Source organism: Hydrogenophaga sp. (assembly GCF_030158645.1).
GTDB lineage: Bacteria > Pseudomonadota > Gammaproteobacteria > Burkholderiales > Burkholderiaceae_C > Hydrogenophaga.
The window spans coordinates 1-47,809 of record NZ_JAOASO010000083.1; the positions used below are offsets into that span (position 1 = coordinate 1).

Annotated in this window: 39 protein-coding genes; 20 read left to right on the plus strand and 19 right to left on the minus strand. The window is 66.8% G+C overall.

What is annotated here, in order from left to right:
- The first annotated feature begins 50 nt into the window (after window positions 1-50).
- The 3 genes from Q1W68_RS07965 to Q1W68_RS07975 are packed head-to-tail and all read left to right on the plus strand — an operon-like array spanning window position 51 to window position 3,566.
- Window positions 51-1,001 (plus strand): SDR family oxidoreductase, encoded by a 951-nt coding sequence (locus Q1W68_RS07965; protein WP_300648444.1) that lies wholly within the window; start codon window positions 51-53, stop codon window positions 999-1,001.
- The gene (locus Q1W68_RS07970; protein ID WP_300648452.1) at window positions 1,001-1,561 is read left to right on the plus strand and encodes a sugar transferase; all 561 of its coding nucleotides are present in this window, start codon (window positions 1,001-1,003) and stop codon (window positions 1,559-1,561) included. The genes Q1W68_RS07965 and Q1W68_RS07970 overlap by 1 nt, the downstream gene beginning before the upstream one ends.
- Before the next feature lie 4 nt (window positions 1,562-1,565).
- The gene (locus Q1W68_RS07975) at window positions 1,566-3,566 is read left to right on the plus strand and encodes a nucleoside-diphosphate sugar epimerase/dehydratase (protein ID WP_300716065.1); all 2,001 of its coding nucleotides are present in this window, start codon (window positions 1,566-1,568) and stop codon (window positions 3,564-3,566) included.
- A gap of 277 nt (window positions 3,567-3,843) precedes the next feature.
- On the opposite strand, the gene Q1W68_RS07980 is transcribed toward Q1W68_RS07975, so the two are convergent.
- The 3 genes from Q1W68_RS07980 to Q1W68_RS07990 all read right to left on the minus strand — a co-directional run bounded on the left by Q1W68_RS07980 (window position 3,844) and on the right by Q1W68_RS07990 (window position 7,427).
- Window positions 3,844-5,115, minus strand: a complete 1,272-nt coding sequence (locus Q1W68_RS07980) for a HAMP domain-containing sensor histidine kinase (protein WP_300648448.1) — start codon at window positions 5,113-5,115, stop codon at window positions 3,844-3,846.
- Between the two features lie 106 nt (window positions 5,116-5,221).
- Window positions 5,222-5,938, minus strand: coding sequence for a response regulator transcription factor (locus Q1W68_RS07985; protein ID WP_300659399.1), 717 nt, complete (start codon window positions 5,936-5,938; stop codon window positions 5,222-5,224).
- 100 nt (window positions 5,939-6,038) lie between these two features.
- Complete coding sequence (locus tag Q1W68_RS07990; protein ID WP_300716066.1) at window positions 6,039-7,427, minus strand: AmpG family muropeptide MFS transporter; 1,389 nt, start codon at window positions 7,425-7,427, stop codon at window positions 6,039-6,041.
- A gap of 70 nt (window positions 7,428-7,497) precedes the next feature.
- Here Q1W68_RS07990 and Q1W68_RS07995 point away from each other — a divergent pair, with 70 nt between their 5' ends.
- Window positions 7,498-8,364, plus strand: coding sequence for a M48 family metallopeptidase (locus tag Q1W68_RS07995; protein ID WP_300649039.1), 867 nt, complete (start codon window positions 7,498-7,500; stop codon window positions 8,362-8,364).
- Window positions 8,365-8,370: 6 nt separating this feature from the next.
- On the opposite strand, the gene Q1W68_RS08000 is transcribed toward Q1W68_RS07995, so the two are convergent.
- From Q1W68_RS08000 to Q1W68_RS08020, 5 genes are all read right to left on the minus strand, one after another.
- Complete coding sequence (locus tag Q1W68_RS08000) at window positions 8,371-10,791, minus strand: DUF1631 family protein (RefSeq protein ID WP_300649038.1); 2,421 nt, start codon at window positions 10,789-10,791, stop codon at window positions 8,371-8,373.
- Window positions 10,792-10,874: 83 nt separating this feature from the next.
- A complete protein-coding gene (gene secF, locus Q1W68_RS08005; protein ID WP_300649037.1) occupies window positions 10,875-11,828 on the minus strand; it encodes a protein translocase subunit SecF in 954 nt (317 codons plus the stop codon).
- A gap of 15 nt (window positions 11,829-11,843) precedes the next feature.
- Window positions 11,844-13,718 carry a protein translocase subunit SecD gene (gene secD, locus Q1W68_RS08010; RefSeq protein ID WP_300649036.1) on the minus strand — a complete coding sequence of 625 codons (1,875 nt, stop codon included), beginning with the start codon at window positions 13,716-13,718 and terminating at the stop codon, window positions 11,844-11,846.
- Window positions 13,719-13,817: 99 nt separating this feature from the next.
- Window positions 13,818-14,144, minus strand: coding sequence for a preprotein translocase subunit YajC (gene yajC, locus Q1W68_RS08015; protein WP_159608440.1), 327 nt, complete (start codon window positions 14,142-14,144; stop codon window positions 13,818-13,820).
- 138 nt (window positions 14,145-14,282) lie between these two features.
- Window positions 14,283-17,882, minus strand: a complete 3,600-nt coding sequence (locus Q1W68_RS08020) for an indolepyruvate ferredoxin oxidoreductase family protein (RefSeq protein ID WP_300716069.1) — start codon at window positions 17,880-17,882, stop codon at window positions 14,283-14,285.
- 182 nt (window positions 17,883-18,064) lie between these two features.
- Here Q1W68_RS08020 and Q1W68_RS08025 point away from each other — a divergent pair, with 182 nt between their 5' ends.
- The 7 genes from Q1W68_RS08025 to Q1W68_RS08055 all read left to right on the plus strand — a co-directional run bounded on the left by Q1W68_RS08025 (window position 18,065) and on the right by Q1W68_RS08055 (window position 24,009).
- Window positions 18,065-18,574, plus strand: a complete 510-nt coding sequence (locus Q1W68_RS08025) for an Lrp/AsnC family transcriptional regulator (protein WP_300649034.1) — start codon at window positions 18,065-18,067, stop codon at window positions 18,572-18,574.
- Window positions 18,575-18,775: 201 nt separating this feature from the next.
- Window positions 18,776-19,372, plus strand: a complete 597-nt coding sequence (locus Q1W68_RS08030; RefSeq protein ID WP_300649033.1) for a hypothetical protein — start codon at window positions 18,776-18,778, stop codon at window positions 19,370-19,372.
- Between the two features lie 159 nt (window positions 19,373-19,531).
- Window positions 19,532-20,188 (plus strand): hypothetical protein, encoded by a 657-nt coding sequence (locus tag Q1W68_RS08035; RefSeq protein ID WP_300649032.1) that lies wholly within the window; start codon window positions 19,532-19,534, stop codon window positions 20,186-20,188.
- A complete protein-coding gene (locus Q1W68_RS08040) occupies window positions 20,185-20,646 on the plus strand; it encodes a hypothetical protein (RefSeq protein WP_300649031.1) in 462 nt (153 codons plus the stop codon). The genes Q1W68_RS08035 and Q1W68_RS08040 overlap by 4 nt, the downstream gene beginning before the upstream one ends.
- 64 nt (window positions 20,647-20,710) lie before the next feature.
- Window positions 20,711-21,484 carry a hypothetical protein gene (locus Q1W68_RS08045; protein ID WP_300649030.1) on the plus strand — a complete coding sequence of 258 codons (774 nt, stop codon included), beginning with the start codon at window positions 20,711-20,713 and terminating at the stop codon, window positions 21,482-21,484.
- 137 nt (window positions 21,485-21,621) lie between these two features.
- Complete coding sequence (locus tag Q1W68_RS08050; RefSeq protein ID WP_300649029.1) at window positions 21,622-23,466, plus strand: carboxypeptidase-like regulatory domain-containing protein; 1,845 nt, start codon at window positions 21,622-21,624, stop codon at window positions 23,464-23,466.
- 69 nt (window positions 23,467-23,535) lie between these two features.
- The gene (locus tag Q1W68_RS08055; RefSeq protein ID WP_300649028.1) at window positions 23,536-24,009 is read left to right on the plus strand and encodes a hypothetical protein; all 474 of its coding nucleotides are present in this window, start codon (window positions 23,536-23,538) and stop codon (window positions 24,007-24,009) included.
- A gap of 306 nt (window positions 24,010-24,315) precedes the next feature.
- On the opposite strand, the gene Q1W68_RS08060 is transcribed toward Q1W68_RS08055, so the two are convergent.
- Both Q1W68_RS08060 and Q1W68_RS08065 read right to left on the minus strand, forming a co-directional pair.
- Window positions 24,316-24,684, minus strand: a complete 369-nt coding sequence (locus Q1W68_RS08060) for a DUF1428 domain-containing protein (protein ID WP_300649027.1) — start codon at window positions 24,682-24,684, stop codon at window positions 24,316-24,318.
- A 153-nt stretch (window positions 24,685-24,837) separates the two neighbouring features.
- Complete coding sequence (locus Q1W68_RS08065) at window positions 24,838-26,079, minus strand: murein transglycosylase A (RefSeq protein WP_300716072.1); 1,242 nt, start codon at window positions 26,077-26,079, stop codon at window positions 24,838-24,840.
- On the opposite strand from Q1W68_RS08065, the gene Q1W68_RS08070 reads away from it, so the two are divergent.
- A complete protein-coding gene (locus tag Q1W68_RS08070) occupies window positions 26,012-26,173 on the plus strand; it encodes a hypothetical protein (protein WP_300649025.1) in 162 nt (53 codons plus the stop codon). The genes Q1W68_RS08065 and Q1W68_RS08070 overlap by 68 nt on opposite strands.
- Before the next feature lie 14 nt (window positions 26,174-26,187).
- Here the strand turns inward: Q1W68_RS08070 and Q1W68_RS08075 are convergent, their stop codons facing one another.
- From Q1W68_RS08075 to Q1W68_RS08090, 4 genes are all read right to left on the minus strand, one after another.
- A complete protein-coding gene (locus Q1W68_RS08075) occupies window positions 26,188-26,814 on the minus strand; it encodes a response regulator (protein ID WP_300716073.1) in 627 nt (208 codons plus the stop codon).
- Complete coding sequence (locus tag Q1W68_RS08080) at window positions 26,811-28,877, minus strand: ATP-binding protein (RefSeq protein WP_300716075.1); 2,067 nt, start codon at window positions 28,875-28,877, stop codon at window positions 26,811-26,813. Before Q1W68_RS08080 ends, Q1W68_RS08075 begins: the two co-directional genes overlap by 4 nt.
- Window positions 28,874-29,680 carry a carbon-nitrogen hydrolase family protein gene (locus Q1W68_RS08085; protein WP_300649044.1) on the minus strand — a complete coding sequence of 269 codons (807 nt, stop codon included), beginning with the start codon at window positions 29,678-29,680 and terminating at the stop codon, window positions 28,874-28,876. Before Q1W68_RS08085 ends, Q1W68_RS08080 begins: the two co-directional genes overlap by 4 nt.
- Before the next feature lie 89 nt (window positions 29,681-29,769).
- Window positions 29,770-33,897 carry a YhdP family protein gene (locus tag Q1W68_RS08090; protein ID WP_300716077.1) on the minus strand — a complete coding sequence of 1,376 codons (4,128 nt, stop codon included), beginning with the start codon at window positions 33,895-33,897 and terminating at the stop codon, window positions 29,770-29,772.
- Between the two features lie 92 nt (window positions 33,898-33,989).
- Here Q1W68_RS08090 and glnE point away from each other — a divergent pair, with 92 nt between their 5' ends.
- The gene (glnE, locus tag Q1W68_RS08095; RefSeq protein WP_300649021.1) at window positions 33,990-36,809 is read left to right on the plus strand and encodes a bifunctional [glutamate--ammonia ligase]-adenylyl-L-tyrosine phosphorylase/[glutamate--ammonia-ligase] adenylyltransferase; all 2,820 of its coding nucleotides are present in this window, start codon (window positions 33,990-33,992) and stop codon (window positions 36,807-36,809) included.
- Between the two features lie 31 nt (window positions 36,810-36,840).
- Here the strand turns inward: glnE and Q1W68_RS08100 are convergent, their stop codons facing one another.
- From Q1W68_RS08100 to Q1W68_RS08120, 5 genes are all read right to left on the minus strand, one after another.
- Entirely contained in the window at window positions 36,841-37,407 is a 567-nt protein-coding gene (locus Q1W68_RS08100; RefSeq protein ID WP_300659107.1) for a hypothetical protein, read from the minus strand.
- A 91-nt stretch (window positions 37,408-37,498) separates the two neighbouring features.
- A complete protein-coding gene (locus Q1W68_RS08105) occupies window positions 37,499-38,344 on the minus strand; it encodes a ferritin-like domain-containing protein (protein ID WP_300649019.1) in 846 nt (281 codons plus the stop codon).
- A gap of 50 nt (window positions 38,345-38,394) precedes the next feature.
- Window positions 38,395-39,972, minus strand: a complete 1,578-nt coding sequence (locus tag Q1W68_RS08110) for a cryptochrome/photolyase family protein (protein WP_300716079.1) — start codon at window positions 39,970-39,972, stop codon at window positions 38,395-38,397.
- Window positions 39,969-40,127, minus strand: coding sequence for a DUF2256 domain-containing protein (locus Q1W68_RS08115; RefSeq protein ID WP_300649017.1), 159 nt, complete (start codon window positions 40,125-40,127; stop codon window positions 39,969-39,971). Before Q1W68_RS08115 ends, Q1W68_RS08110 begins: the two co-directional genes overlap by 4 nt.
- Window positions 40,124-41,128 (minus strand): MerR family transcriptional regulator, encoded by a 1,005-nt coding sequence (locus tag Q1W68_RS08120; protein WP_300649016.1) that lies wholly within the window; start codon window positions 41,126-41,128, stop codon window positions 40,124-40,126. Before Q1W68_RS08120 ends, Q1W68_RS08115 begins: the two co-directional genes overlap by 4 nt.
- A 43-nt stretch (window positions 41,129-41,171) precedes the next feature.
- Here Q1W68_RS08120 and Q1W68_RS08125 point away from each other — a divergent pair, with 43 nt between their 5' ends.
- The 7 genes from Q1W68_RS08125 to Q1W68_RS08155 all read left to right on the plus strand — a co-directional run.
- The gene (locus tag Q1W68_RS08125) at window positions 41,172-41,804 is read left to right on the plus strand and encodes a glutathione peroxidase (RefSeq protein ID WP_300649015.1); all 633 of its coding nucleotides are present in this window, start codon (window positions 41,172-41,174) and stop codon (window positions 41,802-41,804) included.
- Window positions 41,805-42,122: 318 nt separating this feature from the next.
- Window positions 42,123-43,535 (plus strand): FAD-dependent oxidoreductase, encoded by a 1,413-nt coding sequence (locus tag Q1W68_RS08130; RefSeq protein WP_300716081.1) that lies wholly within the window; start codon window positions 42,123-42,125, stop codon window positions 43,533-43,535.
- The gene (locus tag Q1W68_RS08135) at window positions 43,532-44,383 is read left to right on the plus strand and encodes a DUF1365 domain-containing protein (protein ID WP_300716082.1); all 852 of its coding nucleotides are present in this window, start codon (window positions 43,532-43,534) and stop codon (window positions 44,381-44,383) included. Before Q1W68_RS08130 ends, Q1W68_RS08135 begins: the two co-directional genes overlap by 4 nt.
- Window positions 44,380-45,609, plus strand: a complete 1,230-nt coding sequence (locus Q1W68_RS08140) for a cyclopropane-fatty-acyl-phospholipid synthase family protein (protein ID WP_300716084.1) — start codon at window positions 44,380-44,382, stop codon at window positions 45,607-45,609. Before Q1W68_RS08135 ends, Q1W68_RS08140 begins: the two co-directional genes overlap by 4 nt.
- A 10-nt stretch (window positions 45,610-45,619) precedes the next feature.
- Entirely contained in the window at window positions 45,620-46,174 is a 555-nt protein-coding gene (locus tag Q1W68_RS08145) for a chalcone isomerase family protein (RefSeq protein WP_300716086.1), read from the plus strand.
- Window positions 46,171-47,514 carry an MFS transporter gene (locus tag Q1W68_RS08150; protein ID WP_300716088.1) on the plus strand — a complete coding sequence of 448 codons (1,344 nt, stop codon included), beginning with the start codon at window positions 46,171-46,173 and terminating at the stop codon, window positions 47,512-47,514. Before Q1W68_RS08145 ends, Q1W68_RS08150 begins: the two co-directional genes overlap by 4 nt.
- Before the next feature lie 9 nt (window positions 47,515-47,523).
- The coding region (locus Q1W68_RS08155; RefSeq protein ID WP_300716091.1) for a DUF3833 family protein at window positions 47,524-47,809 on the plus strand (286 nt) is incomplete at its 3' end.

Sequence of the window (47,809 nt, forward strand, 5' to 3'; positions counted from 1 at the left end):
GTGGTCATGAGCTACACAGACTATGTGAATCGCACGGTGTGGCGCAAGCAGTGAGTACCTTGGTCACGGGAGCAAACGGATACCTGGGCAATGCGTTGTGCTCGCGCGCCGCAGCCGAAGGGTTGCCTTTGCGCGCATGCGTGCGAACCGCGATGAAGAAATCATCTGGTGCAGCCAACGAAATGGCGGTTGGCGCTATCGACGGAGCAACCGACTGGGCACCTGCGCTGAATGGATGTGCCACCGTGATGCATCTTGCCGCCCGTGTCCATGTCATGGCCGAGCGTGCCAGCAACCCGCTCGTTGAGTTCCGTCGCGTCAATGTGGACGGCACACTCAACCTGGGGAGACAAGCCGCCGCCGCCGGCGTGCGCCGCTTCGTCTTCGTCAGTTCGGTCAAGGTCAATGGCGAGTCCACAGCAGCAGACCACGCCTTCAACGCCGCCGACATTCCCGCACCGCAAGACCCCTACGGCATCTCCAAGATGGAAGCCGAACAAGGCCTGCGCCAGATCGCTGCAAAAACGGGCATGGAAGTCGTCATCGTCCGCCCACCCCTGGTTTACGGACCCGGCGTGAAAGCCAACTTTGCCGCCCTGATACGCGCCGTGCAGCGCGGCGTTCCCCTGCCGCTGGCCAGCGTCACCCACAACCGCCGCAGCTTCGTCGCGCTGGACAACCTGGTCGATCTGCTGATCACCTGCATCGATCACCCCGCCGCCGCCAACCAGACATTTCTGGTCAGCGACGGCGAAGACTTGTCAACGACCGACCTGCTGCGCCGCTTGGGCCAGGCCATGAACAAGCCGGCCCGTCTCATCCCGGTCCCGCCTTCGCTGCTTCAATTGGGCGCCAATCTGCTGGGCAAGGGCGACATGGCGCAGCGCCTGCTCGGCAACCTTCAGGTCGACATCAGCCACACCCGCCAAACCCTGGGCTGGACCCCGCCCGTCTCGGTGGATGAAGGGCTGCGACGCGCGGTGGCAGGGCTCGCGCCGTGATCAAGCGTCTCTTTGACCTGGCCCTGGCCATCCCTGCGGCGCTCGTGTTGTTGATGCCGGTCGCCAGCGTTGCGCTGGCGGTGCGGCTCACATCGCCTGGCCCCGCGCTGTACTGGAGCGACCGCGTGGGCCGCCACAACAAAATTTTCAAGATGCCCAAGTTCCGTAGCATGCGGATCGATACGCCGGCGGTGGCCACCCACCTTCTGGTCGACCCGGCGAAGTACCTCACGCCCATCGGCTCCTTTCTGCGCAAGAGCAGCCTGGACGAACTGCCCCAGCTGTGGAGCATCATCAAAGGCGACATGAGCTTCGTGGGACCCAGGCCTGCGTTGTTCAACCAGCACGATCTCATCGCACTGCGCACCGAGCACGGCGTGCACGAGCTGGTGCCGGGCCTGACAGGGTGGGCCCAAGTGAATGGACGCGACGAGCTGCCGATTCCGCAGAAAGTCGCACTGGACGCCGAGTACATGCGCCGTCAAACTCTGATTTTTGATATTCGCATTCTGTGGATGACGTTTGTGAAGGTGTTGCGCCGCGACGGCGTGACCCACTAAAACAATGAACAACAGGGATTCGGAAACTTCTGCGGCGACTGCGCTGCTGGACATGCCTCGCTTTGCCAAACGAGTGGTCGCGGTGGCGGTGGACGTGTCGCTGTGCGTGCTCACCGTGTGGCTGGCCTTGTGCCTGCGGCTGGAGCACTGGGTGCGGCTCGAACCTGTGCACGGCTGGGCCATGCTGGGCTCGGTGCTGCTGGCGCTGCCGCTGTTCGTCCGCTTTGGCCTGTACCGCGCGATCTTTCGCTACGCAGGCTGGAACGCCATGGTCAGCCTGGTGCAGGCCATGGCCTTGTACGGCCTGTTCTACGCCACCCTGTTCACGGTCATCAGCGTGCCGGGCATTCCTCGCACGGTGGGTGTGATCCAGCCGCTGCTTCTGATGGCGTTTGTGGGGTTCAGCCGGGTGGTGGTGCGCTACTGGCTCGGCGGCCTGTACCGCTCCGTGCTGCAACGCAAAGACATGCCTGGCGTGTTGATCTACGGCGCAGGCGCTGCGGGCCGCCAGCTGGCGGCCGCACTCGCGCGCGGCACCGAACACCGCCTGCTGGGCTTCCTGGACGACGACGCCCAGCTGCACGGCAACAGCCTGGACGGCCGCACGGTCTACCCGCCCGCGGCGCTGGCACGGCTCATCCCCGAGCTGGGCGTGACCGACCTGCTGCTCGCCCTGCCCTCGATCACCCATCGTCGGCGCCTGCAGGTGCTGGAGTCATTGCGCCACTTGCCGGTGCGGGTGCGCACCATGCCCGGCATGTCGGACCTCGCCGCCGGCCGCGTGAGCCTGAACGATGTGCGCGAGCTGGAAATTGAAGATCTGCTCGGCCGCGAGCCGGTGACGCCCGACGCACTGCTGCTGCAGCGCCTGGTGCACGACAAGGTGGTGCTCATCACCGGTGCCGGCGGCAGCATCGGCAGCGAACTCTGCCGCCAGATCGCTGCCTGCCGGCCGCGCACGCTGCTGCTGGTGGAGAACTCCGAGTTCGCGCTCTACCAGATCCACCACGAACTCACCGCGCTGGTGGGCAGCCAGACCGATCCGCTGGATGGGGAAGGTGCTGATGACGTGCCCATGGCCGTCACGCTGGTGCCGCTGCTCGCCTCGGTGCAGGACGAAGAGCGCATGACCCAGATCATGCAGACCTGGCGACCGAACGCGGTGTACCACGCCGCGGCCTACAAACACGTGCCGCTGGTGGAACACAACCCGGCTCAAGGGCTGCGCAACAACGTGTGGGGCACGCTGGTCTGTGCGCGCAGTGCACAAGCCGCTGGCGTGGGCCACTTCGTGCTGATCAGCACCGACAAGGCCGTGCGCCCCACCAACATCATGGGCGCCAGCAAACGCATGGCCGAGCTGGTGCTGCAGGCTCTCGCGGCCGATCCAGGTCCCACGACGTTCTCGATGGTCCGCTTTGGCAATGTGCTGGGCTCCAGCGGCTCGGTGGTGCCGCTGTTCCGCCAGCAAATCAAGGACGGCGGGCCCATCACGCTCACCCACCCGGACATCACCCGCTATTTCATGACCATCCCCGAAGCGGCCCAGCTCGTGATCCAGGCCGGTGCGATGGCGCAGGGCGGCGACGTGTTCGTGCTCGACATGGGCCAGCCGGTGCGCATCATGGATCTGGCGCAGCGCATGGTGGAGCTCTCGGGCCTGCAGGTGAAGACCGCCCTCAACCCCACGGGCGACATCGAGATCCAGACCACGGGTTTGCGCCCGGGCGAGAAGCTGTACGAGGAACTGTTGATTGGCGACGATCCGCAGCCCACGCAGCACCCGCGCATCCTGCGCGCACGTGAAGAATTTCAACCCTGGAGCGCGTTTCAGCACACCCTGGAAGCGCTGAGCGCGGCGCTCACCGCCCAGGACATTCCCGCGGCGCGGGTCTTGTTGCAGCGCAGCGTGCAAGGCTACCAACCCACGGGGGAGGTGGTGGACTGGGTACACGTGGCGGAGAGTGGCGTGACCGGGCCCGCCGGATCGCATCCTTCGCGTTGAACAAAAAAAAGCCACCTTGCGGTGGCTTTTGAAAGTCCTTGAAGGGACGTCGTTGGGAGACCGGTTTCAAACGCGCTGAGCGACGTGTGGAGTTTGCCGAGCCTGTTCTTCTGGGCTTGTTGTGACAGCAACAGAAGTGATTGTGCTGTGCCGTGGACGGTTCCACCATCCCCAACCTGGGGGATTTGCCCGGTTTTTGAGAACCAAAGAAGCACTGCCGTTAGGTAATTTTCACCAACTTCGATCACGACCCCGTTGAAAGAGCCACAAGACACGCTCAGAGCGGCAAACGCACGACAAAGCGGGCACCGCCACCGGGTCGGTCTTCGCAGTGCACCCGACCCCCATGGCGTTCCACGATGGTTTTGACCAGCGACAGCCCCAGGCCCACGCCGCCCTCGCGCTCGCTGGCGCCCGGCAGGCGGTAAAAGGCTTCGAAGATGCGCTCCCGCTGGTCCGCCGGCACGCCCGGGCCCCGGTCTTCCACCCACAGCACGGCGGCGCGCGCCTGGGCCGTGTGTTCGATCGACACATTCAGGCGCACGTCGGGCTCTGCGCCTTCCAGCGCCGGCGATGCGGGGGTGTGGCTTGCCGTGTGCCCGTAGCGCCGCGCGTTTTCCAGCAGATTGCGCAGCACACGCCGCAGCAGTTTGGCGTGACCTTGCACCAGCGCGGGTGAGGCGCCGGGCGCGATGTCCAGATCGGCGCCGGTGCGCGCGCACTCTTCGGCGGCCAACCCCACCAGATCCACCTCTTCGGTGGGGCCGAGTGCCGACACGTCGCTGGCGTCGCGCAGGTCGAGCCGGCTGGCCAGCAGGATCTCGTCGATCAATTGGTCCAGCTCGTCGATGTTGCGCGCCATCTCGCTGCGCTGTTGGGCGCTCACACTGTCGCGCTCCAACAATTCCAGTCCCATGCGGATGCGCGCCAGCGGGGAACGCAGTTCGTGCGAGGCATTGGCCAGCAACGACTTGTGCGACTTCACCAGCGTCTGCACGCGTTCGGCCGCGGCGTTGAAACGCTCGGCGAGAAAGGCCACCTCGTCCTGGCCTTGCACGGGCAGGCGCGTGGACAGGTCGCCATCACCCCAACGTTCCACGCCCTTTTGCAGCCCCTCCAGCCGCTTGGTGAGCACACGCACGATCGGGTAGGCACCCAGCGCGACAGCGAGCGCCACAAAACCCAGCAGCCACGCAAAACCGGTGGGTGTCTGCAGCCATTCAGGTGCCCGGCGACCGGGGTTGTTCACACCTTCTGGCCGGTTCGGACGCGGCAGCAGCACAAACAGCTTCTGCCCGTCTTTCATGTTCACTTCAAATTCCCACCCCCCGCCGGGGATGCGCACGGCGCGCGCAGGCGCCTCGCCAATCACCTCGCGGCCGGCATCGCGAACCACGATCGTGCGCGTGACGCGCGCATCGCGCTCGGCCCGGTCGTTGTCCAGCGCTTGCTGCCACAACCAGCCCGCAGCGAGCGTGAGCACCGTCACCACCGCCACCACCGCGAGCCAGATGCGCAGGTAGAGCTTGGAGCCGAAGAAGGCTTTCATGGCACTGCGGCGGAACGTTGGGTCAAGGACGGGTCAGCCGCCGGGCCGCTCCCAACCCCTCGGGGGGCAGCGACCCGCGCAGCGGCGGAGCGTGGGGGCATCGTGCTCAATCTTGTTGCTTCGCGAAAACGTAGCCCACGCCGCGCACGGTGAGGATGCGCTTGGGGTCTTTGCTGTCGGCTTCAATCGCATTGCGGATGCGGCCGATGTGCACATCGATCGAACGGTCGAAGGCTTCGAGTTCGCGCCCGCGCACCGCCTCCATGATCTGGTCGCGCGTGAGCACGCGGCCCGCGCGTTCTGCCATGGCCACCAGCAAATCGAACTGGTAGGAGGTGAGTTCACACGCCTGACCCGCCACCAGCACCGTGCGTGCGTCGCGGTCGATGTCCAGCGAGCCGAAACGCATCACGGGGGTGCTGCGCGACACGCTGGCGCTGCCGGTTTCGCCACGGCGACGCAGCACGGCGCGCACGCGGGCCAGCAATTCGCGCGGCTCGAACGGTTTGGGCAAGTAGTCGTCGGCGCCGAGCTCCAGGCCGATGATGCGGTCCATGGGGTCGCCCTTGGCGGTGAGCATGAGCACGGGCACACGCGCCACGTCACCCTGCAACGCGCGGATGCGGCGGCACACTTCCAGGCCGTCGATGCCTGGCATCATGAGGTCGAGGATCACCAGCTCCGGCTGGATGAGTTGCAGCTGCTCCAGGCCTGCTTCGCCATCGGCGGCGTGCGTCACCTCGAAGCCCGATTGGCCGAGGTACTCGACAACCATCTTGGCCAGACGGGCGTCGTCTTCAATCATCAGCAGCTGGGATGTCATGGGTGTGTTGTGGCGTCGGGTGACAAGAACAGGTGAGGGTGCGGGCCGGGTGTGAACATGGGTTGTGGTGGGCGTAAAGAAACGTGAACGCTGAGCCCGTTCACGTGCGATGGCCCACCGGCGCCACACGCGAGGCGAGCCAGACCAGCAGCAACACCGGCACGCCCAGGCACGCGGTGGCGGTGAAGAAGGTGGGGTAGTCGTAGGTGTCGACGAACGCGCCCGAGTAACCCGCGAGCCACTTGGGCGCCAGCAGCATCATCGAGCTGAACAGCGCGTACTGCGTGGCCGAGTAACTCACGTTGGTCAGGCCGGAAAGGTAGGCGATGAAGGCGGCCGATGCCACGCCCGAGCTCAGGTTGTCGGCCGAGATGACCAGCACCAGCGCGGTCACGTCGTGGCCATGCCCGGCCAGCCAGGCAAACAGCAGGTTGCTCGCGGCCGACAGCACAGCGCCGAGCATCAGCACACGCATCACACCGAGCTTGAGCGAAAGCGCGCCGCCAATGAACGCTCCCACCAAGGTCATGATCACGCCGAACACCTTGGTGACCGCGGCCACCTCGTCCTTGGTGTAGCCCATGTCCACATAAAACGGGTTGGCCATGATGCCCATCACCACATCGCTGATGCGGTACACCCCGATGAGCGCGAGGATCAGCACAGCCTGCTTGCCGTAGCGCTTGAGGAAGTCGGCGAAAGGCTCCACCAGCGCGCTGCGCAGCCACTCAGCTGCGTTCTTCGACGGTGGCAGCACCACATGCGCCGGCTCGCGCGAGAACAGCACGGTGCACACGCCCACCAGCATGCTGGCCGCCATCACGAGGTAGGCCGTGGTCCATGCGGCCTGTTGATACAGCACACCCGGCGCTGCACCGGCCACAGCGGCCACGGGCGCCACTTCGGCGCGCGCTGCGATCCACAACACGCCGGCACCGGCCCAGATCATGGCCAGGCGGTAGCCGGTCTGGTAGGTCGCGGCCAGGGCGCCCTGGTGGCGCGCATCGGCCGACTCGATGCGGAACGCATCCAGTGCGATGTCCTGCGTCGCCGACGCAAACGCCACGGCGAGTGCGCACCACACGACCATGGTCAAACCGGTGCGGGGGTCGGACAACGCCATGCCGACCAACGAAGCCATGATGAGGAACTGCGACAGCAGCAGCCAGCTGCGCCGCCGCCCGAGCCACCGCGTGAGAAACGGCAGCGGCAGGCGGTCCACCAGCGGCGCCCAGCACCACTTGAAGGCGTACGCCAAACCCACCCAGCTCAGGTAGCCGATGGTCGTGCGGTCCAGCCCGGCTTCGCGCAAGCGGAAACTCAAGGTGCCCAGCACCAGCAACAGGGGCAGCCCGGCCGAGAAGCCGAGGGCGAACATGCGCAGGCTCGCAGGTTCGAGGTAAACACGCAGGGTCTCACCCCAGGTCGGGCTGGGCTGTGGTGTCGGCTCGGCGGCCGACGGGCTTGTCACGGAGGTGGGTGGGGACATCGGCGCGCCGTTGAGAGGGTAGGGTTCGGTGGGGTGGGCACTCCCCCGTGGCTTTGACTATTATTCACGCATGTGTTTCATCTGCGATCTCAAATCCCCCCCATCCTCCGCATCGCGGCCCGATCACGTCTGGTCGGCCCGCCGCGGCTTTCTGTTGGCGGGCACTGCAGCGGCAGCGGGCAGCGTGCTGCCGGCCGCCGCACAGGTGGATGTGGGCCAGGCCTCGGCTTTGCGCAATCTGATTCCCGCGGAAGAGCTGGAAGGGGCGGCCAACCAGCAATACGCGCAGATGATGGGCGAAGCCAACGCCAAGAAATTGTTGCTGCCAGCAGGTCACCCCCAGGTGCAACGGCTGCGCAACATTGCGCGCAAGATCATTCCCCACTCGTCCCAATGGAACCAGCGGGCGACCGAATGGAAATGGGAAGTCAACCTGATCCGCAGCGACCAGGTCAATGCCTTCTGCATGCCGGGCGGCAAGATCGCTTTCTACACCGGCATTCTGGAAAAACTGCAGCTCACCGACGACGAGACCGCCATGATCATGGGCCACGAAATGGCCCATGCCCTTCGAGAACATGCGCGCGCTCGCGTGGCCAAGAGCAGTGCCACCAGCATCGGTTTGTCGATTGCGGCCCAGTTGTTCGGGCTGGGTCAGCTGGGGGATGTGGCGGCCAACCTGGGCACGCAGTTGCTCACGCTCAAGTTCAGCCGCGAAGATGAAACCGAAGCCGATCTGGTGGGGCTTGAACTGGCCGCCCGCTCGGCCTACCGGCCGCAGGCCAGCGTGAGCCTGTGGGAAAAAATGACGTCAAACGGCGGCGGTGCGGGCCCCGGTTTTCTGTCGACCCACCCAAGCGGCCCCAACCGCATCCGCGAACTCGAGGCCAACGTGCCCCGGGTGCAAGGCCTGTACGAGCAAGCCCGCAAAGGCTGAGGCGACTCAGTTCAAAAGGCGCTCGGGATTGGCGTCGAGCTTGGTGAGGGCGTCGCGGGTGGCCCGCACGGTCAGCGCTTCTTCTTCGCTCGGCACCAGCAGGCCGGCCTGCAGATAGGAAGCCACGCGGGTCGACTGGATCAGGAAGCAACGACCGCCGTTGGTGACGAACAGGTAGAGCTGCCCGCGCTGACTGCGCCACGCCAGCTGCACGCTGTTGAGCTTGCCGTTGTGGTCCAGACCAAACCACGAGCCGATCTGCAACTCCACAGCCCACGAGCGCATCGCCTCGTTGGGCTGGCTGCCTCCTTGGTTGATCACCTCGATGTTGCTGGCGTCCACGCCCGTGATCATCTCGATGCTCTCGTTGTTCAGGTCGAGGTCGCCCAGGCCGTCGGCGGGCAGGTAGTCTTCCAGGTTGGCCAGCCGGTCGGAGAGGTTGTCCAGCTGCTCCTGCGATATAGCCTCGGTGCGGGACATGAAGGCATCGGCCAACGTGTCACTCACGGTCTTGATGTGCTGGTCCTGCATGCCCGTGGTGAAGCCCAGCAACCCCATACCCTGGCGCAGGCGCTGCAGCAAGGCGGGCAGTTGCTGGATCACGCGGGCACGGTCGTCGCGGTTGGGCTTGGCGCTGGCGGCCCACAACAAGTCGGACGCCACCTGCTTGAGTGCGCTGGTCTCCTCATGCCGCAGGCCGTACTTGACGCTGGACACGGCGAGCACATCGACCCACACCTTGAACAGGAAATCGCGGACCTCGTCGCGCACCGGCACGTCGTCCAGCAGCTTGCGCAGCTCGATCGTGTACTGCACCGACAGCGTTTCTTTCTGCTCGACCTGCTGTGCCACGCTCACAAAACGGCTGGCACTGCCTTGCTCGCTCAGGTAGGTGGAGAGGAATTTCTGAAACTCGTCGAACACGAGCTGGAAGACGCGGCGGCCGGTTTCCGGGTACTGCTCGATCACCTGGACCACGCGCTTGATCTCGGCTTCCAGCGCGGCCGAGCTGACGTTGGACTCAAACCCCATCACACACGAGCCCATGCGGTCGATCAGTCGGCGGGCGGGGTGCTGCAAGGCGCTGAAAAATTCGGGTTCGGCCAGGGCGACCCGCAACACCGGAATCTGCAGGCGCGCGAACCACACCCGCACGCTCGGCGGAATGCGCTCCTCGGCCAGGATGCTCTGGAACATGAGGGCCACCACCTCGATGGTGGCTTTCTCCGTGGGCGTGCTGGCGGCCTGCTTGAGCTCGGCAGTGCGCTGGCGCAGCACCACGGCGGCCTTCTCGACATGGGAAGCGTCCATGTACACGCCGCCCGGGCGGCTGTTGCCCGAGACGTAAAAGCCGGCACCGGCGCTGTCACCCGGCACCGCGCGTTGCATGGCCTGCGCCAGGCCGGGCGACGGCGGCAAGATCTGTGTGGCTTCGAAATCGCCGCCGACCTTCTCGATCAGCATGCGCCGCAACCGACCCACCACGCCCTGCGCGCGCATGCGCGCACGGGCCAAGGGCGAAGCACCGGTCATCATGCGGGTTTCGTCCTGCACACCCGCGCCCGAGAGGCCGGTGGCACTGGAGCGACCCGACGGGTTGGCGCCGCCGAGGCCGCTCGGGCCGTCGTTGTGAGGAGCCCCCGGCTCCGCACCCGGGCCAGCCGCTTGCCGGAACCCCGCAGACGCCCCGACCGGATGTGCAGCGCCACTGGGTGGAACCCGTGCGCCCACCGGACGGGACTGTGGTGGCGCGCCGGGCGGGCCTTCAGAGCGCGCTCCGGGAGCGCGCCTGACCAGGGCCTGCAGGTCGATTTCCTTCATCACGCCGCTGGCCACCAGAAATTCGTTGGCGGCCTTGTAAGCGTCGTGCAACTTGGCTGTCATGACCGGCGCCAGTGCATCCTGCACCAGCGCCCAGGCTTCGCGCGTCATGCCGGCGTCCAGCCATTGGTCCACGAGAATGCGGGCGGTCACGTCGGGCAACAGCACATCACCGCGCGACAACTCCTGGCGTTTCTCCAGGTGCTGCACCCGCAGGCGCAATTCGTTGAGCTCGGTGGACGCTTTTTCCAGCACCCGCATGGCCAGACGCGAAGCCATGATCTGGTCGTCGATGGCGCCTTCAGCCACCAGCTCAAGCGCGCCCGACAGGCTGATGGGCTGACCCGAGCTGGATGTGCGCGGCAGCAGTGTGCGCTGCAGCGCCTTGCGGCTCTGGTTGAGCCAGGTGGTCTGGTTTTTCTGGAAGGCGGTCCAGGCGTCTCGCCGGACCTGCATGTCGCGGGCTGAGCCGACCTGATCGAGGACGGTGGTCAGCCGGGTGTCGCAGGCCTTGACCATTTCGGGAAGGGCGCGTCCCACGTGAACCACGAAAAGTTCACGTGCCTGTTTGGCCAGGGAGGAGACGTGCTGATCGGGGGGCGCCACAATATTTTCAGTATGACACGAAAGATTTCAGCGCCTCGCGCTGAAGGTGCTCACAAAGGGTAAGCCCGGCAGGGTGTTCGCGCTTAAACCACAGCGCCTGCGTTCGGATCGTCCGGATCGCCTTCGTTCTTGCTGCTGGACTTGATCAGGTCCTCGCGCTTGATGCCCAGCCACATGGCCATGGCCGCGCCGACAAACACCGAGGAATAAATGCCGAAGCAGATGCCGATGGTCAGCGCGAGCGCGAAGTAAAACAGCGTCGGGCCGCCGAACAGCAACATGGACAGCACCATGATCTGGGTCGAGCCGTGGGTGATGATGGTGCGGCTGATCGTGGAGGTGATCGCATGGTCGATCACCTGCTGGGGCGCCATCTTGCGCTGCTTGCGGAAGGTCTCGCGGATGCGGTCGAAAATCACCACCGACTCGTTGACCGAGTAACCCAGCACGGCGAGCACCGCGGCCAGCACCGCGAGCGAGAACTCCCACTGGAAAAATGCGAAGAAGCCCAGGATGATGATCACGTCGTGCAGGTTGGCCACGATGGCCGAGACGGCGTACTTCCATTCAAACCGGAAGGCCAGATAAATCATGATGCCCGCGATCACCAGCCCCAGGGCCATGAGGCCGCTGGACACCAACTCCTGACCCACCTGCGGTCCCACGAACTCGGTCCGGCGCAGCTCCACCGCCGGGTTCTGTGCCTTCAACGCCGCCAACACGGTTTCGCTCTGTTGCCCGGACGACTGGCCGGCCTGCACCGGCAAACGCAGCAACACGTCGCGCGAGGTGCCGAAGTTCTGCACCGGCACGTCGGCGTAACCCAGGTTCTCGATCACCTTGCGCACCGACTCCAGGTCGGCGGGTTGCTCATAGGCGACTTCCATCACGGTGCCGCCGGTGAACTCCACCGACAGGTGCAGGCCGCGTGTGGTCAGGAAAAAGACGGCGAGCACAAACGTGATGAACGAGATCGCGTTCAGCACGATCGCGTGCTTCATGAACGGGATGTCCTTGCGGATGCGGAAGAGTTCCATGGTGCGGTGCCTCGTTCAGTCGGCCTTGACGGCGGGGGTCTGGTCATCGGGGCGCCAGACGGTGCCGATGGACACGGTCTTGAGTTTCTTCTGCCGGCCGTACCAGAGGTTGACCAGGCCGCGCGAGAAAAACACCGAAGAGAACATGCTGGTGACGATGCCCAGGCAGTGCACCACCGCGAAGCCGCGCACCGGTCCCGAGCCGAAGATCAGCAGCGCCAGACCGGCGATCAGCGAGGTGATGTTGGAGTCCAGGATGGTGCCCCACGCCTGGTCGTAGCCGGTGTTGATGGCCACTTGCGGTGATGCACCCCGCCGCAGCTCCTCGCGCACGCGCTCGTTGATCAGCACGTTGGAGTCGATGGCCATGCCCAGTGCCAGCGCCATGGCGGCAATGCCGGGCAGGGTCAGCGTGGCCTGCAGCATGGACAGCAGCGACACCAGCAGGAGCAGGTTGAAGCCCAGTGCGATGCTGGAGAACATGCCGAAAAGCATGTAATAGGCGCACATGAACAGGACGATGACCGCAAAGCCCCAGATCACGCTGTTGAAACCCTTGGCGATGTTCTCCGCACCCAGGCTCGGGCCGATGGTGCGCTCTTCGACGATTTCCATGGGCGCTGCCAGCGAACCGGCGCGCAGCAGCAGGGCCGTGTCGCTCGCTTCGACGCTGGTCATGGCGCCGGAGATCTGCACCCGGCCGCCGCTGATTTCGCCGCGGATCACCGGCGCGGTGACCACTTCGCCACGTCCTTTTTCGAACAGGATGATGGCCATGCGCTTGCCCACGTTGTCACGCGTGACGTCGCGGAAAATGCGCGCGCCCTTGGCGTCCAGCGTGAGGTGCACGGCGGCTTCCTGGGTCTGGCTGTCGAAGCCGGCCTGGGCATCGGTCAGGTTTTCGCCGGTCAGCAGCACATCGCGCTTGACCACGACCGAGCGGCCACCACGCTCGGGGTAACGCTCGGAGCCGAACGGCACCGCGCCGGTGCCGCGCTCGGCGGCCAGCCCGTCGGTGGACTCGTCCACCATGCGCACTTCCAGCGTGGCGGTGCGGCCCAGGATGTCCTTGGCCTTGGCGGTGTCCTGCACGCCGGGCAGCTGCACCACGATGCGGTCCGCACCTTGTTGCTGAATCACCGGCTCGGCCACGCCGAGTTCGTTGATGCGGTTGTGCAGGGTGGTGATGTTCTGTTTCAGGGCCTGGTCCTGCACCAGCCGGGCGGCTTCGGGGCGCAGGGTCGCGATCAGGCGAAAGTCCGGCGTGTCGGTGAGCACGAGGTCGGGGAACTGGGCACGGATCAGGTCGGTCGCGGCGCCCAGGGTCTGGGCATCGCCGGCGCGCAGTTCCAGCGTCTGGCCGTTGCGGCTGATGCCGCCGTGGCGCACGCCTTTTTCGCGCAACAGGGTGCGCAGGTCGGCCACGAGCACGTCCGCACGGCGCTGCAGCGCGGCGGCCATGTCGACCTGCAGCATGAAGTGCACCCCACCGCGCAGGTCCAGGCCGAGGTACATGGGCGAGGCACCCAGGGACGCGAGCCAGCTGGGCGTGCGCGGCAGCAGGTTGAGCGCCACCACGTGGCTGACGTCGGCGGGATCGGGGTTGAACGCCTTCTCCAGCGCATCGCGCGCCTTGAGCTGGTCGTCGGTGGTCTCGAAGCGGGCCTTCACCGAATTGGCGTCCTGCTGGATCAGCGCCGCTTGAACGCCCTGCGCTGCGAGTGCCTGCTCGACCCGGGTGACCGTGCCACTGTCGATGCGCACCGTGGACCGTGCCGCTGAGACCTGCACGGCGGGCGACTCACCAAACAGGTTGGGCAGCGCGTAGATCGCACTGATCAGCAGGACGATCAGGAGGATCGCGTACTTCCACAGCGGGTAACGGTTCATGGTGTTGCCGGCCCTGGAGGCCGCAGGTGTGTCAGCGTGGTCGGACGGGGGTCTGGGCAGACAGGCAGAGGGCGGTCAAACCGCCCCCACTGCACACATTCAGACGTTTTTCAGCGTGCCCTTGGGCAGAACTTGAACCACGGCGGTGCGCTGCATCTGGACTTCCATGCCGTCGGCAAGTTCCACACCGACGTAGATTTCGCCGATCTTGGACACCTTGCCGAGAAAGCCACCGGCGGTCACGACTTCGTCGCCTTTGGCGAGCGCCTCGACCATGGCCTTGTGCTCTTTCTGACGCTTCATCTGCGGACGGATCATCACGAAATACAGCACCACGAACATCAGCACCAGGGGCAGCATGCCGAGGATGGTGGATTGGGTGTCGCCACCAGCGGCGGCTTGGGCATAAGCGGAGGAAATGAACACGGGCGGTCTCCAACAGGTTCGAGATCAAGAAAAGGCCGAGCGCCCGGGCGCCGCCACAAGCGGCGCCCGGGCGCTGGAACACAACCCGCGATTGTATGCCGGGGGGTGCTGAAGAGCGCCGCGCAGGGTGGCCGGGACTCAGGCCGCCCGGGGAAGGCTGGCCGCACCGGCGGGCAGACGCCATTGGGACAGCAGCGCGTCGCGACGCGAGCGCGCGGCGGCCAGGTTGCGCTCTTTCACATGGCCGAAGCCCTTGATGTGCTCGGGAACGCGGGCGATCTCGGCGGCCAGCTCCAGGTTGGTGGCGTTGAGCGCCGGCAAGAGCGCCTCGATGTCGGCGCGGTACTCGCCGATCAGCGCCCGCTCGGTGCGTCGCTCCTCGGTGCGGCCGAACAGGTCCAGCGCGGTGCCGCGCAGGCCCTTGAAGCGCGCCAACCAACGGAAGGCGGTGAACATGAAAGGGCCGAACGGCTGCTTGACCAGCTCGCCCCGCTCGTTCTTCTTGGCAATGAGCGGGGGTGCCAGGTGCACCTTGAGCTTGAAGTCGCCTTCAAACTGGCTCGCCAGGCGGGCGTGGAAGGCCGGATCGCTGTGCAGGCGGGCCACCTCGTACTCATCCTTGTAAGCCATGAGCTTGAACAGATTGCGCACCACGGCCTCGCTGAGTGTGGTCTTGCCCAGTGGCGCCTCGGCGGCGCGCACACGGGCCACAAACTGCTGGTAGTCGGCGGCGTAGGCGGCGTTCTGGTAGCCGGTGAGGAACTCCACCCGGCGCGCCATCAGCTCGTCGAGCGAGTCGCGTTTCTTGAACTGGATCACCTGCTCGCCGGCGCCGGCCTTCTGCCAGAGTGCGGCCACGGCTGACGCGTTGTGCGCGGCGCGGCGGCCCCACTCAAAGGCCGCCTTGTTCTTGTCCACCTGCACCGCGTTGAGCTCGATCGCGCGCATCAGCGATGCCAGCTCCAGCGGCAGCCAGCCCTTTTGCCAGGCGTAGCCCAGCATCATCGGGTTGGTGTACAGGCTGTCGCCCATCAGGCGGGTGGCGGCGGTTTCCGCGTCGAACGCGCCCACGGATTCCGCGCCCAGGCTGTGCACCAGCGCGTCCACACAGGCCTGCGCCGGGTTCTGCCAGTCGGGGTTCTTCACGAAAGCCGCGGTGGGCGTGGCGCTCACGTTCAGGGCGACGTGGGTGCGGCCGGCGCGCAGGCGCTGCCAGGTTTCCTTGTTGGCGCTCACGATCGGGTCGCACCCAATGATGAGGTCGGCCGATGCGGCAGAGACGCGCGTGGTGCGGATGTCGTCCTGCTGCGCGCCGATCAGCACGTGGCTCCAGGTCGCGCCGCCCTTTTGCGCCAGGCCCGCCGCGTCCTGCGTGACGATGCCCTTGCCTTCCAGGTGCGCGGCCACGCCGAGCAACTGGCCGATGGTGATGACGCCCGTGCCACCGACACCGGCCACGATCACGCCCCAGGCTTCCGCGCCCAGCATCGGCAATGCCGGCTCGGGCAAGGCACCACCGGTCCACTCGGCCCCGGCTCCCTTTTTGTCCTTCTTGCGCAGCTGGCCGCCCTCAACCGTGATGAAGCTCGGGCAAAAGCCCTTGGTGCACGAGTAGTCCTTGTTGCAAGTGCTCTGGTTGATGGTGCGCTTGCGGCCGAACTCGGTGTCCAGCGGCTCCACCGACAGGCAGTTGGACTGCACGCCGCAGTCGCCACAGCCTTCGCACACCAGCTCGTTGATGACCACGCGCTTGGCCGGGTCCACCAGCGTGCCGCGCTTGCGGCGGCGGCGTTTTTCGGTGGCACAGGTCTGGTCGTAAATGATGACGGTGGTGCCTCGGATCTCGCGGAACTCGCGCTGCACCGCATCGAGCAGGTCGCGGTGCTGGATGGCGATGCCCTCGGGCAGGCCCTTCACACCGTCGTATTTTTCGGGTTCGTCGGTGACGATGGTGATCTTGACCGCGCCCTCGGCGCGCATGCTCTGCGCGATCTGCACCACGCTGTGGCCCTCGGGGCGCTCGCCCACCTGCTGGCCGCCGGTCATGGCCACCGCGTCGTTGTAGAGGATCTTGTAGGTGATGTTCACCCCGGCCGCGATGCTCTGGCGCACCGCCAGCAGGCCGCTGTGGAAGTAGGTGCCGTCGCCCAGGTTGGCGAACATGTGCTCGTCATGGCTGAAGGGCTGCTGGCCCACCCACGGCACGCCCTCGCCCCCCATCTGCGTGAAACCCACGGTGGCGCGGTCCATCCAGATCGTCATGAAATGGCAGCCAATGCCAGCCATGGCACGCGAACCCTCAGGCACCTTGGTGCTGGTGTTGTGCGGGCAGCCCGAGCAGAACCAGGGCTGGCGCTCGGCACCGGCCACGCCCTGCGTGAGCAGGGTCTGCATCGACTGTTCCTGCGCGGTCAGGATGGCCAGCTGCGCGTCGATGCGCGCCATCACGTCTTCGGGCACCTGGCCCATCTTCTTCAGGCGCTTGGCAATGGCGCGCGCGATGATCGCGGGCGACAGGTCGGCGTTGGCGCGCAGCAGGGTGCGCTCGCTCGGGTTGGGCATGCACCACTCGCCGCCGCTGAAATCGCCTTCGGCTTCCTCAAACTTGCCCAGCACGTTCGGGCGCACGTCGGGGCGCCAGTTGTAGAGCTCTTCCTTGAGCTGGTACTCGATGACCTGGCGCTTCTCTTCCACCACCAGGATCTCGCGCAGGCCGGTGGCGAACTCGCGGGTGGTCTGCGCCTCCAGCGGCCACACCACCGCCACCTTGTGCAGGCGCAGGCCGATGCGCCGGCAGGTGTCGTCGTCCAGCCCCAGGTCCAGCAGGGCCTGGCGCGTGTCGTTGTAGGCCTTGCCGCTGGCGATCAGGCCGAAGCGGTCGTTCGGGCCGGCGATCACGTTGTGGTTGAGCTTGTTGGCGCGGATGTAGGCGAGTGCGGCATACCACTTGTAGTCGAACAAGCGGGCTTCCTGGTCCAGCGCGTGGTCGGGCCAGCGGATGTGCACGCCGCCGGGCGGCATGACGAACTCGGGCACCACGATGTTCACGCGGTCCGGGTCGATGATGGCGGTGGCGCTGGACTCCACGATCTCCTGGATCGTCTTCATGCCGGCCCACACGCCGCTGAAACGGCTCATGGCGATGGCGTGCAGGCCCAGGTCCAGGATGTCCTGCACCGAAGTCGGAAAGAACACCGGCAGGCCGCAGGCCTTGAAGATGTGGTCGCTCTGGTGCGCGGCGGTTGAACTCTTGGCCACGTGGTCGTCACCCGCCACGGCGATCACGCCGCCCCAGGGCGTGGTGCCGGCCATGTTGGCGTGCTTGAAGACGTCGGAGCAGCGGTCCACGCCCGGGCCCTTGCCGTACCAGATGCCGAACACGCCGTCGAACTTGTTGGTGCCGGGCGGCGCAAAGCCCAGCTGCTGCGTGCCCCACAGCGCGGTGGCGGCCAGCTCCTCGTTCACGCCCGGCTGGAACACGATGTTCTGCGCCTTGAGGTGGGGTGCTGCCTTCTGCAAGGCCTGGTCGTAGCCGCCCAGTGGCGAACCGCGGTACCCGCTGATGAAACCTGCGGTGTTCTTGCCCACCAGGGCGTCGCGCTGGCGCTGCAGCATGGGCAGCTTGACCAGCGCCTGCACGCCACTCATGAACGCACGACCCTGATCGAGCGCGTATTTGTCGTCCAGCGTCACGGTTTCCAGCGCGCGGCGGATGTGGTCGGGCAGGGGGGCGTTCATCGTTGTTGTCTCCGTGATGGGCAGGGTCGCGTCGTGGGCGTCTCAAAGACCGAAGCCGCTCGCCTCGTGGGCACACGACTCCAGTGTGGCGCACAGTGTATGCCCCGCTGCGCGACAGGTGTTTGCGTTTCATGCCCGTTTTATCGATGATCGAGCAACATTCTTTCCAGAGGGAGACCCTCATGGAAACACTCGATAAGTTCGACATCACCATCCTGCAAGAACTGCAAAGCGACGGCCGCCTCACCAACGCCGAGCTGGCCCAGCGCGTGGGCCTGTCGGCTGCACCTTGCTGGCGACGTGTGCGCGCGCTTGAAGAAGCCGGCTTCATCCGCGGCTACCGCGCCGAGATCGACCGCGAAAAGATCGGCCTGGGCGTGCTGGCCTTCGTGCGGCTGGACGCCGACCGCAACAGCGGCGACGTGACGCGCAAGCTGGAAAACGCGATCCGCGAGATTCCGGAGGTCGTCTCGTGCCACTACATCAGCGGCTCCGGTACGTTTGAACTGCAGGTGGTGAGCCGCGACCTCAACCACTTCAGCCAGTTCGCCCGCGAGGTCCTGCTCAACCTGCCCAACGTGAAAGACCTGCACACGAGTTTTTCGCTCGGCGAAGTGAAGTCGGGGAGTGCACTTCCGTTGTCGCACCTGTTGGCTAAAAGTACGAGCACGGCAAACCATCCGAAAACTTGAGGACATTTGGAACCATTCGTCTCAGCTTTTAGACCGCTGGGTAACAAAGTCGCCGTAAGTCTTTGAGATATGTGCATTTTTTCCGTTTCTTTTCTTGCCTTCACACGTGTCGTTTCGTAACATCGCCCCATCGAATCCCGTGGAGCAGGTACCTGAAAGTCCTCAGCCCACGCCCCATCACCTCCACCAGAAGGAAACGTCGTGAACAAATCCCTGCTCCTGAAAACCACCCTGGCCGTGGCCATGGCCACCCCGCTGCTGGCGTCGGCCGAGTCGCAGCTGATCACAGCACCCACCGGCAGCGCGGTCGCGCGCCTGGACTTCCGCGTCATCGTTCCCCGCGTGCTGTTCCTCGGCGTGGGTACCGGTGCTGGCGGCGTCGTCAACAACACCACCGTTGACACGGTGACCTTCGACTACACCACCAATGCGGCCGCTGTTGGCACGGGCGCAGCAGCCGCCGTGATTTCGGGCGCCGTGGTGCCGGTGCGAGTGATCGGCAACAACGGTCAGATCACCCTCACGGCAACCACCACCGGCGCGCTGACCAACGGCACCTCAGACACCATCCAGTGGTCGGAGATCTCCGCAGTTTCCAGCCTGCCCCTCACGCTGCCCAGCCCCATCATCCCGAACTCGGGTGTGGGTACCTCCAGCAACGTGACCCTTTCCTCCGGCACCAAGATCACCGACCGCTCGGCCAACTGGACCTTCAGCTACGCCAACACGGCCGTGGTGGCTCCTGGCACTTACGGCACGACCAACGGCCGCGTGACCTATACCGCGGCCATGCCCTGAGTCTGTCGGTCGTTCTGAAGCAGCGGCAAGCCCGTTGCTACCGACTTCACGGAGGGCTTGCACAGCGCAGCCCTCCGTCGTCATTTCAGGTCCTTGCACTTCCATTCCATCCAGTGCGCCTCGGGAGATCCCTTGCACAGCCCCCGTCACAATGACCCCATGAAGTGCAACCTTCGCCGCATCACGGCCCGCCAAGCAGCAAGCGTCTGCCTGGTTGTGCTGGTCTGTGCGGACATCGTTGCGGCACATGCCTGGTCCTTGGGTGTCACATCGGGTGACCGCCGTCTGTTCCTGCACGTGGGCAACGGCGCGTTGAGCGGATCCAGCGGAACGCTCAACGGCACCGCCGGCACCAGCGGCATCGTCAACACCGTGCAAGTCACTGTGCCGGTGGCCCAACTGGGCAATGGCACCGCCTTGGGAATGACCAGCGACAGCACCCAAAGTGTCAGTCGGTATGGTGACGGCAACAACACATGCCCGACACCCAGCAGCCAGGTGATGGTCGGTGCCGGATTCCGCCGCAATGGCGGCTCAAACAGCGCCACGCTGACGGTGGCATCACCCGCCTCACTGGTCAACGCCAGTGGAGACACCATACCGTTCACCCAAATCAGCTGGACCGTCTCCGCCCCTGGCAGTGGCGTGCCCAATGTGATCCCGGCGGGCACTTTCAACGGCGGCACCCAGACACTGGCGACGCTGCCTGGCAACACCTACATCGAAAACTGCCACACCTTCAGCTACGCCAACAGCGCCGTGCGCGCAGCCGGCACCTACAGCGGCCGGGTGACTTACACCCTGGCGAGCCCATGACGATGCGAGCAAGCTTCATTGCAGTGCTCGCCAGCGGGCTCCTGGTCGGGACGGCCTGGGCCAACCCCCACCGGCTGGACGACTCGCTGAGCCACACCGTGCCGCCCAATGTGCAAATGCAGTGGCTTCCATTGAAATCGGGCCAGCAATACGCTGGCGGCATGGAAGCCTGGGTGCGCGTCAACATCCGCATCGACACGCGCAACTGGATGGGCCGCAGCGGGCGCATCTACATGGTCTTGCCGCGCGACGAGGCCTCCAACATCGAAGCCGTCTGGACCACCCAGGGGCGCTTGCAACCCGGGCGCCTGGTGTCGGGCGAACGCACCCTGGTTTTCGCCGGTACCATCCCCGGCGCCACCCTGGAGGACCAGATGCAGGTGCGCCTGCGCTCCAACGCCGACTGGTCATCGAACAGCCGGCGCCTGAACTTCCACTTCGAACTCGACGCCGACTGACCCTGCCATGCCTTCTGCGCTTTCAACATCTCTGCTTCGCGCATCGAAGGCGCTACCGGGTTGGGTGTTCGCTGGTCTTCTGGCGTTCGCACCACTGACCGGACAGGCCCAGGGCTTTGCCGCTTACATCACGCCACCGCGTTTTGAAGTGCAGGCCACTGCGGGCCAGTCACTGCGCCAGGTGCTTGAAATCCAGCATGTCGGCCCGCAAAGAGGCAACTACCGCATCTACACCACCGACTGGATACTCAATCCCGACAATTCGGTGACGTTCAGCGACGAACTGGCCGCCGACAGCTGCCGTCCCTGGGTGGCCATCGAGCGACGCGAGTTGGTGATCGAGGCCGGCGCGCGCTACCGCTACCGGTTCGAAATCACCCCCCCGGCCGGCACACCGGCCCGCGAATGCCGCTTTGCGATCATGGTGGAAGGCCTTGAGCCCGCTCAGGTGCAAGGCAGTCTGAATTTCCCGGTGGGTGGTCGCATCGGCGTCATCGTCTATGCCGCCATTGGCGACGCAGCACCTCAGCTGGAAATTGCTGGCACCCGTGTGGTGGTGGCCGCCGGCAAACCGGTCGCGGTGGTCGATGTGCGAAACCGCGGCAACGCACACGGCCGACTTGAAGGTTTCGTCAACGGCACCGACGCGGACGGAGCGCGCTTCGAGATGGCACCTTCGGACTTGCCCATCCTGCCAGGCGAAACACGCGCCGTGCCCATCAGTCCGATCGTCGAAGATGGGAAGACCGCCCCCGCTGTCCGTTTCCCACTGGTGGTCAGGGGCAAACTGGAGTGGGGCAAGAACAGCGTGCCGCTGGACGCGCGATTTGCTCCATGAGCGCAGGGTTGGCACGCCGGACCCGTTGCCTGCTGGTTTTTCTAGGTGCATCCCTGACCCCGCTGCTCTCTTGGGCGCAGGCCGTGCAATCCGCTGCCACGGCTCCCCAACCCGCACCGGCATACGTGGACCGGGTCATGGAGAACCTCCCACCCGAAGCGCTGGACGACAGTGACAAAGACGAATACAGCCGAGAGGGCCTGCCGCGTTTCCTGCGGCTGGAGACACGGCTGGGCACTCAGCCCTTTGATCAGGCCCAAAGCGTACGCATCGGCTACGGCATTTATGGGCTTCTGGAAACGCCCAACCACGGCACGCTGTCGATTGACGGCGCCTACGCGCCGCGCGACAGCAGTGGCACGCTCACGCTGCGCCAACGCGCCATGCCCATCGAAGGTGGCTGGTTCACCAGCAACGAACTCGGCGTGATCACCGCACCGGCACCCGACATCACACGTTTGCCCGCGCGGATCTACCTGCCCTCGGCCATTCTTCGGGGCCTGAGCACCGAATGGGAAAACCCGGAAGGGGGATTGCAACTGCAGGCCTCCACCGGTGAACCTGGGCGGCTTGACTTCCAGCCCGCCAACGGTTTTCGGCAATTGCCGGGTCGCCGCACCACGCTGGGGGGTCAATGGCGCATCAACGCGTCCGGTGCCGATGTGCTCTCGCGCCAGGGCTGGACGGCCGCGCTGCGGCATGAAGATGCACGCGGCGTCTCGACGCTGGACAACCCGCAGCAGGCGGGTGACTTCGTCGACGCCAACTCCACGCTGCTGGCCCTGCGCCACGAAAGCGGGGAGTACCAGATTCAGGGTCAGCTGATGAGCACGCGAGCGAGCAACGTTCAGGGCGCGCGCAACGGTTTCTGGATCGACAGCGAGTGGGAAGATGGCCCTCGCAGGCACGGCTTGGGTGCCTACCGGCTCGAGCCCGATCTGACATGGGCCAACCTGCCAGTGGCCAGCGACATCGTCGGCGCTTACGTCCGGTCGAGCTGGCGCACCCGCCAGTGGTCGGCCGAAGGTTCGCTGGACTGGCTGGATTCCATCAGTGGCCGCACCACCAATGGCGTCTTCGCCACCGGTTCCGCGCGCTGGCGCATCAACCGCGACCACACGCTGGGCGCTGGAACAGCGCTGCGCAGCTTCAATGGCACCGCCTGGAGCACCTACGGGGATTGGCGCTTCCAGAACGGCTGGGGCACCAGCGGCCTGCGCGTGGAGTTCACAGGAGGTGAAGGCCAGGGCGACTCGCGCGCGCTGATCTGGGATCAGGAGTGGGTGGTTCCGCAGGGCTGGGCACTGTCGACCAGCCTGGGCTACACCGCGTACAGCGCCACCAGCAGCCTGCCGGCCGAAAACACCTCGACGGGCGCCATCAGCGGCGCGGTGCCGCTGACCAGCAGATCCAGCATGCGCGGCAACTTCAGTGTCGAGCGCAACGACAGCGGACAGGTTCGTCACAGCCTGAACGTGGGTGCCAACTGGCGCCTGGACAAGCACTGGAGCATGGAAGGCAACTACAACCGGACCAACGGCCGCAGCCGTTTCACCCCATCGATCGACCCGCTGGCACCGCTTGGGTTGGTCGTTCCGGACAACGACCGGTCCTTCTATGTGGTGGTGCGGTACGAGTTCGAAGCGGGCAGCCGCAACGTCCCGCTGGGCGGCAAGCCCGCCGACGGCGGTGGCCGAATCGAAGGCACGGTGTACTTCGATGCCAACCGCACCGGCACGCAGGAAGCCAGCGAAACTGGCGTGCCCAACGTCACGGTGTTCCTGGACAACCGCTATGCCGTGCGTACCGACAGCCAGGGCCGCTTCGAGTTTCCCTTCGTGGCCAGCGGGCCGCGCACGGTGAGCGTGCGCGGGGATACCCTGCCACTGCCATGGAACGTGGTCGACCAAGGGCAGACCAAAGTGGACGTCCGTCTGCGCGAGAACGTGACCCTGACCATTCCAGTGCAGCGCAACGAATAGCCGGCGCGGAGCTCTTCAGAACCGCGAGCCAGGGTCTCAAGTTCACGCACAGGGGGCCGATAGTGGGACATGCCCCGCTCATCGCGCCCCTTCCTTGTCTGTCTGACCTCCAGCGTGCTGCTCATGACGCCGATGCCTGGTATGGGCGAGAGCCTGATGATCACGCAGGGCAACTCAGGCGCTTCGCTGGACTTCCGCATCATCATTCCGCCCATCATGCGGGTGCTGGAGAACAGCCATCCCCGGCGGCTTGAAGCGCTCGCCGATGGCCGGGTCAGCGCCCAGCAGCGTCTGGTGGTGCTGTCGAACATGAAGGGGGGGTTCTGCGTCTCGCTGCGACGCACCGCGGTCGAGCTCGGCACCTGGGAGTTGCAAACCGCCCCGCAAAGCGGAATCCAGCTCAGCCCGGCGGCCGACGGCTACAGCCTGTGCGGCACCCGGCCGGGGCGCTACACCGTGGTGCTGCAGCACCAGTTTGGCACCAGCGACGGCAGCGCCAATGCCCTGAACTGGCCGGTGCAGACCGACATCTCGGCCATCTGAGCGGACCACCTGCCGCCGCAGGACCAGGCATTGACACCAAAGGAAGCGGCGCGCCCTTCGATGATGAGCGCGTGGTTTTCAAGGCGGCGCTCGTTGCGCTGAGAGAGCGCGGGCAAGACGGCTTGCGACACAGACCCGGTCGGGTGCTCCCCGCCCAAGCCGCACCGACCCCGCTTCAAGCGGGCGCTTCGTTCCTTCATGGGCGACTGGGTGAGGTGGTGGCAGATGCTGACGGGACGGGTGGGATGGCAGGGTGGCGTGGCCACAGCATTGGCGGGCGATCAGGGGAGGCTTCCCCCGCACCGCTCAAGCCTTCACCTCAACCACCTGCTCGAAACCGCCGAAGATCATGCGCTTGCCGTCGAACGGCATGGGTGGGTTGCCGGGTGTGGACGGGTCCATGCGCGGGTCTTCCATCATCTGCTTCATGCCGGCGTCCCGCGTGGCCTTGTCCGGCCATTCGACCCACGAAAAGGCCACTGTTTCCTCGGCCGTGGCCTGGACTGCGCGGCGGAAATCGGTGACTTTGCCGTCGGGAACGTCGTCACCCCAACCCTCGATCACGCGGATGGCGCCCAGCTCGATGAACAAGGTGTCGAAATGACGCGCGTGCTCGATGAACTTCTGCTTGTTGGCGGTGGGGACCGCGATCACGAAACCGTCGATGTAGGACATGGCTTCACTCCTGTTGGGTTGAATGGACGGCGTGCCCCGCATTGAGCGCCCCGCATCCCATCGACGAACGACAGTACTCACAATCGACACGGCTTGCTCGGCCAGAAGACGCGCGGCCTCTGGCCGCCACCCGGGCAGTCGGCGGCGCCTGGGTCAGCGCGGCACCAGCACCCACATCTGCAAGGGCTGCTTGAGCGCGGCGGCCGTGACGTAGGCCTCGTCGCTCCAGCCACCCCAGCCGGTGAACAGGTCGGCGCGCACAGCGCCGACGATGGCGCCACCCGTGTCCTGCGCCATCACCAGCTTCTGCACATTCAAAGTGGGCCCCTGTGACGCAAGCCACACGGGTGTGCCGTAGGGGATGCTTTGCGGGTCGACCGCGATCGAACGCCCGGGCGTGAGCGGCACACCCTGCGCGCCGCGGGGGCCAAAGCGGGCATCGAACTCGGACAAGGCTTCTTCGCGGAAAAACACCGTTCTCGGGTTGCTCCACAGCATTTCATTCAAGCGCTGCGGGTTCTGCGCGGCCCAGGCCTTGATGGACGACCACGAGGCTTCGCGGATCGCGCCCTGGTCGAGCAGCCAGCGGCCCACGCTCTGGTAAGGCTGGCCGTTGTGCGCGGCGAAGGCCACGCGCACCTGCTGCGCACGGCCATCGGCCTCCACCAGGTTCAACCGCCCCGAACCCTGGATCTGCAGGATCAAAGCATCAATGGGGTCGGCCAGCCACGCCACCGCGCGGCCTTGCAGCGCCGCCTGCGCGGCGGGCAGGGTGTCGATTTCCTGGCGGCTGTACCAGGGCTGGCCGTTGCGCAGACCGGCGGGCGGTGCATAGAGCGGTGTGCGGTGCGTGGCGGTGGGCACGCGGCTGGCCGCCATGATGGGTTCGTAGTAGCCGGTGAGCAGGCCATCGGGCAGGCTGCCGTCGGCCTCGATCACGCGGTAGGGCTGGAAGCGGCGCATCACCCAGGCCTGCTGCTCGGCGGGCGTGCCGATGGCGAGCTGGCGCAATTCGGCGCACGGAGCGGCCTGGCCAGGCGCCGGCCGCTCGCAGCCGCGCACCCAGGCGTTCCAGGCCTCAAACAGGCTGTCTTGTCCCCAACCCGGCAGCTCGCTCCAGCGCACCGGTGTCCAGCGGCTCTTGCCGCGCTGGATCGCGGGCGGCAGGGGGGCAGTGTCTGCCGGCAGGTTCGCCACGGCAGGGCCGGGCAGGTTGCTGGCGGGGGGACTCTGCACCGGACCGACCGCACAGGAGGCCAGGCTTCCTACAATCACCCCGCTCGCTCCCACCCGCATGACCGATTGAAAAAACCGACCGAACCGATCCATGACTCTGTTGTTGCTTGAAGCGCTCGGCGCGCTGGTGTTGTTGGTGTTCATCGTGTGGTGGACCATGTTCTCAGGGCGCAAGGGTGGCGAGCTGCCCGACGAGGTGGAGCGGCAGAAGCTCGAGCATCCGCCGGGCAAGGACACGCCGCAAGACCGCTGAAGCAGCGCCGGCCATCACGGTCGCAGCGCATTGGCGAGTTCCACCGCCGACTTCACGCCCATTTTGTCGAACACGCGCGAGCGGTGGACCTCCACCGTGCGCACGCTGATGTTGAGCTGGTCGGCCACCAGCTTGTTGGGCAGGCCGGCGACCACCAGGTCCATCACCGCCCGCTCGCGCTCGGTGAGGCTTTCCAGGCGCTGCTGCAGCTCGCGTTGCACGCGGCGCTGGGCCAGCACCTGGGCCGACTGTTCCAGCGCACGCTCCACGCGGTCGACCAGCGCGTTGTCGGAAAAAGGCTTCTCGCAGAAATCGAAGGCCCCCCGCTTGACCGCGTCCACCGCCGTGGCCACGTCGGCATGACCGGAGAGAAAGATCACCGGCAAGCAGGCTTGCCAGGGCAGGGCTTGCAACAGCTCGAAGGCGGCCAGCCCGCTCATGCCGGGCATGCGCACATCCAGCAGCACGCAGCACGGCGCGGTGGGCTCGTGCTGCAAGACGCTGGCGTCGGCCAGGAAGGCTTCGGCGCTGTCGTAGCCATCGCTCACCAGGCGACGCGTGCGCAGCAGCCAGGCCAGCGCCTCGCGCACGCCCGCATCGTCATCAACCAGGTAGATCTTGGCGTCCAGGTGCGGGGTCATGGCCGTGATGATAGGTGGGCTGGCAGTGTGAACCGGAACACCGTGCCACGCGGCTGGTTCGACTCGAAGGTCAGTGCACCGCCGTGCTGCTCCACCACCGTGCGGCACAGGCTCAGGCCCAGGCCCATGCCCTCGGCGCGGGTGGTGAAAAAAGGTGTGAAGAGTTTGGCCTGCACCTCGGGGCTCAGGCCCAGCCCGTGATCGCTCACCTCGAAGGTGATCCAGGTCTTGTGTTGGTCACCGCCCGGGCGCAAACCGGAATGCAGCCGTGTCTGGTGCACGGCGATGCGCAACACCCGAAGCCCCTGACCCAGCGCCGGGTCGCCCTGCGGCATGGCCTGCATGCCGTTGCGCGCCAGGTTGAGCAGCACCTGCTCGACCATGGTGCGGTCGCAATGCACGGCGGGGCAGCCCGGCGCGATCCCGATCTGCAGCTGGATGCCCTGCTTTTTGGCCTGCAACACCAGCAGCGGCTGGATGGCGTCGATGAGGTCTTGCGGGCTCACGGCTTCGCGCACCTGCTCGCGCCGCCGCACAAAGTCGGCCACGCTCTTGATGACGCGTCCGGCGCGCTCGGCCTGTTCGCTGATGCGCTTCATGGCTTGCGACAGGTCGGCCTGCGGCACCGATGCTGCGGGTGCCTCCAGCAGGTTCATGGCGCCGCTGGCGTAGCTGGAGATTGCGGCCAGTGGCTGGTTGAGTTCGTGGCTGAGCAGCGAGGCCATCTCGCCCACCGTGGCCAGGCGGGCGGTGGCCTGCAGGCGTTCTTGTGAGGTGCGGTTGAGGTCTTCCACCCGGCGCTGCTCGGTGAGGTCGAGGATGGCGCTCATGAAGCCGGTCTGTTTGCCCTGCGCGTCGATCAACGGCGCTTCGATGATGAGCACCGGAAAGCGCGTGCCGTCGCTGCGCTGGAACACCGACTCGTAGCCTTCGCGCGGCAGCGTCTGGCCGGCCAGACGCACCAGCTGGCGTTGCTGGTATTCGTCCACCAGCTCGGGCGGCCACCACGGCGCGGGCAGGCCGGTGCCGATGAGCTGCTCTGCGCTCAGCCCCACCATGTCGCAGAACGCGGGATTCACATACGTGATGCGGCCGGTCATGTCGCGCGCGCGCAGGCCGGTGACCAGCGAGTCTTCCATGGCCTTGCGAAACGCCAGCGCGTCGGCCACCCCGAGTTCGGCGCGCTGGCGCAGGCGCGTGTCGCGCGCCAGCAGGGCCAGCACGGCCAGCAGCGCGAGCGACAGCGCGCTGACCACCGCCGTGAGCACGTTGGGGAACAGGCCGCCCACCAGGCGCGGGCTCTGCAACTGCAGGATCATGGTGTGCCCGGGGAGTTCGAGCACCGCGTTCGCGCTGAGCGTGCGGCGGGTGCCGGGCACCATGCGGTGCAGCGCCAGCCGGGTGCCATCGGCGTCGTTGAACGACAGGCCACGGCCGCGCAGCTCGTCCCGCTGGGTGAGCTCCGAGAGCACGCCGGGCAGGGAATAGGTGGCCACCAGATACCCGTTGGCCACACCCGAGCGCACCACCGGCAGGCACATTTCCATCAGTTCCATGCCCAGGCCGTCGCGCATGGGCCAGAAATAACTCGCCGAATAAGCCGGACCCGACAGGCGCTGTGCGTTGTCGCAGGCCAGTTTGACATCCGCCAGCGCGCGGGTGCGGTCCAGGTAACCGAACACATCGCTCAGGTACGGCGTGTCACGGTGGGTGATGAGCCGCTGAGCGGTGTCCCGCCACTCCAGGCGCACCAGCTCGCGGTGCTGCGAGAGCAGCTCGGCGGCCGGGGCATTCCAGCTGTCGGCGGTGGGCGACACGCTGTTGAGGGACTGCAGCGTCTGCACATTGCGCAGGAACGCGTTGCGGATGTCGCTCACGACGGCCGCCGCTTCCTGATCCAGCGCCTGCTGGTCGCGCGCTTCTTCGTATTCGCGCGCCAGAAACACCAGCACCACCAGCAGCGCCAGCACCAGCAAGACGAGGGTGGCCCACAGGCCCCAGCGGCGCGCGCTCGGGTCGGTGCGCTCGGGTGCCTGCCCCTTCGCCACGGCCAGCCGGCTCAAAGGCGGCGGTGTTGCAAGGACGGCAGCTGCTCGCGCACGCTGCGCAGCTGCTCGAAATCCAGCTCGGCCATCACCACGCCCGGGCCTTCGGCCTGCATCGCCATCACGCCGCCCCACGGATCGATGACCATGGTGTGACCCCAGGTGCGCCGGCCGTTTTCGTGCACACCGCCCTGCGCGCTGGCGATCACGAAGGCCTGGTTCTCGATCGCGCGGGCGCGCAGCAGCACCTCCCAGTGCGCCTGGCCCGTGGTGTGCGTGAAGGCCGACGGCACCAGCAGCACGTCGGCGGCGAGCATGCGGTAGAGCTCGCCAAAGCGCAGGTCGTAGCACACGCTCTGGCCCACGCGCCAGTGGTGTCCGCCGGCATCGCGACAGTCGAACACCGTGGGTGTTTCACCGGCGCGCAACACGGCGGCTTCGTCGTAACGCTCGCGCCCGTTGTCGTAGCGAAACAGGTGGATCTTGTCGTAGCGGCTGGCACATTCGCCGCGCGGGTTGTAGGCCAGGGAGGCGTTCGCTGCGTGGGTGGGATCGTCGGTGGCCATGGGCAGGGTGCCGCCCACGATCCACAGCTTCAGATCGCGCGCACAGTCGGAGAGGAAGTCCTGCACCTTGCCCAGGCCGGGGGTCTCGGCCAGCACCAGTTTGTCTTCATCGTTCGCGCCCATGAAACAGAAGTACTCGGGCAGCACCGCCAGCTCGGCCCCCGCGCTGGCGGCCTGGCGCAACAGCCGCAAAGCTTCGCTGAGGTTGTTGTCCAGGCTGATGCCCGAGACCATCTGGATCGCGGCCACCTTCAGGCGACCGCTCGCGGGGGGTTGGTGAGGCAGGGTCATGGCGTTTCTTTCAGAGGATTGCCGCAAACAACCGGCGCACTGGGGGATTCAGCTTACTGCAGTGGACCGGCGGGGGCGCGCGACGGTGGGGCGGGCGGCGCGCGGTCGACCTTGGCCACCTGTGGATCGGCCCAGCTGCCGGTGACGCGGAACTCCTGCGTGCCGGCGCTTTGCAGCGGCTGGCGCAGCAGGAACTGCGCGAGGAAACTGCCCAGACCGATGGCGGGGTTGATGGCGGTGGCGATCAGCGACGCGGTCCCGGCGTTGATCTCGGGCACCACCACCACCTTGAGGTCTTGCTGCTCGCGCGCGAGGTCGGCCGTGCCTTCCATCAACACGGCGGCGTTGACGCCCTTCATCTGCAGGTTGTTGGTGAACAGCACGCCCTGCTCGATGCGCGCATCGCCGCGCACGAAGTCGAAGGCGAAGCCGTCGGAGAACACATCCCGGAAATCCAGCACCAGGCGGCGCGGCAGCGCCTGCAGGCTGAGCACGCCGAGCAGGCGGCCCGCGCCGGGCTCGACCTTGAGGAACTGGCCGCGCTCGAAATCGGCCTGCAGCTGGCCGGAGAGCGTCGGGTAATCCAGCGCCAGCGGCGAGCCGATCCAGCCGATGCTGCCTTCGATGCGACCCTTGCCGCCGCGCACCAGGCCCGGCCGGTTGAAACGCGTGAGCAGCGCGCCGGAGTCGTCCACATCGAGCCGGAAGCTCAGGGCCGTGCGGCGCTGTTCCTGCGGGCGGCTGGCCGCCGACAGCGGCGCCCAGTTGCCGGTGGCGCTCAGGCGGGCTTCGGGCACGGTGAGCTTGAGCTTGGTGAGCCGCCATTCACCCGCGCGTGTCGGCCCGCCGCGGTTGGTGGCTTCCACCTCGACGCGCCCCAGTCGCCGCCCGGCGATCTCGAGGTCGTCCACCGCAATGTCCAGCGCGGGCACGCTGGTGGGCTGGCTCAGCAGCTGCTCCACGTCGCTCGCCACGGTCGGCTCCAGCTTCAGGCGGGCCAGCCGGGCAAACACGCTGCCGGCGGTGTTGGGTCCGGCCTGGCGCACTTCGACGTACCCGTTGAGTTCGTCGGCGGTCACGTTGGCGCGCCACTGCGCACCTTCGCGCGAGCCCCCCACCACCACGCGGTTGAAGGTGCGGCCTTCCAGCGCGAGGCGGTTGGCGCGCAGCGCCAACGTGGTGGGCAGGTAGGCCAGCTCGGCGTCCGGGTCCATGGCGCCGAGCGTGGCGGGTGTGGGCACGCGCACACCCGATGCGCTGGCCAGCCGCGACCAGGCGTCCAGATCGAGCTGGTCGAAACGCAGGTTGCCCACCACACCCGCCGCGGGCAGGGGCGCCAGATCACCGCCCTCCAGTCCCACGGCCACACTGCCGCGCAACACGCGGGGTTGCGGGCCAGTGATGTCGCGCTCGTACTGCAGCACCACCAGCGGCGCCAGCGCCGAGCCCAGCTCCAGCGCGACGCGGTCGGTGCGGGCCACGTCGTCGGCCACCGCCAGTGCAGCGCTCTCCAGCCGCAGCGGCAGAACGGCCTCGGCGGTCTTGCCCAGGGGTGCGGGCAGGCTCAAGGCCATGCCCTGCAGGTTGCTGTTCACCTGCAGCTCGGGCACGCCGGCGCGAAACCCGAGCTGCGCGGTGTAGGCCGCCGTGCCCGAGGCGTTCTGGAACAAGCGCGAGGCCGCACCCAGGTCGCCGTCGCGCAGGCCCTCGGCACTGACCACGCCCTGACCGCGGAACTGCAGCCGCCCCACGCCTTGCGGGTTCTTGCGCAAACCGCCCTCGAAGCGGAGATCGCCGCCAAACAGGCGCGTGTTGCCCCCCAGCACAACAAAGCCCTGCTCGGTGAAGGCCAGCGTGCCGCGCGTGCGCGCCAGCAGCGGCGCGGCGGGGCTGATCTTCAGGTCGTTGCCCTCGAATTGCACCGTGCCCGCCACCGTGGTGGCATTCAGGTCGAACAGGGGCAGCTTGAGCGAGAGCCCCACCTGCGCGTTGCCGCCGGTCCGGGCCTGGGCCAGCACGGCGTCGGTCATGGCGTTGAGCGGCGAGGTCTGCACAAAACCCAGCATGTCGCTGGCCGAACCTTTGGCTTTGAGCTTGACGGTGAGTGTCGTGTCGCGCGCCAGATCGTCGAGCCCGACCTCGCCTTCGCTCAGGCGCACGCCCGCCGCGCCCGCCAGCCCCGATGTGCCGCCCGTCACGCGCAATTGGAGGTGATCCAGCACCAGCTGGCCCGAGAAGTCGCGCAGACCCGCCCACGGAGCCGTGTCGGCGGGCTGGAAACTGGCGGGCAAGTAATCGAAATCCACCCCGCTCAGATCGGCCGTGATGCGAAATTCGCTCGGCGCGGCGGCGTTTTTGAAGGGCATGCCATCCATGTCGCCCTGCAGGCGGAACGCCACCTGGCTCGCGCGGCCGGCCCGCACCGCCTCGCGCACGTAGCGCCGCGCCTGCGGGTTGATGGTCAGCGGCAGGTAACGGTGCACACGGGTGCCGTCGGCGCGGGTGAGGTTGGCCGTCAGGTCAAGCACGCCGGGAAAGCGCGACTTCGACGCACTGGTGGCCGGGTCGCTCGTGTGCCACTTCACCGAGCCCGTGCCCTCGGCATCGGCGTTGGCCATCGTCAGCTTGTCCAGCTGGGCTTCGATGCGCTCACCTTGCACGCGCCAGGTGGCATCGGCCTCCAGGCTTTGCAGCGGGATGCGCGGGTCTTCAAACACATCGGGCAGCTCCAGCGAACCGTCGGCCACGGAGATGCGCGCGCGACCGCCGTCCTGGGTGAGGTCGAAATCGACCGTGGCCCCGCTGATGCCGGGTCGCCCGGGCAGCGGATAGTCGCCCCGGCTCGACATCTGTCCGCTGGGCTCGCCCGCCAGGGCCAGTCCTTGCACACGGCCACGCGCCTGGTAGGTGCCTTGCGTCCAGTCGATGGGCGCCTCGGTGTGGTCGCTCACCGCGTTCGTCAGCCCCTGCCAGCGCGCGTTGAACCCGTCCATGCGACCGGCGGGCTTCAAGCGCTGCAACAGGCCGCGCGTGGCTTCGGGCAGCGGGAGGCGTTCGGCGATGGCCGACAGCGCCGCCAGGTCGAGCTGTTCGGCGCTGAGCGCCACGCTGTTCGCGCGCCGGGCCTGGGCAGCGATGTACGTCAGCTGCAGGCGTCCGCCCGGCCAGGTTTCGCCCTCGCGGGTGCGGAAGCTCAGGTTCTCGGAGGTCACGCCGAAGCCGTCGTCGCCCCACTGCGCGGACAGCCGCCCCTGCACGTGGTCGAGCGCCAGCGTGGGCAGGTCCAACCCCAACCGGGCCTGCACGTTCTGCAACGCCAGGTCGCTCGTGACACCGGACACGCGTCCCTGCTCCACCTCGGCCCAGGCGCGCAGCGCACCCTCGCCGGTGCGCACTTCCACGCCCCAGTCCGACAGGTCCACGTAGGTGCGCAGACGCGCGACGTCCACCCGCGTGAATTCGGCAAACAGCTCGCCGCTCCAGTCGTGCCAGACGGGCTGTCCGGCGGAACGCTGACCCAGGCTGATGAGCCGCTCACGCAACTGGCCCCGCAGGCTGATGCGCTCGCCCCAGGCGGGCGGCGGGGTGGCATCGACGCGCCAGTGGTGGGTGCGTGCGGTGTTGCGGGCGACCAGATCGAGCTCGTTCAAGGCCAGCGCAGGCTGGCTGAGCAGGTCGTCCGTCCAGCGCAGCGTGCCGTTGCGGATCACAAACTCGCTCTGCGCGAAAAACCAGTCAGCGGCGGCGTGGTCACCGGAGCCCGGGCCCGACATGTCCAGTCCGGCCACCTCGATGCGGCCCTGCGCCGTGCGGCGCACATCGAGCACCGGGGCTTCAATCACCACCTGCTCGAACCCGCCCCGCCACAGCGATCGAACCGAGACCGCCGTGCGCACCAGGGGCAACTGCAGCGCCACGCGACCTTGCGCATCGATGAGCTGCACATCGCGCAGCTCGAAAGACGGCATCAGCGTCGGCAGAAAACCGGCACCGCTGTGGCCCGATTCGGCACGGATTTCACCGATGCGAACCGGTACCCCCACCGCCTGGGTCGCCCACCTTTCCAGGTCGGGACGCCATTCGCCGATTCGGGGCACAATCGCGCCATTCAAACCGGCCCAGGTCAGTGCGAAGAGCCCCCAGACACCCAGCAACAGCCACAGCAACAGGCGGCTGGCCACGGCAAATGTCTTGAGGGTTCTCGAGGCTCTTGCGTGTGACGCAGAGGAGGCATTGGGCGCCGGGCTTTGATGGTTCATGTCCAACGCAAATTATGACGGCCAGTCATCTCACGGGTTCCACCACAGGCGTCTCCGCTTTGTCATCAAATGTGAACACCTTGCCTGGGTTGACGCTGGCCGATCGCCAGGCCGACCATTCCCGTTTCGTTCAGCGCGTGCGGCGCCGCTATCCCGACGAACTCGCCTGCCTGCCCGAAGGTGCCCCCGAACGCGCCACCATGCAGACCGGGCTGGCCACGCTCCTCCAGCGCGGCCTGCCCATGCCCGCTGCGTTGCGCGTGCTGCGTCAGCTGGTGTTGGAGCGCCTGGTGGTGCTGGACTGCGAGCAAGGCGCTGCTCTGGAAGCGGTCACGCGCGCCGTGACCGAACTGGCCGAGATCGCACTCGATGCGGCCTGCGAACTGGCTTTCCAGGAACTCGACGACCTCCACGGCGCGCCGCAGCACCCCGACGCGCAGGGTCAGACCGTGCGCGCCCAACTATGGGTGGTGGGCATGGGCAAGCTGGGTGCGCGTGAACTGAATGTGTCGAGCGACATCGACCTGATCTACGTGTACGACCAGGATGGCGAGACCGCCGGCAATGCGCAAGGGCGCAACCGCATCAGCAACCACGAGTACTTCGGCAAGGCGGTCAAACACATCTACAACACGGTGGGCGAAACCACCGAGCACGGCAACGTGTTCCGTGTCGACCTCGCGCTGCGACCCAACGGCAATTCGGGCCCGAGCGCCGTGTCGCTGGGCGCGCTGGAGGAGTATTTCCTGGTGCAAGGCCGCGAGTGGGAGCGCTTTGCCTGGCTCAAGAGCCGTGTGATCGCGCCCACCGCCTGCGTCGCCGCCGGTGGTGCCAACGCGCTGCGCGGCTCGGTGTTGCCCTTCGTGTTCCGCCGCTACCTCGACTATGGCGTGTTTGAAGCGCTGCGCACGCTGCACCGTCAGATCCGCGAGCACGCGTCCAAACGCGCCGCGGGCAACCCGGGCCGTGCAAACGACGTGAAGCTCTCGCGCGGCGGCATCCGGGAGGTGGAGTTCACCGTGCAGCTGCTGCAGGTGGTGCGCGGCGGCCAGTTCCCCGAGCTGCGCACCCGACCCACGCTCGATGCCTTGCCGCGCCTGTGCCGCGCCGGCCTCATGCCCCAGGCCTCGGCCGACGCGCTGGCCGAGGCCTACCGCTTTCTGCGCCGGGTCGAGCACCGCATCCAGTACCTGGACGACCAGCAGACCCACGTGATGCCCACGCGCGACGACGACCTCGCCTGGCTGGCCGCGACCATGGGTTGCGCCAATGTGTGCGAATTCCTGCACACGCTCGACGCGCACCGCGAACTGGTGGCACAGGAGTTCGACACCCTGCTCGGCGGCCCCACCAACGGCGGCTGCAGCGGCAAGGGCTGCAACGGCAAGAACGGCGGTGCGCCACGCAGCTCGGCCGACGACCTGCAAAGCGTGCTGGCCCAACTGCCGGTGGCGTTTGCCGCCAAGGTCGCGCAGTGGCGCGAACACCCGCGCGTGCTCGCGCTCAAGGAAGACAGCCGCCTGCGCCTGGTGCGGCTGGTGCAGCGCACCGGCGCCTGGCTGGAAGAAGGCCGCGTGAGCGAAGAAGCTGCCTTGCGCATGGCCGACTGGATCGAGCCCCTGCTGCGCCGCGACAGTTACCTGGCCCTGCTGCAGGAGCGACCTTCGGTGCACGAGCGGTTGCTGCGCCTGCTGGGCGCAGCCAAGTGGCCCGCGCGCTATTTGCTGCAACACCCCGGCGTGATCGACGAGCTGGCCAGCCAGCAACTGCTGAGCGACCGATTCGATGCCGCCCAGTTCGAGGCCGAACTCGAATCGCGCCGCGCCGCGCTGCACTCCACCGGCGAAGACGACGAGGAGGCCCTGCTCAACCTGCTGCGCCGCGCCCACCATGCCGAGGTGTTCCGCACGCTCGCACGCGACCTGGAAAAAGTGCTCACGGTGGAGCAGGTGGCCGACGACCTCTCGGCCCTGGCCGACTCGGTGCTGCGCCTGACCGCGCGCTGGTGCTGGGCGCGTTTGAAAAACCGCCACCGCGACGAGCCGGCGTTCGCCATCATCGGCTACGGCAAGCTCGGCGGCAAGGAGCTGGGCTACGGCAGCGACCTGGACATCGTGTTCGTCTACGAAGACGAGCACGAGAACGCGGGTGAGATCTACGCCGCCTTCGTGCGCAAGATGATCAACTGGCTCACCGTGAAAACCGGCGAGGGCGACCTGTTCGAGATCGACACCGCGCTGCGCCCCAACGGCAATTCGGGCCTGCTGGTCACGAGCTTCCAGGCCTACACCAACTACCAGCAGCAACGCGGCAGCAACACCGCCTGGACCTGGGAACACCAGGCCATGACGCGCGCGCGTTTCGTGCTCGGCAGCGTGGCCCTGGCCGGCCGCTTTGACGAGGTGCGTGAAGACGTGATCACCGCGCTGCGCGACGGCGATTCGCTGGCGCGCGAGATCGTGTCCATGCGCGACAAGGTGCGCCAGGCGCATCCGGTGCGCGGCACCATGTTCGACGTGAAGCACAGCGCTGGCGGCATGGTCGACGTGGAGTTCGTCATGCAGTACCTGGTGCTGCTGCACTCGCGCACCCACCCCGAATTGCGTGCCAACACCGGCAACATCAACCTGCTGCGCCGTGCCGAAGCGGCCGGCCTGCTCGCACCCGGCATGGGTGAAGCGGCTGCGCAGGCGTACCGCGAGCTGCGCCAGATCCAGCACCGCGCGCGCCTGGATGAAGCGCCCACGCAGGTGGACGCGGCATCGGTGGCGCCGTGTGCGGCAGCGGTGCGCGCGCTGTGGCAACACGTGCTCGGCCCTGCTGCGGTCAACTGAAGCGCGACACTGCGAACAACGCCCCGAGGGTTCAGTACCTCACGCAGAGCACGACCACGGCCAGGAAGGCCTGAAGAAACCCGGATGGGTCTTCGGGCGGATGGCCCCCATCGCCCAACACGGACACGTCCAGCAACCGTCGCAGCGAGAACGCACGCGGTTCGCGCACCTCACCCAATGCCCGGCCGCCGGGGCCCACGACGGAAAAGCGTTTCTTGAACAACGAATCCGAGGGCAGCACCTCTGCATCAAACGGGTGCTTGAGCAGGATGCGTGGCAGCCGCCGGCCGGCTTCGAACAGCACGTCGGCCGTGGCCAGGGTCTCGACAACACCACCCGCAGCGCCGTGTGTCGGATCCTGCTCCAAGGTGTACCGGATGTCGTTGGTCCAACCCCGGCGCAGGTACTCGAAGGCCACATGCGCACGCCGCCCCCGCAAGTCGAGGGCGATTTCACCCCGCCGCGAGCCGGGCGCGTGAACCTTCAGCCGCGCGTTCTTGGCTTGGGCAAAGTTCGCAAACTCGAAGCCCCCCACCACCTCGCCGGCCCCATCCAGAAACTCGTAGCGGAAGCCATGGAGGACCGACTGTTGCCGCATGCTGAGTTGGGGTGCTCCAGACATGGGCAGAGAGAGTGGAAACCCGCTGCCTTGCCAGGAGCTGCGGGCTGTGAATGCCGCCGAGACGGTCTCAGACCGGCGCCACCACCGCCGCCGGCGCGAGCGATTTGCGGAAGCGGTTGAGCTCCTGCACCGTCTTGAAGCTTTGCTCCATGAGCAAGCTCATGTTGTGCAGGATGCGATCGACGACGCGGTTCTCCCACACGGCATCGAAGTCGATCTGTTTGTCCAGCCAGTGCTCCAGCCACTCGGGGTTGGGCAGGCGGCTCTGGATCGTGTCGTTGGGGAACAGGTCCTTGTTCACGTGCAGGTTGGTCGGGTGCAGCGCCTGGGCGGTGCGCCGCGCACTCGCCATGAGCACACCCACCTTGGCAAACGCCACACGCGCCTCGTCGCCGAACTTGCCGATGGCGCGCTTCATGTAGCGCAGGTAGGCGCCGCCGTGGCGGGCCTCGTCCTGGCTCAGCGTGGCGTAGATCTTCTTGATCACCGGCTCCGAATGCCATTCGCTGGCGCGGCGGTACCAGTGGTTGAGGCGGATCTCGCCGCAGAAATGCAGCATCAGCGTTTCCAGCGGAGGGGCGGGGTCGAACTCGAATCGGATGTCGTGCAGTTCCTGTTCGGTGGGCACGAGGTCGGGGCGGAAGCGGCGCAGGTACTCCATGAGCACCAGCGAGTGTTTCTGTTCTTCAAAGAACCAGATCGACATGAAGGCCGAGAAGTCGGAGTCGTCGCGGTTGTCGCGCAGGAACATCTCGGTGGCCGGCAGCGCCGCCCATTCCGTGATCGCGTTCATCTTGATCGTCTGCGCCTGCTCGTCCGTCAACGATTGGGCGTCGAACTGGTCCCAAGGAATGTCCTTGTCCATGTCCCAGCGCACGGATTCGAGTTGTTTGAAGAGTTCGGGATAGAGCATGGTGGCCTTTCGGTACGGGCGCATTTTATGCGGGGGGACGGCGGTTGCGCTTACAAATCATTCAGGCGGGCCAGGGTCGACACAGCCTGGTCACGGATCGCCTGGCGCTCGGTGTCGTCCAGGCGCTGCAGGTTCTTCACCATCAGCGCAGACCGGGGGCTCGATGCCAGTTCGGTCTCGTGGCGGTCGAGAAAGTTCCAGTAGAGCGTGGTCACGGGGCAAGCCTCGGGGCCCACGCGCAATGCGGGTTGGTAGCGGCACGCTTTGCAGTGATCGCTCATCCGGTCGATGTACTGTCCGCTGGCCACGTACGGTTTGCTGGTGAAACGCCCGCCGTTGGCAAACAGCGCCATGCCGGCCACGTTGGGCAGCTCGACCCATTCGATCGCGTCCACATACACCGCGAGGTACCAGTCGGCCACCTGCTGAGGGTTCACCTCGGCCAGCAACGCGAACTGTCCGGTGAGCATGAGGCGCTGGATGTGATGGGCATAGCCGTGTTCGAGTGTCTGACCGACAGCATCCTTCATGCAGGCCATGGTCGTCTGTGCGGTCCAGTACCACGCCGGCAGATCGCGTTGGTGACCGTAGTGGTTGGCGGTCTTCATGCCGGGCATGTCCATCCAGTACACGCCGCGAATGAACTCGCGCCAGCCGATGATCTGGCGGATGAAACCCTCCACCGCCGCCAACGGAAGACCGCGGTCGCGGTGGGCGGCCTCGGCAGCGGCCACCACCTCGCGCGGGTCGATCAGGTGCAGGTTGAGCGCCACCGACAGCAGCGAATGCCAGCCAAACGGCGTCTTCGTCCACATGGCGTCCTGGTAGGTGCCGAACATGTGCAGGCGCTCGTCCACGAAATGCCGCAGCGCCTCGCGCGCCTGCTCGGGCGTGACCGGCCAGGCAAAGCTTTTGAGCTCACCGGGGTGGTCGGCAAAACGCGTCTGCACGAGTTCGATCACCTCGCGGGTGATGGCGTCGGGCGCGAACTGCGCGGGCGGCGTGATCAGTCCCGGCCCTTTTTTGGGGTAGCTCTTGCGGTTGTCGGCGTCGAAGTTCCACTGCCCGCCCACCGGTTGGCCACCGTCCATGAGGACGCCGTGTTCGCGCCGCATCTCGCGGTAGAAGAACTCCATGCGCCACTCCTTGCGGCCGTTGGCCCAGCGCGCGAAGCGCTGGCGGCTGCAGAAGAAGTGGGTGTCGTCAAAGCTGCGCAGCGGCACGTCGGCGTCCACGGCGGCGGCTTCCATGTCTTGCTGCAGCCGCCACTCGCCCGCTTCGCACATCCACAAAGCCTGCGGCTTGAGTTCGCTCAACACGCTGCGCAGGCGTGCCTGCAGGGTGGCCGTGTCGGGCTGGTCCAGCGCAGCGTCGTCCAGGTTCACATAACGGACCGGCCAGCCCTTGCGCGCCAGGGTCTGCTGGAAATGGCGCATGGCCGAGAGGAACAGCGCGATGCGGGCCTTGTGGCTCCACACGTGGCTGGCCTCGCCCGGCGCCTCGATCATCAGCACCGCGTCTTGCGCGGGGTCAAAGCCGGCCAGGGCCGGGTTGTCGAGCCAGAGCTGGTCGCCCAGCACCAGCACCAGCCGGCGCAGAGGCCGGGGCAGCAACGGAAGGTTTTTCATGAAGGCGTTTTGTCCGACCGGGCGCGGCAGCGGTCGCTGCAGTACTTCACCTGCTCCCAGGTGCGTTCCCACTTCTTGCGCCAGGTCATGGGGCGACCGCAGGCGGCGCAGGGCTTTTGCGGCAGGGTCGATTTGTTGCCTTTGAAGCCGCTCATGCCGCGTCCGCCGGGGCCAGCGCGCGCCAGCGTGCCACGCCGTCCTGAATGTCCTGCAGACGGCCCATGGGCAGGAACGTCGGGGCAGCGCTGGCGGGCCGGCCTCGCTGTGGCTTGTAGAGCGCAGGGCAATTGCCACCAGCCCAGATTTCCACGTGCGCCGGCAAGCGCTCGCGCAATTGGCCGAGCGCGGTGCGCACATCGCGCGGGTTCTGCGCGGCGGTGAAGCTCAGCGCCACGATGTCGGCCTCGCTGGTGGCAGCGGCATTCACGATGTCGGGCAAGGGTGTCTGCACGCCCAGCGGAATCGTGTGGCAACCTTCCAGCACCATGAAGCACTCGGCCATGAGCAGGCCCAGGCCGTGCACCTCGCCGGGCAGCGTGGTGAGCAGGATGCGCGGGGGCCGGGGCGACCGCGCCTGCGACAGCTGCCCGAGCGCCTGGCGCATCACCGATTGCACGATCTCGGTGTAGAGGTGCTCTTCGTACACCGCGAGCCGACCTTCCAGCCAGGCCTGACCCACCAGCACGTTCATGGGGGCCACGCACTCGGTGATCAGCCTCGCCAGGCCGCGCTCCAGCTGCATCTGCGCCAACGCCTGGCGCAGACCGTGGGCGTCCTGGCGGCGCAGCATCTGCATCCAGCGCTCGGTGGCCAGGCCGGTCTCGTCCCGGGAGGGGTTCGACACGGCAAGATCGGATGGCGTTGCGTCGGGTTGAATCCGCTCGGGCTGGCGCTGCGTATTCAATTCAACAAGCCCGTCCAGCGGCAGCGCGACCACCCGGCCGGGCCGGTGTCCCGCGTCGATGAGGCGGCGGATGTGGCGCAGGCGGATCAGCTGGTCGTTGTCGTACTGGCGCTCCCCCAGCGCGTCGCGCGCCGGCATGGGAAAGCCATAGCGCCGCTCCCACACCCGCAGCGTGTCTTTGGAGAGGCCGGTGTCGCGTTCGACGTCGGCGATCGAGTGCCAGCTGGGGGTGTCAGGGCTTGAGCTTGTCATGGACAAATGATCCAATGGTTCGTCAGATTATGGAGTTTTTGTCATGAAACCAGCGCTTGTCCACGGCAATGTCCGTGTGTTTCGAAAGTTCGCAGCGGCCTGCCTGATCGCCGGCGGCGCCCTGTCGGGCACCGTGGCGCAGGCCCAGGCCCCGGCGCCGGCGTCCAGGCCCGCCACTTCCCCGGTGGCCTGCCCGGCGCTGCTGCAACACCGGTTCGACCGTTTGCAGGATGAGAAGCCGCAGTCGCTGTGCCAGTACAGCGGGCAGGTGGTGCTGGTCGTCAACACCGCCAGCTTCTGTGGCTTCACCAGCCAGTACGAAGGGCTGGAGGCGCTGTACGCCAAGTACAAGACGCAGGGCCTGGTGGTGCTGGGTTTTCCCGCCAACGACTTTGGCCGCCAGGAACCGGGCAACAACCAGGCCATCGCCGATTTCTGCGAGAACACCTTTGGCGTGAAATTCCCGATGTTCAGCAAGACCAGCGTGGTCGGCCGCGAGGCCAATCCACTGTACAAACAGCTCGCACAAAAGACCGGCGAAACCCCGCAATGGAACTTCCACAAGTACCTGATCGGGCGGGACGGGCAGACCGTGCGCAGCTACCCGAGCACCCTGGATCCGAAAAACCCTTCCATCGTGAAGGACATTGAGCGATTTCTGTCGCTCAAATCGTGACTGATCAGTCACAATAAAACCGCTCAGTCTATTTTGACCACGTTGACCACCATGCACGCCCACTTGTCCGACCGGTTCCCACGCTCCCGAGCACACGTCCGGAACTTTTTCGAGCGCGCATTTCTCTCAGTGGGCAGATCGGTTTCAACGCCGGTCACCGAATTCCGTTTTGCACTGCGAAGCCTGTCCGGTCCTGGTGGCCGGACTGAAATCCCGAGGCGCTTCTCCTCCTCCTCCCTCCCTCCCTTGTTCGTTTCGGGGCGCTTCGCAGGCTTTTGTATCCCGACCAGCACCGCTGGCGCTCGCTGAGGTCCGACCATGTACACGGACCTCCCACCCCACACCACCCGCACCGCCAAGCGGCCTCCCCGCGTGGCCGTCGTCGGCTCCGGCATTTCGGGACTGGCCGCCGCCCACACCTTGCACGGTCTGGCCGACATCACGCTGTTTGAAGCGGGCGACTACTTCGGCGGCCACACGCACACGGTCGACATGACCTTGCCGAACGCCCAAGGCGTGCCCACCACCTTCGGGGTGGACACCGGCTTCCTGGTGCTCAACGAGCGCACCTACCCCAACCTGCTGGCGCTGTTCGCACAGCTCGGCGTGCCGATCGCCAAGTCCGACATGTCGTTCTCGGTGCAGGCGCCGGGTGCTGCGCCCGGCGGCGGGCCGCTGGAGTGGAGCGGCTGCAACCTCTCCACCGTGTTTGCCCAGCGCCGCAACCTCTTCAACCCGCGTTTCCTGCGCATGCTGGCCGACATCGTGCGCTTCAACCGCGTCACCACCAAGCTGGCCGAGCAGGGCGAAGACCTGCGCGACAACAGTCCGCTGCTGCAGCCGCTGGGCGACTTTCTGAAGGCACAGGGCTTCTCCGACGAGTTCCGCAACTGGTACTTCCTGCCCATGATGGGCTGCATCTGGAGCTGCCCGACCGACCAGATGCTGGCCTTCCCGGTCGCCACCATGGTCCGCTTCTGCCACAACCACGGCCTGATCCAGGTGACCAACCGCCCCCAGTGGTACACGGTGGAAGGCGGCGCGCGCCAGTACGTGCAGAAGATCACCGCGAACATCGCCGACAAGCGCCTGAACACCCCGGTGCAGCAGGTGCTGCGCGACAACCAGGGTGTGCGCGTGGTCACCGATGGCCAGGTCGAGCGGTTCGACGCCATCGTGCTCGCCTGCCACAGCGATCAGGCGCTGCGCCTGCTGGGTGGTGAAGCCTCGGCCAATGAGCGCGAGGTGCTCGGCGCCATCCGCTACCAGCCCAACCGAGCGGTGTTGCACACCGACGCTTCGGTGCTGCCGACAAACGAGCTCGCTTGGGCGGCGTGGAACTACGAACGTGCGCCCAGCCAGGGCGTGGAGTCGGCCCAAGTCTGCCTGCACTACCTGCTCAACCGCCTGCAGCCGCTGCCGGTTTCGCAGCCAGTGGTGGTGTCGCTCAACCCGCAACGCGAGATTGCCGCACAGCACGTGGTGGGCGAGTACGCCTACGACCACCCGGTCTTCGACCTCGCCGCCATCCGTGCACAGGCCCGCGTGCCGGCGATGCAGGGGCAGCTCAACACCTACTTTGCCGGTGCGTGGACCGGCTACGGTTTCCACGAAGACGGTCTCAAGTCGGGCCTGCACGCAGCCCGCTCGCTGATCGACGCCCACCACCTGGTGCCCACCACCCAACGCACCGAGGCCCAGCGTGCGGCCTTGCCCGGGGTGTTTGCTTGATCACCTCGAAGGCCCCTGCGCCACCGGTCGCCCAGATCGGCTTCGGCCAGGTGCGCCACACGCGACACCGCCCGCAGCGCAACGCCTTCGCCTACCCCACCTACTTCCTGATGCTGCCCATGCGCAGCCTGCGCCAGCACGGCCCCGGCGCGCTGGCGCGCAACCGCCGCGCGGCACTCACCTTCAACGACGCCGATCACGGCGATGGCCGAAACGACAGCCTGCAATGGCTCGACGAACTGCTGAACCAACACGGCATTGACGACGCGACCGGCGAGGTGTGGCTGCACACCTACCCGCGCGTGCTGGGCTACACCTTCAAGCCGGTGAGCTTCTGGTACTGCCACCGGCTTGACGGCACGCTGCGCGCGGTGCTGGCCGAGGTGAACAACACCTTTGGCGAGCGCCACTGCTACCTGCTCGATGCGCCGCACTACGGCCAGCCGTGCGAGGCGACCAAGGTGTTCCACGTGTCGCCGTTCTGCCCGGTGCGCGGGCGCTACCGCTTTGTCTTCATGCGCGCCGACGGCGCCACCCAACACGCCTTGCCACGCACCGTGGCGCGCATCGATTACTTCGACGACCTCGGTGGCGACGCCGACAGCGAGCCCCTGCTCAACACCAGCGTGAGCGGTGAATTGCAGCCGCTGAACGCGCGCAGCCTGCGCCGCGCGCTGTGGACCTACCCCGCCATGACCTTGGGCGTCATGGCGCGCATCCACTGGCAGGCCGTGCGCCTGTGGATCAAGCGTGCGCCCTTTTTCCGCCAGCCGCCCGCACCGGGCGACTTTGTCACCGCCGCCTCCCTGCCCGCGACCCCCGTGAACGCCGAACACAGCCATCCATGAACAGCTCCACCGCTTCCACCAGCCCCGCCGGTTTCTCGCTGCCACGCAATGCACCCGCCGCCGCCCGCACCACGCTGCAACTGCTGCAGCGCCTGGTGCACGGCAGCCTCACGCTGCAACTGCCCGACGGCTCGGTGCAGCGCTTCGGCCAGGTGGACGGCCCGCACGCGAGCATGAAGCTCAACAACTGGAACGTGTGCTCGGCCTCGCTCAAGTCGGGTGACATCGGCTTTGCCGAAACCTTCATCGCCGGCGACTGGACGACATCGAACCTGCCCGCGCTGCTCTCGCTGCTGGTGGCCAACCGCCGCGAGGTGGAAGACGTGATCTACGGCTCGTGGCTGGGTCGGTTCGCCTACCGCATCAAGCACCTGCTCAACCGCAACAGCAAGACCAACAGCCGCAAGAACATCCACGCCCACTACGACCTGGGCAATGCGTTTTACGGCCTGTGGCTGGACGACACCATGAACTACTCGTCGGCCTGGTTCGAAACGCCCGACCAGGGCATGGAAGCCGCGCAACACGCCAAGGTGCGCCGCGCGCTGCGCATGACCGACGTGAAACCGGGCGACCGCGTGCTGGAAATCGGCTGCGGCTGGGGCGCGCTGGCCGAGAAGGCCACCACCGAGTTCGAGGCCCACGTCACCGGCGTGACGCTGTCCACCGAGCAGCTGGCATTTGCCAACGACCGCATGCAGCGCGTCGGCCGCGCCGACCGGGCCGATCTGCGCCTGCAGGACTACCGCGACATCACCGATGCACCGTTTGATGCGATCTGCTCGATCGAGATGGTCGAAGCCGTGGGCCGCGAGTATTGGCCGACCTACTTCCAGACCGTCTCACGCCTGCTCAAGCCGGGCGGCAAGGCCTGCGTGCAGAGCATCGTGATCGACGACGAACACTTCGAGCGCTACATCAAGGGCACCGACTTCATTCAGCAGTATGTGTTCCCCGGCGGTTGCCTGCCCTGCCCGAGCGAGTTCCGTGCGCAGGCCGCCAAGGCCGGGCTGGAGGTGGTGGACGAGTTCGCCTTTGGCCAGGACTACGCGCGCACGCTGGCGATCTGGCGCGAGCGTTTCCTGCACGAGCAGGATCGGGTGCTGCAGCTCGGCTTCGACCAGCGTTTCCTGCGCATCTGGGAGTTCTACCTGGCGTACTGCGAAGCGGCGTTCGAGCAGGGCAGCACCGACGTGGTCCAGTACACCTTGCGCAAACCCGGTTGAGGACAAGACGATGAAGCGCGCCGCCATTTCCTTCGCACTGGCTCTGGGCAGTCTGGCGGGCGCGCCCGCTTGGGCGCAGGCGCCCGAAGCCACGCTCAGCGCCGCCTTGCAGGACAAGACCGCCGTGGGCAAGGCGCGCCTGCGCTACTGGGGTTTTGATGTGTACGACGCCAGCTTGTGGGCCCTGCCCGGCTTCGACGTGGCCCGTTTCGAGAGCCAGCGCTTCGGCCTGGAGCTGGCCTACCTGCGCGACTTCAAGGGTGCGGACATCGCCGAGCGGTCCATCGACGAGATGAAAGACCTCGCGCCGATCGAACCCGCGCAGGCCACCCGCTGGACACAGGCCATGAGCAAGCTGTTTCCCGACGTGAAGCGCGGCGACCGCATCACCGGCGTGCACGTGCCCGGCAGCGGCGCGCGTTTCTACTTGAACGGCAAGCTGCTCGGCGAGGTGGCGGACGACGCCTTCTCGCGCCTGTTCTTCGGCATCTGGCTCTCGCCCAAGACCTCGCAGCCGCGCATGCGCGAAACGCTGATCCAGAACATCGCCGGAACACCGCGATGAGTCTGGCGCCCGCCTCTGCCCAGGAACCCGCTGCGCGTTTCATCGGCGCGGGCGCCTGGCGCCGGGGTTTCAGCTACGGCCTGCTCGGCCTGCCGCTGGCGTTCGTGGCGCTGCCGCTGTATGTGATCCTGCCCAACCACTACGCCCGCGAGTTCGGCGCACCGCTGGCCTTGCTGGGTCTGGTGTTGCTGGCCGCGCGCCTGGTGGACGCGGTGCTCGACCCCATCATCGGCCGCTGGTGCGACCGGCTGTTTTCCCGCTCGGTGGCCGCCGTGCTGGGCGCTGCGGCCGCGTCGGCCGTCGTGCTCGCGCTCGGTCTGTGGGGCCTGCTGTTTCCACCCGAGGCGGTGCGCGCATCGGGCACCGCCGTGTTGCTCTCGTGGGCCGGTGTGCTGATGGCCATCACCTACACCGCCTACAGCGTGGTGGCCGTCGCTCACCAGTCGTGGGGCGCACGCCTGGGCGGCAACGAAGCGCAGCGCAGCCGTGTGGTGGCCTGGCGCGAAGGCCTGTCCTTGCTGGGCGTGTTGATCGCCGCCGTGCTGCCGGCCACGCTGGGCCTGGGCGCCACCGTGGCCACCTTCGCGGTGTTGCTCACGCTGGGCTGGTGGGCCTGGAGCCGCTCGTCCACACCCATCGCGCTCAAAGCCGCCGGACCGGCCCCCCGCCTGGGTCCATCGCCCTTGCGCCAACCCGCGTTCCTGCGCCTGCTCGCGGTGTTCGTCATCAACGGCACCGCCAGCGCCGTGCCCGCCACGCTGGTGCTGTTCTTCGTGCAGGACCGTCTGCAGGCAGCCCCCTCGGTGGAGCCCGCGTTTCTGGCCACCTACTTCCTGTGCGCGGCGCTGTCCATCCCGCTGTGGGTGCGGCTGGTCGCGCGCATCGGCCTGGCGCGCACCTGGCTGGTGGGCATGGCGCTGGCCGTGGCGGTGTTCATCTGGGCCGCCACGCTGGGTGCGGGCGACGTGATGCCTTTCCTCATCGTCTGCGCGCTCTCGGGCATTGCCCTGGGCACCGACCTCACGCTGCCCAGCGCCATGCTCGCCGGCCTCATTGGCCAGCTCGGCGAACGCGGTCAACGCGAGGGCGCCTACTTCGGCTGGTGGAGCTTCGCCACCAAGCTCAACCTCGCCCTGGCCGCGGGTCTGGCCTTGCCGCTGCTGGCGGTGTTCGGCTACGAGCCCGGTGCGCGCGATCCGGCGGCGCTTCAGACCCTGACCATCGCGTACTGCCTGCTGCCCTGCGTGCTCAAGTTGCTGGCCGGCGGAGCGCTCTATGCGCTCGTGATCCGCCCCGAGCAGCGCGCCGGCCTGACCACTCCGACCTCCATTCCCTCCTGAGACCACCCCATGCAAAGACGACTCTTGCTCGCCGCCGGCATCACCTCCGCCGCCGCCCTCGCGGGCTGTGCCGGCCCGCAGATCGACCAGTACGCCAGCGAAAAACCGCTGCTCGATCTGCGCACCTATTTCAACGGCACGCTGGACGCCTACGGGGTGTTCACCGACCGCTCGGGTGCGGTGGTCAAGCGCTTCACCGTGGTGATGGTCTGCACCTGGAACGGCGACGACGGCGTGCTGGACGAGACCTTCAACTACAGCGACGGCACCACCGGCAAACGCATCTGGCGCATGA

Coding starts and splice junctions, on each gene's coding strand:
- Q1W68_RS07975 (WP_300716065.1), top strand. CDS start 1,566: ATGAACAACAGGGATTCGGAAACTTCTGCGGCGACTGCGCTGCTGGAC.
- Q1W68_RS07980 (WP_300648448.1), bottom strand. CDS start 5,115: ATGAAAGCCTTCTTCGGCTCCAAGCTCTACCTGCGCATCTGGCTCGCG.
- Q1W68_RS07985 (WP_300659399.1), bottom strand. CDS start 5,938: ATGACATCCCAGCTGCTGATGATTGAAGACGACGCCCGTCTGGCCAAG.
- Q1W68_RS07990 (WP_300716066.1), bottom strand. CDS start 7,427: ATGTCCCCACCCACCTCCGTGACAAGCCCGTCGGCCGCCGAGCCGACA.
- Q1W68_RS07995 (WP_300649039.1), top strand. CDS start 7,498: ATGTGTTTCATCTGCGATCTCAAATCCCCCCCATCCTCCGCATCGCGG.
- secF (WP_300649037.1), bottom strand. CDS start 11,828: ATGGAACTCTTCCGCATCCGCAAGGACATCCCGTTCATGAAGCACGCG.
- secD (WP_300649036.1), bottom strand. CDS start 13,718: ATGAACCGTTACCCGCTGTGGAAGTACGCGATCCTCCTGATCGTCCTG.
- Q1W68_RS08020 (WP_300716069.1), bottom strand. CDS start 17,882: ATGAACGCCCCCCTGCCCGACCACATCCGCCGCGCGCTGGAAACCGTG.
- Q1W68_RS08025 (WP_300649034.1), top strand. CDS start 18,065: ATGGAAACACTCGATAAGTTCGACATCACCATCCTGCAAGAACTGCAA.
- Q1W68_RS08035 (WP_300649032.1), top strand. CDS start 19,532: ATGAAGTGCAACCTTCGCCGCATCACGGCCCGCCAAGCAGCAAGCGTC.
- Q1W68_RS08040 (WP_300649031.1), top strand. CDS start 20,185: ATGACGATGCGAGCAAGCTTCATTGCAGTGCTCGCCAGCGGGCTCCTG.
- Q1W68_RS08050 (WP_300649029.1), top strand. CDS start 21,622: ATGGAGAACCTCCCACCCGAAGCGCTGGACGACAGTGACAAAGACGAA.
- Q1W68_RS08055 (WP_300649028.1), top strand. CDS start 23,536: ATGCCCCGCTCATCGCGCCCCTTCCTTGTCTGTCTGACCTCCAGCGTG.
- Q1W68_RS08060 (WP_300649027.1), bottom strand. CDS start 24,684: ATGTCCTACATCGACGGTTTCGTGATCGCGGTCCCCACCGCCAACAAG.
- Q1W68_RS08070 (WP_300649025.1), top strand. CDS start 26,012: ATGACTCTGTTGTTGCTTGAAGCGCTCGGCGCGCTGGTGTTGTTGGTG.
- Q1W68_RS08065 (WP_300716072.1), bottom strand. CDS start 26,079: ATGGTCCACCACACGATGAACACCAACAACACCAGCGCGCCGAGCGCT.
- Q1W68_RS08075 (WP_300716073.1), bottom strand. CDS start 26,814: ATGACCCCGCACCTGGACGCCAAGATCTACCTGGTTGATGACGATGCG.
- glnE (WP_300649021.1), top strand. CDS start 33,990: ATGACGGCCAGTCATCTCACGGGTTCCACCACAGGCGTCTCCGCTTTG.
- Q1W68_RS08100 (WP_300659107.1), bottom strand. CDS start 37,407: ATGCGGCAACAGTCGGTCCTCCATGGCTTCCGCTACGAGTTTCTGGAT.
- Q1W68_RS08105 (WP_300649019.1), bottom strand. CDS start 38,344: ATGCTCTATCCCGAACTCTTCAAACAACTCGAATCCGTGCGCTGGGAC.
- Q1W68_RS08110 (WP_300716079.1), bottom strand. CDS start 39,972: ATGAAAAACCTTCCGTTGCTGCCCCGGCCTCTGCGCCGGCTGGTGCTG.
- Q1W68_RS08115 (WP_300649017.1), bottom strand. CDS start 40,127: ATGAGCGGCTTCAAAGGCAACAAATCGACCCTGCCGCAAAAGCCCTGC.
- Q1W68_RS08120 (WP_300649016.1), bottom strand. CDS start 41,128: ATGACAAGCTCAAGCCCTGACACCCCCAGCTGGCACTCGATCGCCGAC.
- Q1W68_RS08125 (WP_300649015.1), top strand. CDS start 41,172: ATGAAACCAGCGCTTGTCCACGGCAATGTCCGTGTGTTTCGAAAGTTC.
- Q1W68_RS08130 (WP_300716081.1), top strand. CDS start 42,123: ATGTACACGGACCTCCCACCCCACACCACCCGCACCGCCAAGCGGCCT.
- Q1W68_RS08140 (WP_300716084.1), top strand. CDS start 44,380: ATGAACAGCTCCACCGCTTCCACCAGCCCCGCCGGTTTCTCGCTGCCA.
- Q1W68_RS08145 (WP_300716086.1), top strand. CDS start 45,620: ATGAAGCGCGCCGCCATTTCCTTCGCACTGGCTCTGGGCAGTCTGGCG.
- Q1W68_RS08150 (WP_300716088.1), top strand. CDS start 46,171: ATGAGTCTGGCGCCCGCCTCTGCCCAGGAACCCGCTGCGCGTTTCATC.